Here is a 57,671-nt window from a genome sequence, read left to right on the forward strand (position 1 = left end):
CGCCGCCACCGGGCCCGCCGCACGGAGGCCGACGCGAAGCGGCTCGCGGAGAACGAGGCCATCTGGCGTGCACTCGGTACCCGTCCTCCAACCGGCCAGGTCCCCACCCTCGCCGTGGAGGAAGGCGAGGAGGACCCGGAGGCATGGGGCCGCAACCTCATCATGGACATCAGCAGCAAGGGCGAGAGCCGCATCCGCAACTGCGAGGCCAACGTCTTCACCGTCCTGCTGTCGTCCCCGGAGTGGCGCGGCGTGCTGCGCTTCAACGAGGTGAACAAGCGCCTGGAGTTTGAGGGCGGCCCGCTACCACCCGGCATCGACCCTGAGACGCTGGACGTCGAGATCACCAACTGGCTCCAGCAGAGCGAGTATGGGCGCCTTGGGCTCCAGCCGAAAGCAGCAGTCGTCGCTCCGCAGCTCCTCGCGGTGGCCAAGCGAAACCGCTACGACCCCGTCGCCGACTACCTGAACGGCCTGGAGTGGGACGGGACGCCGCGTCTCAACGGCATGCTGCAGCGCTACTTCGGCGCCCAGGGAGATGAGGCCCACCTGCACACCATCGGTGCCAAGTTCGCCATCGGCGCCGTAGCGCGGGCGCTCAAGCCGGGCTGCAAGGTGGACACCGTCCTCATTCTCGAAGGGCCCCAGGGCCTGCGGAAGTCCACGGCATTCCGAGAACTGGCCGCGCCGTGGTTCAGCGACGCGCCCATCGACGTCCACAACAAGGACTCAGCAATGCTGGCGTCCCAGTTCTGGTTCATTGAGCTGGCGGAACTCTCCACGCTGCGCCGCGCGGAGAACCAAGCCCTTAAGGGATTCATCAGCCGCACCGAGGACACGTACCGCCCACCGTACGGTCGCGCCAACGTGAAGACGGCCCGTCGATGCGTCTTCGTAGGAACCACGAACGACGATGCCTATCTGCGGGACCCCACGGGACACCGCCGTTTCTGGCCGGTGCTCTGCACAAACATCGACATTGAGGGATTGCGCCAGGACCGCGAGCAGCTATGGGCGGAGGCCGTGCTGCGCTTCAAGCAGGGCGAGGCCTGGTGGCTGTCCGACGAGGAGGCGCGGCGCGCGGAAGCCCAGGCAGCACTCCGAGCCGAAGGAGCAGGCGACGGTCGCGAGGAGGCAATTGTCCAGTGGCTCCTTCACATGCCGAAGGAGCGGCGACCCGCAGAAGTATCCATCCTCCAGGTAGCAACCGAAGCGCTCGGCATGCCCACGGCTCACGTGGACCACCGCATCTCCACCGAGATCGGCACCTGCCTCGTGGCGCTCGGCTTCGAGAAGCACCAGCGCCGCATGGATGGACGCCGGCCTCGCATGTACAGAACGCCAAAGGACCTGATGCTTGCCCGGCATGAAGGCCGTCCTGCGGTCTATCCGCCCCATGTTAATCGGGAATTTCAACAGGCATCAGTCCCAAGAATTGATTCTCAACAAGAGGGCTCGTGAGAACGCCGTACTTTTCCCGAAGGTACTGCCACTTGGCGCGGCCGTCCGAGCGGTCTACGTCCAGCCCCAGAAACATATCAAGTTCGCCATGCTGCACTTCTGGATCGACAACCCGCATCCCCTCAGCACGCGCAAACATTGAGCATATTTCCGAGACACGAAACTCCTTCAACCTAACCCCGAGCGGATTTACGAACACATACCCACGACCATGCCCGTAAAAAATGACACCGTCGAGTTCCCTAGCTCTATAAAAGGTAAATCTATTATAATAAAAGCAATACCGCACAGCAATACCAACCTTGGCCATCTCCTCCATATCAAGAGAAGGAACAGCCGAAACCCGCACGGTCCCATACAGCGTCCTGAAGATAGCCTCCGTCATAAATTCAGAATCAGCGTGGGTTCCAGCAATCCAGAGAACCTTAAAGCCGTTCAGCGCTACTGGGCTTTCCAGTTGTTTCGCCTTCGCCCTTATTACGCCATCAAGCCTATTGCTTGACGAAATCTCGCGTGTGAGAGTCGCACTCCCCTCCTCCTTCGCTTGGTGAAGCATCTGAGCAAACGCCTCCATGGGTTCTTTCTCCGTCACCTCCAACAAGACTTGCTCCCCATTTTTCTGCACGATGAAGTCCGGCGTAGGCCGTTCAGTCTCTGGGATTTTCGTAACAACGAACTGGCTCAACTCCAGCACTTCCTTGGCCTTTGCCTCAGCCCCGTTCCGCACCACGCCATTGCTTGTCATTTCCCACCCTGTTAATTCAAACTGAAAGAGAAGCTTCGCCCAACCGTCCTCCATCTCCCATCTACATCACCTCCAGGGCATCAACTGCTCGGCCTGAGACACCCAAAGCGCACCAACCGCCTCTCTACGACAAATAGCGCTCCGTCTAAAACGAAGAGCTCCGGCCATGTGTCGCAAGGCCATTTCCCACCCGCACGCCCCTTCCCCTTTAACAACAAGCGCAAGTTGGTCAGGAGAAAGAGCTAGCGTAGCGACGAGGCCGGCGCCCTCGCCATCCCATTCGATCACCGGCTCCTCGAACGTAGGAAATCCGTCCAAGCCAAGAACATCAAGAAACCTTGACACCTCGGCATAGCTGATCACATGCACAATGCCATCAACCCAACCCGCACTTGGCAAGAATTGATTATCCGCGATGGCCGCCAGCGTTGCTCTCGCCATAACGGCAGGCATTCGTTCATCACGGTACTGGTCGATCTCTCCTTTCACCCCTGCGGTCTGGGCCCTCTTCTGGAGTCTGCTTATTTCCGCATCATTCTCCTGCACGAAGTCAACAACTCGTGTCTCAAGGGCGGCCATGGTGCGTGGCGAGCGAGCAATAAATGTCTGCATCAACCATCTCACCTGGTCGCCCAATCCCGTATCAAGACGCCCAGAACGCGTCGCCACAGATTCAACAATTCCCGCCAGCACCTGCTCAATTTTTGTCGACAGGAGGCGCTCAACCCCAACTCCAGACAACCCATTTGCCATTGAGTTACTCGGGAGCGAGTAGAGATCTTTCTCCCAACAGATCCCATCTGGCACTTCTCTTTCTGGACGAAGGCGCAGCGCATTTGGCGGTCCCACCCGACGGTATCGAATCAAGAAGCCGTCGTCGTTGCACCACTGACGCAGGTAAACTCTAGGAACAAAGTGTTGATTCAATTTCCATCCCTGTTTTATAATTGCGAAATGCGTCTAAAGTAGCGAGGTGCAGGCTCTGCTCAACTGCGCGCAGCAGCCTTGGGCTTCTTGCGAAATTTACCCCCATTGAGTAGGGGTGAGTCCAGCAGCCGAAGGCCCCAGGCAGCACGCTGTCGAAGGCGGCGTCCTCCGCCACCTGTCCGTCTCGCAGTTGCGGAAATTCGCCCTCTGCGAACGCGCGTGGTTCTTTGCCAGGGTCCTCCGGCTGCCTGAGCGGCCCCTCAAGGCCCGGGACCTTGGCACCGCAGTCCATGCCCAGTTGGAGCACTTCCTGCGCACGGGCCAGGACGTGCTGGGCCCCTTCGCGGCGTCCGGCAAGCACCTGCTCCCCGCGCCAGGGCCAGACCTCCTCGTGGAGGAGCACTTCGGCCAGCCATCCCCGCTCTTCGCGGATGGCATCCCGCTCACCGGCTACATCGACCTCGTCAACCCGCGACGCCTCGCAGAAGGCGTGCTGCGCGTCACGGACCACAAGACGACGAAGTCCATCGCCAGCTACGCCGCGACGTCGGAGCAGCTCGCCTCCGCAGCTCATGACGCAGGCATCCAGATGGTGGGCTATGGCTACTGGGCCGCCCTCGCCTCCGAGCGCTTTCCGGGACTGAAGCGGCTGGAGCTGGAGCACCTCTACTTCCAGACCCACGGCGCGAGGCTCGCCCGCTCCGTCGTCGCCACCGTCAGCGTAGAGCACGTCCGCGACGAGTGGCACACGCACGTCGAGCCGCTGGCGCGCCGCATGCGCGACGTCGCGCGGGTCACCTCCCCCAGCCAGGTCAAACCCACCTGGAGCGCCTGCCAGAAGTACGGCGGGTGCTCCTTCCAGGCGCAGTGCCTCAACTCGCAGTCGCAAGGAAGCAAGCCCATGGCCCTGATGGATCGCATCCTCAAGCCCCAGACTCCGCCCACGCAGCCCGCCGCGTCCGTCCCCGTGACGGCCTCCCCGCCGCCCGTCCCCGCCCAGGCCGCTCTGGAGATGGAGCTGGCTGCGGTGCTGCCTCCGGACGCGCCCAAGAGCAACCCGGCGCTGGCGTCCATCCCCGCGCCCGAACAGCCCGAGCAAGTGGCCAGCGACGGGGCCCCGCGCCGCAAGCGACGGACGAAGGCGGAGATGGAGGCCGCCCGCGCCGCCGAAACTACGCGGCCCGCAGAGGCCAGCCTGTCCCTCTACGTGGACTGCGTGCCCAACTGCCCCGTCGAGCCGCTGGCCGGCTACGTCGGCCGCATGGTGGCGAAGATTGAGCAGGAGTGCGGCGTCGTGGACATCCGCGTCGCCCCTAACGACTCGCCCCTGGCCTACGGGAAGTGGAAGGGCGTGCTGGCCGCCACCATCCGCGCCGAGCCTCCCGAGCCCGGCAGCTACGCCGCCCTGGGCGTGGCCGGCAGCGAGCTGATGCAGGTCGCGGTGGAGGCTCTGGAGCCGCTGTGTGGCACGGGGTACTTCGTCCGTGGCGTCCGGTAGCGAGGGCCGCCCGTGAAGCTTCTCCAGCGCCTTGGCGTGCCCCTGCCGCCATCCCCGCCCCCAGGAGACGTGCCCCAAGTAGCCGAGAACTACTCGCGCACGGGCCGTTCGCCCGTGGGCTGGTCCTCGGACCTGGCCCGCATCCTCGCCCTGCCCCGCCGCGACCTGGCCGCTACCTACACGGCGGCGGACGTCGAGGCGCTGGAAGCCCAGCTGCGCGCCCCTGCAGGCCCGTGTGGCTGTGCGGCCATGTCCCCTGCCGGTCCGTGCCCCACGCGGCTGCGGCGCATCCAGGCCCTGGCGCTGCTGGAGGCGTCCCGTGTGGGCGGGCTGCTGGGGCCCATCGGCACGGGGCACGGCAAGGAGCTGACCACGTTCCTCATGCCCATGGTGATGCCGGCCTGCCGCGTGGCTTGCCTCTTCATCCCCGCCAACCTACTGCCGCAGTTCAACGCGGAATGGGACTACTACGGTGCGCACTGGCGGCTGCCCAACCTCGCGGGCGGGCGCTGGTTCCGGCCGGGCCTGCCGGTGCTGCACGTCATCACCTACAACAAGCTCTCCAGCCAGGAAGCGACGGACCTGCTGGAGCGCATCCGCCCGGACCTCGTCACCCTCAACGAGGCGCACAACCTCAAGGACCCGAAGGCCTCGCGCACCGGCCGCTTCCTCCGCTACTTCGAGAAGCGCCCAGAGACGCGGCTCGTGGCGCTGTCCGGCACGTTCGCGTCGAAGAGCATCAAGGACTACGCGCACCTGTCGCGGCTGGCGCTGCGCGACGGCTCGCCCCTACCTCTAGCCCACCACGTCGTGGAGGAGTGGGGCACGGCGCTCGACCCGGGCAAGGTGATTGCCCCACCTGGCGCGCTGGAGCGGCTGTGCGAGCCCGAGGAGCACGTCCGCGAGGGCTTCCGGCGCCGCCGCAACGACACGCGCGGCGTCGTCGCCACGGACGAGAGCGCCCTGGACAAGCCGCTCACCATCCGCCCGCGCTACCCGGGGCCGGTGCCCGCCGAGTTACTGGCGCTCATCGAGCTGGCGCATGGCGGCGAGCGCCCGGACGGGGAGCAATTCCAGGAGCAGCTCCAGGCCATGGCCTGTGCGCGTCAGCTGTCAGCGGGCTTCTATCACCGCTGGCGCTACCCTCGGGGCGAGCCTTCAGAACTGATCGAGGAGTGGTTCGCGAAGCGGAAGGCCTGGAACAAGGAGGTATGGGAGGAGCTGAAGGGCGAGCGTCGCGAGCACATGGACTCGCCGGGGCTGCTCACCAAGGCAGCCATCCGCGCGCACATGGTGCCGCCCTACGAGGGCGACAAGCCGGTGTGGCGAGCGGATACATGGACGGACTGGGCGGAGATTCACGACGCGGTGCAGCCCGAGCCCCAAGCGGTGTGGGTGTCTGACTTTCTCGTGCAGGACGCGGCGGAGTGGGCACGGACCCAGGTTGGAATCGTCTGGGTGGAGTTCCCAGAACTGGGGGAGCGGATCGCCCGCGCCGCTGGAGTGCCGTACTACGGCGGGGGCCGGGCCGCGTCCGAGGCCATCCTCCAGGAGAGTGGGCGGCGCTCCATCGTCGCGAGCATCAAGGCGCATGCAACGGGGAAGAACCTCCAGCAGTTCTCCCGAAACCTCGTGGTGACGCCGCCCTCGGACGGTGCCCTCTGGGAGCAGCTCCTCGCGCGCACGCACCGTCCAGGGCAGCAGGCGGCGTGCGTCGCGGTGGACGTGTGCATCCACACGCAGGACTACGTCGAGGCCTTCGCTACTGCGCAGGAACGAGCACGATTCATTCAGCAGACAGATGGGCAACCTCAGAAGGTCCTTATTGCACCTTCCATGTGCCCATTTTAGCATATCTGCACCGCCGCCTTCACAACACAAAGACGCCAAGAACAAACTCAAATCCCACAAACGACACATCACGCAAATCCACCCATGAAAAAGAAAACCAGAACTCCTCCCCCCCCTTTGACTGAGAAATTCTCTCCCGGATCTCTATGCCTCAATTGCGCCAAGCATCCGAATCTCAAGCGCCTCATAGAGTCCACAGGAAAGCCAGGTCTCAAGTGCAACTTTTGCGGCCAGTCCAGCTCGATCGCATCCATCCGAAAACATACCCGCAGCTTGGCAATGACCATTCGCGGGCTCATTCGCCTCCACTACTCAGAATGGGAATATAACACCCACCTGGGAGGGGACGACATGAGTTCATTGCTTTTTAAAGAAAATCCCATCATAAACCACCCGCCCGAGGGAGCAAACTCGCCCCAAGCGGAAGATGCTGAAACATTTATCTACGAGCTACTCTCTACCGACACTTATCCAGTTCCCGGCAAGGGCATTTCCATCTTCGGAGGCTACATTGATAACGGGATACGCGCCGCCCCGTACATCGCGCTCTCAAGCTACACATCGCCAATATTAACAAAAACAATATCAATGCTCAGCAAGGAAAATCACTTCAAGGTTGAGGTCATACTAGAGAATGACCTCAAGATCTCAGATGCCGACATTGAGGGCGAAATCAAAGAAGGCACAATTCTGTACCGGGCGCGAATTGGCATCGCAAAGTCATACCAAAACCACGAAAATCCAGACTGGACCGCCCGAGTAAGAAGGAGGCCATTTCAGGGCTCTCAAATCGGCGCTCCGCCGCCATTGCTCGCAACTGCGGGGCGCGTCAATCGCGCCGGTGTTTCGTTTCTCTATCTCTCCTCAGATCAAACCACTGCCGCAGTGGAAGTGCGACCTCATCCGGGACACTACATTTCAATCGCAGGATTTAAGGCACAGAAAAGACTAAGGGTCGCAGATTTCGGACGCGTCGACATTTCCAAATTCATCAACAGCGATAAGGACCTGCGTCTATTTCATCTCGCATACTCTATTGACGAATCCATGAGCATGCCCATAACTCCAGAAGAGCGCAGCCAATACACGGTCACACAGCTAATCGCCGACCTAATGCGGCGTCGCGGTTTCGACGGCATCAGATTCAGGAGTTCCGTAGGCAGCGGATTCAATGTCTGCGTATTTGATTCTGGCGCCTTTGCGGAACTACCCAAGCTCGGCGATGTGCTTTTCACTAAAAAACTTTCGTACCAGCTCGATAGCGTCGACGCTGTCCTAGAACCATCCGAGGACGACATAGAAATCAAATGAGTCCTTGCAACACATTCGCAAGGCAAAAATTCAACACCGTCCACCAACGTCATTTGGCTGCCTTGCCTCTTCATGGGGAGAGGCCCCTAAAAAACTGAGAGACCGAAACAAGAAAGCACACGAATTAAACCACTCTCGAAAGCTGCCCCCATTTGAGCTGGTGAGGACGTCCTTCGGCGTCCCCATCGCACGAAAGGGAGCAACGGGACATGAGCAACGCAGCACTTTCACGAATCGTCAGCGCCCAGGCGGCGCTCGGCGCGCAGTATCTCAAGGCCGGCCGCTACCGGCTTGAGGTGCAGTCCATCCGCACCAAGGACGGCTTCAAGGGCCTGTCCGCCATCGCTGAGCTGAAGGTGGTGTCCGCCGAGCGGGCGCAGCCCGCCAGCGAGCCCAGCCGCATCGGACTGGTGGCCTCCTACGTGGAGAACCTCTCCGACGCGAAGAAGAACGGCGGCGGGCGCTTCAAGGCCTTCGTCATGGCCCTGGCCGGCGCCGAGGAGCAGGAGCTGTCCCTGGAGCAGCTCGCCAAGTTCACTGGCGACAAGCAGGCCGGAGCCTTCCTCCTCATCGACTGCGAGGTCTTCCCGAAGACTCTGCCCGAGAAGGATGGCAAGCCCGGGAAGGTCATCGAGGGCTACCGCTGGAGCACCGTCAACCCCACGGACGACGAGTTGGCGGCCATCGAAGCGAAGCGCGCCGACGCGAAGCTGCCGCCCCTCTCCGTCGCCCTGGCCTGAGCAGTTCCCTCTCCCAAACAACTGAGCACCTGGCGCGACTCCCCTACCGCCACGGCTGGCCCACGACACGGGCCTCTTCGTGTTGTGCCCACCTCCCTCTTCAGCTTCGACACCGAGACGCACCTGATTCAACCCGGCCTCCTCGCCCCGCCGCTCGTCTGCGCCTCCATCGCACACGCGGAACCGGACAGTGGGCGACTCCTCTCCGCAGCACAGGCGCGGGACTGGTTTCGGGACGCCCTCTCCTCTCCAGACATCGACCTGACGGGGGCCAACCTCGCCTACGACCTGGGTGCCATGTGCGCGGACGACGCGCGGCTCGTGGACGCCGTCTTCGAGGCTGCCGAAGCCGGACGCCTGCACGACGTTGCCATCCGCGAAGCGCTCATCGACATCGCGCGCGGACACCACGGCGTGGACCCGAAGACGGGCCGCCAGTTGGGAGACGACGAGGGCGCCCGCTATCCACTCTCTCTCCTGGTGAAGCGCCACCTGGGCCTCGACATCAGCGCGGAGAAGAAGGCCCCGGACGCATGGCGCCTGCGCTACGCGGAACTCGACGGCGTGCCCTTGGAACAGTGGCCCGCCGCCGCCGTGGACTACCCGAGGCGCGACGCCCGCTTCACGCTGGATGTCCACCTCGCCCAGGAGCGCGTCGCGGCCACCAGCCCCAACGGCGGCAACCTCCACGCGGAAGGCGACCAGGTCCGCGCCGCCCTGGCGCTGCACTTCGCTTCCATCTGGGGCCTGCGCACCAATGGTGGGCGCGTCGCCCAGCTGCGCCAGCGCGTAGAGGCGGAGTGGAGCGCCAACCGCGCCCGCTTCCTCGCGGCGGGCATCTTCCGGCCCGACGGCACCAAGGACTCGAAGCGCCTCGCATCCCTCGTGTCCGCCGCCTACAACGGCCTGCCGCCCGTCACCTCGCCCACGGAGCGCTTCCCGGACGGGCAGGTGGCCACCGACAGGGACACGCTCCTCGACTCGGGGGACGCGCTACTGGAGGAGCTGGGCAAGGCCGGCAAGGTGGACAAGTACCGCTCCACTTACCTGGGCAAGCTGGAGGCCGGCGTCACGCGCCCCTTCAACCCGCGCTTCAACGTGCTGGTGTCCACGACGCGCGTCTCCAGCGACTACCAGCAGCTGCCCCAGCGCGGCGGCGTCCGGGAGTGCCACGAGGCCCGGCCCGGCTTCGTCTTCTGCTCCGTGGACTACGCCGGCCTGGAACTGCGCACCATGGCCCAGCGCGCCCTCTGGGAGGTGGGGTGGTCGCGCATGGCCGAGGCTCTGATGGCGAAGGAGGACGTCCACACGTCCGCCGCCGCCACCTTCCTCGGGGAGAGCTACGCGGCCCTGCTGCCGCGCGTGAAGGCGAAGGAGGCCACGGCCACGTCCTTCCGCTCCCTCGCGAAAATCTTCAACTTCGGCAAGGGCGGAGGGCTGGGCGCGGGCGGCATGGCGTACCACGCGCGGGCGAAGGACGGCGTCCGGTTCTGCCAGCTAGCGAAGGCTGCGGAGGCATGCGGAGTCGAGCGCGTGCCCGTGCGCGTCCAGGGCAAGGTGAAGATGGTGTGCGCCGCGTGCGTGGACGTCTCCCGGTACTACGGAGACAGGTGGATGCAGGCATGGCCCGAGCAGCGGGAGATGTTCTCCCGCGCCAGTCGCCTCACCTACGGCGGGCGGCTGGTGGACGTGATGATTCCCGGGGCCAACATCCTCCGGGGCGGGTGTGGCTACACGCAGTGGCTCAACACCCCCTTTCAAGGCCTGGGCGCCGTGGGCACGAAGCTGGCGACGTGGCGCGTGTCCCTGGAGATGTACACGGACCGGCGCTCCCCCCTCTGGGGCTCGCGACTTGTCCTCATGGTGCATGACGAGTTGGTGGCGGAGCTGCGCGCGAACTGCCCCAACCGCCTCCACGCCGCCGCCGAGCGCATGGCGGAACTCATGCGGCAGGCCATGCGGGAAACGACTCCCGATCTCGCGGGCGCCATCGAGGCCGAGCCCACCCTCTCGCGCGTGCTGTCGAAGGACGCGGCGACGGTGCGCGACGCGTCGGGCAAGCTGCTCGTATGGGAACCAGAGCCGGATGCCGCAGCGTAACCGCATCACCAAGTTCGAACTTCGCGCTAGTTACTCGCCACGCACACGGCGCTCGAAGTCGATAAATGCATCATGCTTCAAGTAGAAGTTGACCGCTTCCACGAGTTCAGTCGCCGAGACGTCAGCCCGCTGTCGCCTCGCATTCGAGACTATTCCCAGCACGTCGGCGACGGAGAGCACATACCGCAATCCATGTTTGCGAGCCAAGTCGGGTAGTTCGTCAGAGTATACGTCCCGCTCAAGGACCATTGTGGGAGTCCGAACTTCCAACGGATGCTCTCCCTTGACGTAGATCGCATGAGCCCTGGTTGGGTAGGCGTCGATGCGAGCGACGACATTTGCAAGCCACTCGGTGGATTCCATGGGTCCGCAGCCTATCCCGGGCCGTCACGGCCCCATTGGCCAAAAGACCTTCGACAGGCATGCATTCCGGAAGGCCACGAGCCAAACCTGCCCCCATTGAAAGGGGGTGAACCCAGCATCCGCCCCTACCAGCGGCGAGCCCTGCACGCGGCTCGTCTCCATCGACCCGGGGCTACGCCATTGCGGCGTGGCCCTCTTCGACGTCCCCTCTGGCGCGCTTCTCTGTGCCGGGCTGCCGAGGAACCCCGCGCCGGCCCACGGCGAGCTGTCCCTGGCCTCCTGGGCCTCCATGGCCAGCGCCGTCCAGGAGTGGCTCCGGCCTCGCGTCGGCGACGAGTCCTTCCACCTCGTCATTGAGCTGCCGCGCGTCTACGCCGCTGCGCACCAGAAGGGCGATCAGAACGACCTCCTCCAGCTTACCGGCGTCGTCGGCACGCTGGGCGGGGCCCTGGCGCCCGTCGCGAGCCGGCGCAGCGTCTACCCGCGCGACTGGAAGGGCACCCTCGACGCGGACGCCTTCATCGAGCGCAGCAAACAGCGCCTCGACGCGGGCGAGCACCTGCGCGTGGAGCTGCCCGCCGCGCGTGACCTCCACCACAACGTCTGGGACGCCATCGGCATCGGGCTTCACGCCCTTGGCCGGCTCGCCCCTCGTCGCGTCCTCCCGAGGTGAACATGGCCCCTCAACTGACCGGCCCTGGACTCGATGGCCCCGCCGTCACCGTGGAGCGCGCGGCGGAGCTGCTCCAGTGCAAGCGTACCCGCGTCTTCGAGTTGCTCGCGGAAGGCCGCCTGAAGCGCGCTCCCAAGTTCGGGAGGAAGACAACGGTCCGCCTCGACTCCATCCTCGCGTGCCTCGAAGTCCTCCGGGTAGCCCCTGGAGGAGGCTCGCGCACTCCCCGCAGCAAGGGTCAGGCGACCGACTTCTCGTTGGAAGCGTTCAAATCCGCCGTTCGCGAGGCGATGGGTGGGTCCTCGGGATGAACGAGCTTGAGTGGAAGCTCAATCATCGGAGGGACCTTGACGCTCTTGTAGAACGTCCGCGTCGTCTTGGTGCTCTTGTGCCCCATGACGGCAGCGACCTCTTCAACGGGAAGTCCCCGCTTCGTGGGCCGCACCAGGACACCGTAGTCGGAAGCCCAGTTCGAAAAGCTGTGGCGTAGCTCCCCCGGTTCGATGACCTGAATCTTCTCCTTCTCGTCGTCGGACTCGCACTTCTCGCGGAGCCGGTTCGCGGCTCGCTTGAGCATCACGAGTGCAGGCGCGCGGGTGAGCGGCTTCTTCCGGGCCTGGAGCCGCATGGCCGCTGCGAAGGTCTGCGCATCAAGGCTGACGACGTGGTGGTCCCCCCGCTTGTGGAAGAAGGTGACGGTCCCCTTGATGCCGCAGGGGTCGTCAACCTGCCTCAAGAGGGCCTCACCTCTCGCTACACGGGCAATCTCGGAGTCGTGCATCGAGGCCTTGGCACGCATGCAGATCGTGTCCCGAAGGAGCTGGCTCGGAAGCTCGGCATAGACCGCTTCCACCTCCTCCATGGTGTAGCCCTTGGCCCTGACGCTTTTTTCTGGCTTCGCCTGGGGCACCATCAGGTCCAACGAGGGGTCGTTGCTCCGATGCAGCTTCCCCTCCTGGCGCAGCCACTTGGTGAACGCCTTCAACGCCACGATCCGGTGATGCTCGGCGGTCTTCCACCCTTTGAGCAACTTCCGCAACTCGGCGAGCGTCACTTCCCGCAGGTCCCGGCCTGCGAGCGCGACGCCCCAGTGAGCTAGATAGCTCCCAAGGATGTGCTCGACGTACTCCTCCGAGAGCCCCTCCTTCCGCGCAGAAGTGAGGAACTCCTTCTGAAGCTCCGGGGTTAGCACCACCGCCTCGGCAGCAGCCCGCTCGGCAGCTTCAACCGCACTCCGAGCGGCCTGCTTGCGGGTCCTGTACGCAGCCGGATCCCGCTCGAAGAGCACCAGTTCGGCAAGGGCGTCCTTGTCTGTGGCCGCATCCAGCGCAATGGCTCGGACGGCTCCGTTCACCCGCCGTTCAATCACCCACACTCGCCTCCCTCGAACCTCCTTGACCCTCCCTCCCTCCCACTTGCCGACCCAGTTCGCAGGCATTCAGCCTCCCCTGTTGTTCCTTTGTTGTCCCCTACCTATACTATCGCTCAGTACCACTCGAAAGATTCTAGTCCTTTCAAGCCGGTAACACGGGTTCGAATCCCGTCGGGGACATGCAGGAACACGGGGTTGGACGGATCAAACCGTCCAACCCCGTTCGTTTTTTGGCCGCATGCCACGGCTTGATGCCGGTTGGCGTCAGGCCGACACCCATGGCGCTCGCGCGAGATGCGGCCCGCAAGTGGACGTGCGGACTGATCCATGGACCGTTCGACGGCGCGGCGCCCTGCGCGCGAACACCGTGCCCGCCACCCCGCCTGGGTCGACCCGCGAAGCTCCCAGACGATTGGGACGCTCTTGAAGACGCCGCCCGCCCTCGAGGCCAACGCCGCGAGGACGACCGAACGGTGTCGCGAGCCGCCAGATCGCTCGAGCGCATGTGATTGAGAGCCACGAGCGAGCGCAGGCCGCGGAATTGCCCAAGCAACCAGGGCTGCTTCCTTCGCGACCTCCAATCACTCCCTAAACGCAATCAGCACCACCCCTCCAAATTCCAATCCATCCCTCAATTCTTCATCACCACCAAAACACCACACACACCGCGAAAGCATCGAACAAGGCGAGCGCGCCAACTCCCAATGAAAGACCTTGACGAAACAGACCGACCCAACAAAGGCTCACACTCCCCTCAACTCCAGGAGCCACATGCATCTCCCTGCTGGCCGTCGGGCCCTGCTTGGCTGTCTCTTTCTCGCATCGGTGCTGGCCTCGGCCGAAGGACTGGCGTCACCCAGTCAAACTGCTTCCCCGAAGCCGTGCGTTCAGCCTCCATCACAAATCGCGCCGCTCAACGCCCCCGTCTGCCTGACAGTGAAGGCGATTATCGAATCGCTCATTGGAATCGAGCGACAGCACATCACCGAGGACGCCAGCCTTGTCGACGATCTGGGCATGGACTGGCTCGACCTGGTTGAGTTCACCATGGCGCTGGAAATGGAGTTCGGGATCGAAATCCCCGATGAAGACAGCGAGCGATTCATCACCGTCGGCGGAGTTTGCGACTACATCACGTGGCGCCAGAATCCTTAGTCTTGCGGCTGTCGTTTGAGTCGTCGCCTTGAGCTTCTCAATCGCCGCGGACGAGGCCAGCTGGGACTCGTCCGCGATGCCTCCTGCTCCGCGGCCCGTGGCGGCCTCCGTCCACGGCCCTTGCGGCCGCAGGCCCCACCCTCCATTGAGCGCCACCCCGCTCGATGAGGCGCATCCCGTCCGAGCGACAGGCACATCAACATTTTCCTGAAAACAAAGTACTGACGTTTCAGACTCGTAACAATGGGTTTGAATCCCCGTCGGGGCCTTCCTGGTTCGCTCCGGACCTGTGGTTTTCCACGATCTTCCCCGCAAGGTCCGAGGCAACACGCCTCCGCCTCTTCCTGGGGCTGGAAAACCTGCTCATGGGTAGGCCATGGGCTCCGCGCCAATCCCTACCCTCTCAATAGACCCCGCCCTTATTTCCAAGCAACCACGGGCACTTGGCGCGCGACTCGATTCCACGCCACCACAACAGAGCGGCGTTCCTGCCGAATCGTTCACACAAATCATTCCGCGCTATCGCCCGGCGGTTCCGACTCAACCCATGACATTGGTCCGTCAAACCCAACGCATCACAATCTGGTTCTGGTCTACGCGAATGGGTAGGAAATCCACGCTCAGTATTGAAATCCCGACGCCCACTAGGACTCTCAATGACACCTGCCGGTCTCAAGGTCCTCTGTCTGGACGGAGGGGGGTTGCATACGCTCTTCAGCCTGCGGCTGATCCAGCGGCTCAATGCGATGTTCCCCTTCCTCAATGACGTCGATGCGTTCTCGGGAACGTCCGCCGGCGGCATCTCCGCGCTCATCCTGGCCGCGGGAGACCGGCCCTCGGAGCGGATCCAGGTCGCCATCGATTTCTGGTCGGACTCGCGCTACTTCACGCTGAACCTCCCTCAGCACGCGTTCAGTCCACTCTCGACCGCGACCTATACCAACCACGAGGCCAAGAAGGCGCTGGAGGCCCTGCTGGGGGATGTGACCCTGGGCCAGCTCAAGCGACAGGTGGTCATCCCCAGCTTCGAGTTGGACAACGAGGGCCGTGCGGGCCGCCCTCGGAGCTGGGCTCCGAGGATCTTCAGCACCCTCTCCACCCGCGAACCCAACACCGATCACAAGCAAGTCGCTGTCGACGTGGGCCTGCGGACCGCGGCCAGCCCCATGGGCTTCCCCATCTACGAAGGCTTCGTCGATGCGGGCATCTACGCCAACAACCCGAGCATGTGCGCCCTCGCGGAGGCCCTGCGCGGCGACATCTTCGAGCCGCCCGACATCCAGCTGTTCTCCGTGGGCGGCGGCCTGAATCGGCGCTACGTCGCCTCCGAGGACGGTGACTGGGGCCCGCGCCAATGGGTCCTCGACCTGAAGGAGCCCGGGCTCCTCCTGGAGATGGTGTTCGCCAGCGGCGTCGAGGCCGTCAGCTTCCAGTGCCTCCAGGTCCTCGGGGAGCAGAACTTCTTCAGGCTCAACCCCGCGTTCCAGGACACCGTCCCCATGACGAACGCGTGGCTCCCCGTGATCCCCGTCGACCTGATGCCCAATGTCGTGGAGAAGCTGATCGGCCTCGCCGATGCCGCGGACCTGAGCAAGGCATTGCTCTGGATGGAGAGCAACTGGGGCCGCCAGCCACGCTCCCATCAGACGTCGGCCCAGGCCGAGCGCTCGCGGATCGTGACGGACCTCACCCCGCCCTGACACCGCGTCAGGACATCGGCACCGGCTCACACCCTCTTCTTTTCCAAGTCGTCTCCCGTGACCCAAGGGGTATCTGAATGGCTCGCATCATCATGATTTCAGGGAAGGGAGGCGTCGGGAAGACCACCGTCGCCGCGGCGACCGGGCTGGCTGCCTCCAAGAAGGGCTCCCGCACGCTGATCCTCTCCTTCGACCTGGCGCACAGCCTCGCGGACTCCTTCAACCTCGACCTCAGTCTCTTCGATCACAACAAGGGCCGCCCCACCCAGGTGGCCGAGAACCTGGAGATCCAGGAGATCGACGTCGCGGAGGAGCTCGAGCGCGAGTGGAGCACCATCTACCAATACCTGGCGTCGCTCTTCGCGTCCGCCGGCGTCTCCGAGGTGGTGGCCGAAGAGGTCGCGATCCTGCCCGGCATGGAGGACGTCGTCGCGCTGATCTTCATCAACCGCTACATCAACAAGAACCTCTACGACACCATCGTCGTGGACTGCCCTCCCACCAGCGAGTCGTTGAGGTTCGTCAACATCACCGCGACGCTCGAGTGGTACGTCAAGACGCGCTTCAGCTTCGACCGGCAGGTCGGCAAGCTCGTGCGCCCCCTGCTGGGCAAGAGCTCCTCCAAGATGGGCATCCCCGAGGATGACTACTTCAACAGCCTCAAGGGGATGTTCTCCGAGCTGAACGGCATCCAGAAACGCCTGCTGGACCCGACCCAGACCACCGTGCGGCTGGTGTGCAATCCCGAGAAGATGGTGATCCGGGAGACGCAGCGCGCCTACATGTACTTCAACCTGTATGGCATGACGACGGAGATGGTCGTCATCAACCGCGTGATGCCAACGTCGGAGGGCTACTTCTCGCGGTGGGCGGAGAACCAGGCTCGCTATTGCCAGGAAGTGAACGAGTATTTCAGCCCCGTGCCGGTCGTCCCCGTCCCCTACTTCGCCAACGAAGTCCTGGGCATGGAGCGCCTGAGCGAGGTGGCGGACGTCCTCTACAAGCAGGAGGACCCCACCCAAATCTATGTCAACCAGCCGTCCTATGCCTTCGCCAAGGAGGGTGACGGTTACGTCCTGAAGATGAACCTCCCGTTCGTGGACAAGCGCGAGCTGACGATGACGCGTTCCGAGAACGACCTGGTCATCCGCATCGGAAACTTCAAGCGCTACGTCCCGCTGCCGACCGCGATGCTCCACTACTCGTCGGTGACCGCGAAGAAGACGGCCAACGAATTGCAGGTCATCTTTCAGAAGTAATGGAGACTCTCACTTTGTCAGAGCTCCACGAATCTGGCGAGAATACACGGCAACACCCCAAACACAGGAGCTGTCATGACCACGCAACGCGAGCTTCCCAAGTCGTTCGGAGCCAGGCTGATGACGGCGATTCAAGATCAGCTCGTCACCACTCTCGAAGCAGACCGCGCCATCTACTTCTCCCTGCGCAAGAGCATGCTCCTGGCGAACGCCGAGATCCTCAAAGGCTTCATGGAGGTCGTCCAACACCAGTTGAAGCAGGTGGAGGCGTCCTCCGCGCCGAAGCCGCAGAAGCTCAAGATCCAGGTCGAGTAGCTGACAGCGGCCCTCGGCGTCACACGCCGACCGGGTCCGAGCCGTCCTGGACAAGCCCATGAGCGACAGGGCTTCGTACGTCCTGGACGCAGCCAGGGCGGGCCTGCTGCCAAGGCCAGGGCGATTCCAGGAGCTTCTCGAGGCGTCCCTCCCCATCTCGGAGGAGCTCTTCGAGAAGCGTGGCTACGTCATCCGGCATCCCGTCGGGGATGACCTCCCGGCCCTGGTCCGGCTGGAGGAGTCCTGCTGGCCCGCGCCCCTGCGGATGACGGTGGAGTCGCTGCGCCACCGCGTGGAGCACACGCCACGGGAGCACTGTGTGCTCGCGGTGGAGGGCCGTGTGCTGGGCGTGCTCTACGCCCAACGGATCCTGGACACCGCTCCGCTGCTGTCCACCACCAGCACGGACGTGTGGCGGCTGCATGGTCCGGGCAGGCCCGTCGTTCAGTTGCTCGCGCTCAATGTCCTGCCCGAGGCCCAGTCGCAGGGGCTCGGGGATCAGTTGCTGGAGTTCATGCTCCAGTGGTGCACCGTGCGGCCGGACGTGGAGCGCGTCGTCGCGGTGACGCTCTGCCGCGACTACGGGCGACACTCGGACGTCCCCCTCGAGCGCTACATCCAGCAGCGGGAGGCGTCCGGCCTCCCACGCGACCCCATCCTGCGCTTGCACGCCAGCCACGGCGCGGCGATCCGCGGGCTCGTCCCCGGCTACAGGCCGGGTGATGTCAGCAACCTGGGCCACGGGGTCCTTGTCGAATACGACCTCCGGCACCGGCTGGAGTCACTCCACCAGACGCCCGCCCTGGCCGATGCGCCTGGATCCACGACCCGGAGCCTGGAGGCGGTGTCCGCCGCCATCGCGGACTCCGTGCGCGAGGTGCTCGGCGAGCGCGCAAGGGAGTTCACGTCCACGCGTGCCTGGGCGGACCTGGGTCTTGATTCGCTGGACCTCCACGGCCTGCGCACGCACCTGGGCCAGCAGTTGGGCGCCGCGCTCGACGTGACGAGCTTCTTCCGCTTCGGGACGCCTCTCGCCCTGGCGGAGATGCTGCACCGGGCGGCATCCGCATCCGGTGGGCGTGTCGCCGAGCCCACGGGCCCGGCGCGCTCCAGCCCGGTCGCGGAGGAGGACCGCCGGACTTCGCGCGCCGGACCGGAGCGACGAGGCGATCCCCACGATGAGCCGGTCGCGATCATCGGCATGGCGGTCCGGCTGCCTGGGCAGGTGGACGGCCTCGAGCGCTACTGGCAGCTGCTGCGCGACGGCGTGGACGCCATCACGGAGATCCCCCGCGAGCGCTGGGACGTCGAACGCTTCTACGCTCCGGAGCGCGACACGCCCGGCAAGATGGTGAGCCGGTACGGCGGGTTCCTCGAGGGCGTGGACCGGTTCGACGCTCGGTTCTTCGGGATTTCGCCGCGCGAGGCCGCGGCCATGGACCCTCAGCAGCGGCTGCTGCTGGAGGTGACCTGGGAAGCGCTGGAGCGGGCGGGCATCGCACCGGGCTCGCTCGCGGGGAGCGCCACCGGCGTCTTCGTCGGCATCTCCACCCATGACTACGAGCTGCTTCAGGTGCGCGCCGGGCGCTACCAGGAGCTGGACATCCACTTCGCGACGGGCAACGCCCCGTCCATCGCCGCCGGGCGCGTGGCGTACGCGCTCGGACTGCAGGGCCCTGCCCTCTCCATCGACACGGCGTGCTCCTCATCGCTGGTGGCCGTCCATGCCGCGTGCCAGAGCCTGCGCGCCGGTGAGAGCCACCTGGCCCTGGCCTCGGGCGTGAACCTGCTGCTCTCCCCAGAGCTCAGCATCACCTTCTCCAACGCCGGCATGCTCGCGGCGGACGGACGGTGCAAGACGTTCGACAGCGCCGCGGACGGCTACGTGCGCAGCGAGGGCTGCGGCGTCGTGGTGCTCAAGCGGCGCTCCGATGCGCTCGCGGACCGCGACCCCATCCTGGCCGTCATCCGGGGCACCGCCATCCGCCAGGACGGCGCCAGCAACGGCCTCACCGCGCCCAACGGGTTGTCCCAGGAAGCGGTCATCCGCGGTGCGCTCGCCATGGCGGGCGTCCGCCCGGATGAGGTCTCGTACGTCGAGGCACACGGCACGGGGACCTCTCTGGGAGACCCCATCGAAGTCAAAGCCCTGGCGAACGTCTACGGCGAGGGACGCTCCCGCACCTCCCCGCTTCGCATCGGCTCCGTCAAGACGAACCTCGGTCATACGGAGGCGGTCGCTGGACTCGCGGGCCTGGGCAAGGTGGTGCTCTCCCTCCAGCACGAGCGGATCCCCGCGCACCTGCATCTCGAAGAGCCCAACCCGCTCCTTCAGCTGTCGACCCTGCCGGTGGAGATCACACGCGAGGGCGCGGACTGGCCCCGCGACCCGGAGCGCAGGCGCCTCGCGGGGTTGAGCTCCTTTGGCTTCAGCGGGACGAACGCACACCTCGTCCTCGAGGAGCCGCCGCTCGTTCCGTCCGCGCCCGCGACCGAGGACCGGGAGCACCACCTGCTGGTGCTGTCGGCCCGCGACGAGCTGGCGCTCCGAGAGCTCGCCGGGAGCTACCAGCGCTACCTGGACTCGCGGCCGGCTTCGCTGGCGGACGTGTGCTTCACGGCTGGCGCGGGACGCGACCACTTCGCCCACCGGCTGGCGGTGGTGGGCGGCACGGCGGCGGAGGTGAGCGCCCGGCTCGGCGAGTTCTCTCGCACGGGCCATCACGAGGATGCCCCCGTCCCGGGGCCCGTGCTGGCCCGGAAGGCAGGACGGGACCGGGCGAAGGTGGCCTTCCTGTTCACCGGACAGGGCTCGCAGTACGCAGGCATGGGACAGCAGCTCTTCCAGACCCAGAAGACCTTCCGCCGCGCACTCGAGCACTGTGATGCGCTGCTTCGCCCGCTGCTGGAGCGCCCGCTGCTGGAGGTCCTCTTCCCCCTGGACGGGCCTTCTCCCCTGCTGCACGAGACGCTCTACACCCAGCCGGCGCTCTTCGCTTTCGAGTACGCCCTCGCACAGCTGTGGCGCTCCTGGGGCATCGAGCCCGACGTCGTCCTGGGCCACAGCGTGGGCGAGTACGCCGCCGCGTGCGTGGCGGGGGTGTTCAGCCTGGAGGATGGGCTGAAGCTCATCGCGACTCGCGCGAGGCTGATGCACGCGCTGCCGCCCGGCGGCGCGATGGTGGCCGTGCTCGCGGAAGAGGCGCGTGTCCAGGAGGCGCTTGCCTCCGCGGGGAGCGCCGTCGCGATCGCCGCCGTCAATGGCCCCAAGAGCGTCGTCATCTCGGGCCCGGAGGCGGCGGTGGAGGCGCTGGTCCGGGACTTCACGGCCCGCGGCATCACCTCCCGCCGGCTCCAGGTGTCCCACGCCTTCCACTCCCCGCTCATGGACGCGGTGCTCGACCCGTTCGAGCAGGCCGCCGCCGCGCTGACCCTTTCGCCCCCGCGCATTCCGCTCGTCTCCAACCTCACGGGGGCGCTCGCCAGCGCGGAGCTCACGCGCCCCTCCTACTGGCGCGAGCATGTCCGCCAGCCCGTGCGGTTCATGGCGGGAATGGAGGCGCTTGGCCGGCTCGGCTGTGAGCTCTTCCTGGAGGTGGGTCCGCAGCCCGTGCTCATCCAACTGGGCCGCACCTGTCTGCCCGAGCCCCACCGGCGCTGGCTGCCCAGCGTCCGTCCCGGCATCCCGGACTGGGAGCCGATGCTGCGCGGCCTCGGCGAGTTCTATGTGCGCGGCGCGGACATCCCGTGGGCGCGACTCGACGAGGAGTCGCGACGCCACAAGGTGCCGCTGCCCACCTACCCCTTCCAGCGCGAGCGCTTCTGGTTCACCCTGAAGGGCCCCTCTGAAGACGCTCGGACTGGGGCGCGTGGTACGGGCCGCGCCTCCCATTCGTTGCTCGGTCGGCTCGTGCGCTCCGCGGTTCCTCGCGAGGAGCGGATCTTCGAGAGCGTCCTCTCCTCCCACGCGCTGCCGCTCCTCGAGGACCACCGCGTCTTCTCCGTCCCCGTGGCGCCAGCCGCCGCGTACCTCGAGATGGCCCTCGCGGCGGGCCGCATCCACCTGGGTGCTCAGGCGCTCGAGGTGGAGGACCTGACGGTCCAACAAGCCCTGGTGCTCCAAGAGCAGCAGCGGACGGTACAGCTCGTCCTCCAACCGACGGGAGAGGGCTCCACGTCCTTCCAGGTGTTCAGCCTGGACGGTGACGGGACCGAGGGTGGCGGCGAGGACGCGGGGAACTGGGTGCTGCATGCCTCCGGTCGCCTGCGGACCGGTGAGGCTGCGTCCGAGGCGTCCCGCGTGGATGTTCCGGCGTTGCGCGCACGGCTTCCGGAGAACGTCTCCGTCGAGCAGTACTACGCCCAGTGCAGTGCCCGCGGCATCGACTATGGCCCCGCGTTCCGGGCAGTCGAGGCGCTGTGGCGCAAGCCTGACGAGGTGCTCGGCCGGATCCGCCTGCCCGCGGTCCTGGAGGATGCGGACGAAGCGGGCCGCCGCACCGTGTTGCTCGACGCGGCCTTCCAGGTCGTGGGCGCGGCGCTTCCCCGCGACGCCGAGGCGATCACATACCTGCCAGTGGGCTTGGAGCGGATGCGGCTCTCGGGTCCCCTCGAGCAGTCGCTGTGGTGCCATGCACGGCTGCGCACGGCGGGGGGCCGCGAGGCATTCTCGGCCGACATCCTGCTCATCGACAGCGCTGGGCTCGTCGTGGCCTCGCTGGAGGGATTCGCCCTCAAGCGCGCGGCCCGTGGCGCCGTGCGTCCCTCCGAACCGGAGTGGCGTCGCTGGCTGTACCAGGTGGAGTGGCGTCCCCAGGACCGCCACCCCATCCCCCAGGAGCCGGGCGGACTGCTGTCACCCGCGGAGCTCGATGCGCGGCTCTCAGCGGAGGCGGCCATGGCGAGCACCGCGGAGGGTCGCGCCCTCGCGCCGCTCGCGCAGCGCTTGGAGGCGCTGTGCGCCACGTTCTCCCAGCAGGCCCTCCTCCAGCTGGGTTGGACGGGCGAACCGGAGCGGCCGTTCACCCGGGATGAACTCGCCACCACGCTGGGGATTGTTCCGCGCCATTACCGGCTGCTGGGCGCCCTCCTCTCGCTGCTGACCGAGGAAGGACTCCTCGCGCGCCAGGGCGAGGGTTGGGTCGCCCGGGTCCCTCCCGTGTCCACCGACGCCGCCGTGGAGACCGCCGCGCTCCTGCGCGACTTCCCGCAGGCCTCGACCGAGCTCGAGGTGCTCTCGCGCTGCGGAAACAACCTGGCGGGCGTGCTTCGGGGCGACGTGCAGCCCCTGCAGCTGCTGTTCCCCGAGGCGGACACGTCGACGCTGACGCGGCTGTATCAGGAAGCGCCCACCTTCCGGGGCATGAACGCGCTCGTCGAGCGCACCGTTCAGCTCGCCCTCTCACGACTGCCTCCGGGGAGGCCGCTGCGCGTGCTGGAGATTGGCGCGGGCACCGGATCCATCACCGCGCGACTGCTGCCGCTGCTGCCCGCGGATCAGACGACCTACGTCTTCACCGACGTCAGCACCCTCTTCACCAGCCGGGCCGCGGAGCGCTTCAGCGCGTTTCCCTTCGTGCAATACAAGCTGCTCGACATCGAGTCAGCCCCCGGCGCGCAGGGCTTCCAGCCGCACACCTATGACCTGGTCCTGGCCGCCAACGTGCTGCACGCCACGGCGGAGCTGCGTCAGACGCTGCGACACGTCCTCCAGCTCCTGGCACCGGGCGGTGAGCTGGTCCTGCTCGAGGGCACGTCGAAGCGCCGGTGGATCGACCTCATCTTCGGACTGACCGAGGGCTGGTGGCGCTTCCAGGATCCAGAGCTGCGCGGATCCCATCCCCTGCTGTCAGCGCCGCGCTGGACGGCCCTGCTCGAAGAGGAGGGCTTTGAGCAGCCCGTGGCGCTCAGCCTGGAGGATGCCGTCCTCTTTCCTCAGTCCGTGCTCATCGCGCGGGCACCCAGCCTCGGTGCCCAGGCGGACGTGGCGCGGCGCTGGCTCATCCTCGCCGAGTCCTCGGGCACCGGCCGTGCCCTGGCCGAACGACTGCGGGCCTGGGGACAGCCGTGCACCCTGGCCCTTCCGGGGCCGGAGTACGCCCAGGTCGACGCGGAGACCTTCTCCGTGTCACCCGAGCGCCCTGACGACATGCGCCAGCTGCTGCGCACGCTCGGCCCCCAAGCGCTGCGCGGTGTGGTCCACCTCTGGAGCCTGGAGGCCGCCGACCTGCGGTCGCTCACGCCCGAGTCGCTGGAGGCTGCCTCGCACCAGTCTTGCGGCAGCGCCCTGCATCTGGTCCAGGCGCTTCTCGAAGCCGAACCGACGCAGCCTCCCGCGCTCTGGCTCGTGACCCGTGGCGCCTCCGCCGCGGGCCCCGTCCCGGAGCTCCCGGGCATCGCTCAAGCCCCCCTGGCTGGGCTGGCCAAGGTCATCGCGCTGGAGCACCCGGAGCTGCGCTGCGCCTGGGTGGATCTGGATCCGGGCGCCTCTGAGTCTTCCGGAGCGGACGAGCTCGCAGGAGAGCTCCTCGCCGAGGAGGGTGAGTCGCAGGTCGCGTTCCGGGGGCCATCACGCTTCACCGCCCGGCTCGTGCCCAGCCGCCAGCCGTGGAGCCCGGAGGGCACACCGCGATTCCTGCCGGACGCGGCGTATCTCATCACTGGTGGCTCGGGCGGATTGGGCCTGTTGGTGGCGCGGTGGCTCGTGGAGCGCGGTGCGCGCCATCTGGTGCTCCTCGGGCGCCGGGACATGGGACAGCTCCAGTCCGACGTGGCGGAGCTGGTGCGCGCTGGCGCACGCATCGACCTGGTGCGGGCGGACGTGTCCGATGCCGCCGCGTGCCGGGAAGTGGTGGCCCGGCTGACTCGCGAGGGCATCTCCCTGCGCGGTGTCATTCACAGCGCGGGGGTGCTCGAGGATGGGGCCCTGCGACAGCAGACGTGGGCGCGCTTCGCGAGCGTGCTCGCCCCCAAGGTGCAGGGGGCCTTCAACCTGCACGAGGCGACCCGGGATCAGCCGCTGGACTTCTTCGTCCTCTTCTCCTCCACGGCCTCGCTCATTGGCTCCGCCGGGCAGGCCAACCACTCGGCCGCCAATGCCTTCCTCGACGCGCTCGCCCATGCGCGCCGCGCCCAGGGGCTGCCCGCCCTGAGCATCAACTGGGGCGCCTGGTCGGAGGTGGGCGCCGCGGCCCGAAAGCAGGTGAGCGAGCGCTGGCGGGTCAAGGGGATTGGCACCATCGCTCCGGAGCAGGGACTCGCGGCGCTGGCGCACTTCTTCCTCCAGGGGGCGAGCCAGGTGGGCATCGCGCCCATCGACTGGCCGCGCTTCCTCTCTCAGCACGCACCGTCGCGCTTCTTCTCCGAGATGACTCCCACGACGGCGCGTGAGGAGCCCGAGGCGCGCGGAGAGGCGCTGCGCCGGATCCAGACGGCCGCCGCGCATGAGCAGCGGGATCTGCTCAAGCACCACGTGCAGGTTCAGGTCGCGAAGGTGCTCGGGTGGAGTTCGTCGGATCAGCTCCCTTCGGAGCAGGGCTTCTTCCAACTGGGCATGGACTCGCTGACGTCGGTCGAGTTGCGCAACCGCCTGCAGGCCAGCCTCGGATGCAAGCTCGCGGCGACCCTGGTCTTCGATCATCCGACGGTGGATGCGCTCGCGAGTCATCTGGCGGAGCGCGTGCTCGCCATGAAGGAGCCATCCACTCCCGACCCGCGTCGCTCGCCGGAGCCTCGGGAGGACGCCGGGCAGCTTGCCCTGGAATCCCTCTCACAGGATGAGCTCGCCGCGCTGCTGACCTCGAAGCTGGCATCGATGGAGCAGGGGGGGTGATGGAAGGGAAAGCCGCGGGCCCCGATTACGGGACGCTCATCAAGAATGCCCTGCTGAAGATCGACAGCCTCGAGGGCAAGCTCCACGAGCTCCAGCAGAGCCGGACCGAGCCCATCGCCATCGTCGGGATGGGGTGCCGCTTCCCCGGAGGCGCCGATACGCCCGAGTCCTTCTGGCGCCTGCTTCGCGATGGCGTGGACGCCATCACCGAGGTGCCACCGGCGCGCTGGCCCGTTGACGCGTACTACGACCCCAACCCCGAGACTCCGGCGGCCATGTACACCCGCCACGGGGCCTTCATCGGGGGCGTGGATCAGTTCGACGCGCCGTTCTTCGGGATCGCCCCGCGAGAGGCCGCGATGATGGACCCCCAGCAGCGTCTGCTGCTGGAAGTGGCCTGGGAGGCGCTGGAGCGCGGCGGCATCTCTCCCGCCTCGCTCTCCGGGAGCCGGACCGGGGTCTTCGTCGGCCTGATGAACGTCGATTACCTCCGGCTGACGAACCGTCCGGAGCTCGTCGACCTGTACTCCGCCACCGGCTCCTACCCGAGCGTGGCCGCGGGGCGGCTCTCTTATGTCCTCGGACTGAGAGGGCCGAGCCTCGTCGTCGACACCGCCTGTTCTTCGTCCCTGGTGGCGGTCCACCTGGCCTGCCAGAGCCTGCGGGCCCGGGAGTGCCAGCTGGCGCTGGCTGGCGGCGTGAACCTCATCCTCTCTCCCCTGCCCTACCTCCTCGAGTGCCGCGCCCGGATGCTGTCCCCCGACGGGCGGTGCAAGACGTTCGACGCCTCCGCGGACGGTTTCTCCCGGGGCGAGGGGTGCGGCGTCATCGTCCTCAAGCGGCTGTCGGACGCACTGGCCGATGGCAGCCCCATCCTGGCCCTCATCCGCGGCTCGGCGGTCAACCAGGACGGCCGCAGCAGTGGGCTGACGGTCCCCATGGGCCCCGCCCAGGAAGAGGTCATCCGGGACGCGCTCGCGAATGCTGGCGTCTCCGCGGCCGACGTTTCGCTCGTCGAAGCCCACGGCACGGGGACTCCCCTGGGCGATCCGATTGAACTCGGAGCGCTGGGGGCGACCTACGGCCAGGACCGCCCCGCGGATCAGCCGCTGCTCGTGGGCTCGGTGAAGACCAACATGGGTCATCTCGAGAGCGCGGCAGGCATCGCGGGCTTGATGAAGCTCGTGGTCTCTCTTCAGAACGCGGCCATCCCTCCGCACCTGCACCTGAGCCACCCCAATCCGCGGATCCCCTGGAGCGAGCTTCCGCTCGAGGTCCCCACGGCGTTGCGCCCCTGGCCGGCCAGCTCTCGGAGACGCCTGGCGGGGGTGAGCGCCTTCGGCTTCAGCGGCACCAACGCGCACGTGGTGCTCGAAGAGGCCCCGGCCCCCAAAGCCCTGGCCGCCGCTCCGCGAAGGGAACGCCCACCGCACCTGCTGGTGCTCTCGGCCGCGTCGGAGCCCGCGCTGCGGGCACAGGCAGACCGGTATGCCCGGCACCTGGAAGCCCATCCCGGCCAGGACCTGGGCGACCTCTGCTTCACCGCGAGCACAGGCCGTGCCCATCTGCCCTTCCGGCTCGGCGTGCGCGGGACCACCTCGGAGGAGCTGCGCTCGCGGCTGGACGCGCTCGCGCAAGGCCGTCAGGCGGAGACCTCGACGCAAGGGCGCGTGCAACCCGGCGCCTTGCCTCGGGTCGCATTCCTGTTCCCCGGTGAAGGCGCGCGTCCGACGGGCCTCGGGCGCGAGCTGTACGCGGGCCAGCCGATCTTCCGCGATGCCTTCGATGCGTGCGACCGGGCGCTGCGCGACGCGACCGGACTGTCCCTGATCGAGGCGCTTCACGCTTCCTCCGGTGAGGCACTCCTCCAAGAGCCCAGGTACGCCCATCCCGCGCGCTTCGCCTTCGAGGTCGCGCTGGCGCGGCTCTGGCTGTCATGGGGAGTTCCCCCCGCCTTCGCGCTGGGGGATGGCGTGGGCGAGTACGCCGCCGCCTGCGTGGCGGGGGTCTTCAGCATCGAGGACGGGCTGCGGCTGGTCGCCGCGCGCGCGGCGTTGGATCCACGGGCAGCGCTCGCTTCGGATGCCCGGGTCCCCGAGCTCGCGCGACTCGCGGCGGGCATCTCCTTCCACCCTCCGAAGCTCGGGCTCGTGTCGCATGTCACGGGCAGCCCCCTCCCCGCCAGCATCGCCCCCTTGGAGTACTGGTCCAGGTATCGCCCCAGCGCGGGTCACGCCGTACAGGGCATCGGGGCACTCGAGCGACAGGGGGCCGGCGTCATCCTCGAGCTGGGCCCTGGGGCCTCCGCCTCGGAGAAGGTCACGTGGCTGTCATGCCCGCGGCCCGCCGAGGAGGAGTCGATGACGCTCGAGCATGTGGCGACGCTCTACTGCCTGGGAGCGCCGATCGACTGGGCGGCGTTCCATCGCGGCGATTCGCGTCGCAAGGTCGTCCTCCCCACCTACCCGTTCCAGCGCCAGCGAAGCTGGTTCCAGGAGCCCGGAGGTTCCGACGCGCACGGCTCCACCACGGAGGTGATGGGGGCGACGGAAGCGGCGGCCACCCGGTTCCCGGGGCCCGAAGTCCTCGTCTCGCGGCTGCCCGCCGACCTCTGCGAGTCCCCTGCCCTGGAGTCCTCGAACGCACCCACCTCCGCGGATGACGGTCCGGTCGCCCAGGTGGAGGCCCTCTGCACCCGCTACATCGCCCGAGCCTTCGAAGCGCTGGGGGCGCCCCTGGTGCCCGGACAGTCCTTCACCTCCGAGGCCTGGGCGGAGCGACTGGGAGTGGTCGAGCGTCACCGCCGGCTGTTCGCGCGGTTGCTTGAGATGCTCGCCGAGGAGGGGCGCGTCGAGCGCAAGGGTGCCCATTGGGAGGTGCTGCGCGCCCCGGATCACGCTTCACCCGAGCAGCTGCTCGGCGCGCTGCGCTCCCGCTTCCCAGGCACCGAGCCGGAGCTGGCGCTGCTCGAGCGCAGCGGAGCACGGCTGGGCGCCGTCCTCGCGGGCCTACAGGATCCGCTGGAGCTCCTCTTCCCTGACGGAAGCCTCGACCTGGCCTCGCGCATCTACGAGTCCTCCGAGGGCGCACTGCAGATGAATCGGCTGGTGCAAGCGGCGCTCACCCCACTCCTGGAGCGACTGTCGCCGAAGCGTTCCCTGCGCGTGCTCGAGGTCGGGGCGGGCACTGGCGGGACGACGGCCGCGCTCCTGCCGCACCTGCCTGCCTCGCTCACGGAGTATGTGGCCACGGACGTCTCCGCCCGCTTCGCCACGCGCACGCAGGAGCGGTTCCACGCGTACCCCTTCCTCCGGTACGTCCCGCTGGACATCGAGCGCCCTCCCGAAGAGCAGGGTGTGGAGTCCCACGCGTTCGACCTGGTGGTGGCCTCGAACGTGCTGCATGCCACGGCCGAGCTGGAGCGGACGCTGCGGCATGTCCGGACGCTCCTGGCTCCGGGTGGCATCCTCCTGCTCATCGAGGCCACCGCGCCGCGCCGCTGGCTGGACCTGACGTTCGGCATGACGCGGGGCTGGTGGCGCTTCACCGACACCGCGCTGCGCCCGTCGCACCCGCTGCTCTCGCCTCGGCGCTGGCAGGCCCTGCTCGCGGAGTGTGGCTTCCCCAGCGTCGCCAGCGTCCACCCGGCAGGCAGCGCCCGCGCACTGCTCCAGCAGACACTGCTCGTCGCGAGGACCGACCCAGGCGCCCAGCGCGAGCCGGCGCCAGCACGCGCGCAGGCAGGGCGGATGGCGGGAGGCGTCACCCGCGTTGAAGTCCCGGCCAGCGTCGCCATGCCCCCGCCGGAGCACCTGCTGCGCACACTCGCGGAGACCCCCGCGCAGAAGCGACAGGCGGTGCTCACCACGCATGTCCGCGAGCAGGTGGCCTCCGTGCTGGGGCTCGGATCCGCGAGCGCCATCGACCCCCGGCAGGGTCTCTTCGACATGGGCATGGACTCGCTCACGGCGCTGGAGCTGAAGAACCGGCTCGAGCGCGGCACGGGTGCTTCCCTCTCCTCCACGCTGGCCATGGATCACCCGACCGTCGTCGCGCTCACGGAGCACCTGTGGACCGACGTGCTCGCGGTCCAACTGCATCATGAGCCCCGGAGCGAGGCGGGGCCCGTGGCGCCGCCCTCCCCGGCAAGGCGCGCGAAGACGGTGGCGCCCCCACAGGACGCACCGCACATGGCCACCGGGCTCACCCCGGACCTGGACGCCCTGCTCTCCCAGGTCGAGCAGACGTCGGAGCGCGACCTGACGAGACAACTCAAGACCGGGCGCCGATCGACGACGGCACCGGACACGAGCGAGGCGCCACCCGCGCCACCTCGAAATGGAGGGAGCGCGACATGAACCGCTCGCACCGGCTCTCCGCCATGTCGTCCGTCAAGCTCGCGTTCGCGGCCGAGCAGCTTCGGCCAGGGCTCGAGTTGCTCAACGCCACGCCCATCGCGATTGTCGGCATGGGCTGCCGCTTCCCCGGTGAGGCCACCACCCCGGAGGCTTTCTGGCGGGTGCTCCGCGACGGCGTGGACACCGTCACCGAGGTGCCTCGCGACCGCTGGGACATCGACGCCTGGTATTCGCCGGACCCGGACGTGCCCGGGAGGATGCACACCCGCAAGGGGGCGTTCCTCTCCACGCGCTCGGAGTTCGACGCGGACTTCTTCGGGATCTCTCCGCGCGAGGCGGCGAGCCTGGATCCCCAGCAGCGCCTCCTGCTGGAAGTGAGCTGGGAGGCGCTGGAGCGCGCGGGGATGGCCCCGGACCAGCTGGCCGGTTCGCTCACGGGCGTCTACGTGGGACTCAGCACCGGGGACTACGCGCAGCTCCTGGACACTCGCCCGCCCGAGTCCTTCGACGCCTACGCGTTCTCCGGCACCGCGCACAGCATGGCCGCGGGACGATTGTCGTACCACCTGGGACTTCAGGGACCGAGCGTGGCCCTGGATGCCGCGTGCGCTTCGTCCCTCGTCGCGGTGCACCTGGCCTGTCAGGCCCTTCGCGCTGGCGGGTGTGATCTGGCGCTCGCGGGCGGAGTGAACCGGCTGCTCTCGGCCCAGTTCCACCTCAACTTCTCGCAGGGGCGGATGCTGGCGCCGGATGGACGGTGCAAGACCTTCGACGCCGCCGCGGACGGTTATGTGCGCGGAGAGGGCGCGGGAATCGTCGTCCTGAAGCGGCTCGCGGACGCGCTGAGGGATCAGGATCCCATCGTCGCGGTCATCCGCGGCTCCGCCGTCAACCAGGACGGACGCAGCAGTGGCCTGACGGTGCCCAATGGCCCCGCCCAACAGGCCGTCATCCGGCAGGCCCTGCAGGGCGCCGGCGTGAACCCGGAGCAGGTGGACTACGTGGAGGCCCATGGCACCGGCACCTCGCTCGGAGATCCCATCGAGCTGGGAGCCCTGGGCGCCGTCTTCGGCCCGCGTCCCCCCGAGCAGCCGCTGCTCGTGGGTTCGGTCAAGACGAACATCGGGCACCTCGAGGCCGCGGCCGGCATCGCGGGGTTGATCAAGGTCGCCCTCGCGCTCCAGCACGGGGAGATCCCCGCGCACCTGCACCTGAGCCAGCCCAACCCGCACGTGCCCTGGGACCGGCTCCCCATCCAGATCCCGACGCAGCACCAACCCTGGCCCTCGACCCACGGACGCCGCATCGCGGGGATCAGCTCCTTCGGGTTCAGCGGCACCAACGCCCACGTGTTGCTGGAGAGCGCTCCCGGCACGGCCCCCGCGCCACAGGAGGAGGAAGAGCAGGAGCCCCCCCTGGAGCGCCCCCTCCACCTGCTCACCCTGTCGGCGCGCGGCGCTCCCGCGCTCCAGCAGCTCGCCGCGCGCTTCGCGGGCCGGCTGCGAGCCGAACCGTCGCTCGCCCTCGCTGATGCGTGCTTCAGCGCGAACACCGGACGCGCGCACCTGCCCCATCGCCTCGGCGCGTTCGCGGGCACGGGCGAGGCGCTGGCCGCACAGCTCGAGGCGTTCGCCTCGGGCGCACCTTCCGCGCTCCTCACCGGTCAGGCTCCGGCGGAGCCGCCCGAGGTGGCCTTTCTCTTCACCGGCCAGGGGTCCCAGTACCCGGACATGGGCCGCAAGCTGTACGAATCCCAGCCCGTCTTCCGCGAGAGCATGGAGCAGTGCGACGCGCTGCTGCGTCCCCTCCTCGAACGCCCCCTCCTGGACGTGCTGTACCACGCGCCCCAGGCACACCCGCTGCTGCACCAGACGGCCTACACCCAGCCGGCGCTGTTCGCGATCGAGTACGCACTCGCGGAGCTCTGGAAGTCGTGGGGCATCGTGCCCGGGGCGGTGCTGGGTCACAGCGTCGGTGAGTACGCGGCGGCTTGCGTGGCAGGGGTGTTCAGCCTGGAGGATGGGCTGAAGCTGATCGCCGAGCGTGGGCGCCTGATGCAGGAGCTGCCCGAGCGCGGCACCATGGCGGCCGTCTCCGCGAGCCCCGCGCGCGTGGAGCAGGCGCTGGGAGCGGACCGGGGCGCGTGTGCCATCGCCGCGCTCAACGGCCCGGAGAGCGTGGTCATCTCTGGCAGCGAGCGAGCCGTCGACGCGGTGGTCGCGCGGCTCACGGCGCAGGGGATCCGCTCGGCGCGGTTGCAGGTCTCCCACGCCTTCCACTCGCCCCTGATGGAGCCGATGCTGCCCGCGTTCGAGCGCGTGCTGCGCACCATGACGCTCTCACCGCCGAGCCTGGAGTTGATCTCCAACGTCGGTGGCGGGGTCGCGACGGCCGAGGTCGCGACGGCCGGATACTGGTGTCGTCACGTGCGCCAGCCCGTGCGGTTCGCTGAAGGCGTCCAGTCCCTGGTCCAACGCGGGTTCCGCGTGTTCGTCGAGTTGGGGCCCAAGCCCACGCTGTCGAGTCTGGGGCGGCTGTGCGCACCGGATGCCGACCTGCTCTGGCTGGCCAGCCTGAGACAGGGCCGGGACGACTGGCAGACCCTGCTGGAGAGCCTGGGCTCGCTGTATGTGCGCGGGGCGCCGGTGGACTGGGCGGGGTTCGACCAGGGCTACGCCCGCCACAAGCGCGTCCTGCCCACCTACCCCTTCCAGCGGAAGTCCTTCTGGTTCGAGGCGACTGGCGACGCGCGGGTCCGTGCCCCCTCCTCGCGCGATGAAGGTCGGCCAGCGGGACACACGCCGCTCACCTCGCTGCTCGAGTCCGGCGACGTGCGTGGCCTCGCCGAGCATCTGCGCCGTGGCGGCGCGCTCACCGGAGCGGCGCTGGAGACGCTGCCCCAGGTGGCGGAAGCGCTCGTGCGCGAGCACCAGCGCCAGCGGTCGGAGGCGGAGATGGCCTCGACGCTGTACCGCGTCTCCTGGAGTCCCACGCCCCCCGGACAGGTCCTGACCACCGCCCGGAACACGGGGGAGTGGCTGATCCTCGCGGACCGAGGCGGCCTGGGCCGCGCGCTGGCGACCCGGCTGGAGGCGCGGGGCGAGCACTGCATGCTGGCCACCGCGGAGGACCTGCTGGGGCCGTCCTCACAGGAGCCGGGACTGGCGCCGTCCGCCGTGCTCGCGCGTTGGCTCCAGGGCTTCGGGACTCCGGGCAGACCGCCCCTCGCGGGCATCGTCTATCTCTGGGCGCTGGATGCTCCCGACCCGGAGGGACTGGACGCCGCCACATTCGACATCGCGCAGCGCTCGACGTGTGACGGAGTGCTGTGGCTGCTCCAAGAGCTCGGCAAGCGGACCCAGGCCGTGCAGCCGCCGCTCTGGTGCGTGACTCGCGGCGTGCATGCGCCAGGCGGAGAGCCCGGCCCGCGCTCCGTGGCCCAGGCTCCGCTGTGGGGGCTCGCGGGGGTGGCCAGCCTGGAGCACCCGGAGCTGCGGGTGCGATTGATCGACGTGGCCTCCGATGGGACCCATGACGATGTCGCCGCGGGGCTCGACGCCGAGCTGCGCTCCCCTGACGACGAGGACCGCCTCGCCTTGAGGCGCGGGCAACGCTACGCGGCCCGGCTGGAGCCCCTTCCATTCGAGGCGCCTCCCCCGCTCGTATTCAATGCTCGCGCCAGCTACCTGATCACCGGAGGCCTGGGCGGCATCGGGCTGGCCGTCGCGGCCTGGATGGTGCGGCAGGGAGCGCGGCACCTGGTCCTCATGGGCCGCTCCGGATCCGCATCGAGCACGGCGCGGGAGGCCGTCGAGTCGCTGGAGCTCGCGGGTGCCCAGGTCCTGGTCTTCCCGGGTGACGTCTCGCGACCCGAGGATGTCACCGGGGTGCTCGCGGCGTTGAAGGCCCGCTTCCCGCCCCTGCGCGGGGTCGTGCATGCGGCGGCCGTCCTCGACGACGGGACCCTGCGGCAGCAGACCCCCGAGCGCTTCCAGCGGGTGCGGCGACCCAAGGCCGACGGCGCCTGGAACCTGCACCTCGCCACGCGCCACGAGGCCCTGGACTTCTTCGTCTGCTTCTCCTCCGCGGCGGCCCTGCTCGGCGCGCCCGGCCAGTCGAACTACGCCGCCGCCAACGCCTTCCTCGATGCGCTGGCGCGCTACCGGCGCGGACTCGGGCTGCCCGGGTTGAGCATTGGCTGGGGCCCCTGGAAGGACCTGGGGATGGCCGCTGGACTCGACGCGCACAGCCGCCAGCGCATGGCGGACGAAGGGCTCGGAGCGCTCGAGACGGCCCAGGGACTCCAGGCGCTCGGAGCGCTGCTGTCCTCGCGCGAGCCTGACGTCGCCGTGCTGCCCATCGACTGGAGCACCTTCGCCTCCCGGGCCCGGCCCCGGATGCCGCTGCTGCGGCGACTCCGAGACGGCGCACCCTCCGGCGGTGCACCCGCGGAGGACACGGGGCCTTCCTGGCGACAGCGCTGGGGGTCGACACCCGCGACCGAGCGCCCCGGCTTCCTCCACACGTACGTGCGCGGTCAGGTGGCCCGCATCCTCAGGTGGGAGCCAGAGCAGCCCATGGACGCGCAGCGGGGCTTCGCGGAGATGGGCATGGACTCACTGATGGCCGTGGAGCTGCGCAACCGGCTCCAGAAGGATCTGGGCCAGCCGCTCTCCGCGGCGCTCATCTTCAACTATCCGCGCATCGAGGCGCTGGCGCAGCACCTCCAGGACGTCCTGCTCTCGGCTGAAAGCCCTCCGGAGTCACCGAGCGCCCCAGTTGGAGCCGGCCCGGAGGACCCCCGCGGCGGCGAGGCCCCCACGCTCTCGCCGGAAGAGCTCATCGCGCGCATCGCCCGGAAGTACCAGACGCACGGCTAGGGGAACGTCATGGGTCAAGAGTCCACGCTCGCACAGCAGAGGGCCCTGGAGCAGGCGCTCTTCGTCATCGAGAAGCTCGAGGCCAACGAGCGCGCCCGCGCCGAGCCCATCGCCATCGTGGGCATGGGCTGCCGCTTCCCTGGCGCGGAGGACCCCGAGGCCTTCTGGCGGCTGCTGCACCAGGGCCAGGAGGCCGTGGGCCCCATCCCCGCGGACCGTTGGGACGTCGAGTCCTACTTCGACCCCGACCCTGAGCGGCCCGGGAAGATGTACACCCGGTCCGGCTCGTTCCTGAAGCATGTGGATCAGTTCGATCCGCTCTTCTTTGGCATCTCTCCCCGTGAGGCCGCGAGCCTGGATCCGCAGCAGCGGCTGATGCTGGAGGTCTGCTGGGAGGCCTTCGAGAACGCGGCCCAGGTCCCCAGCCGCCTCGCGGGCAACCGGATCGGGACCTTCGTCAGCATCGGGCAGAGCGACTATGCGCTGTTCCAGCTCCTCTCTCCGGACCCGACCCGCATCACCGCGTGGGCGGGGACCGGGAGCGGACTGAGCTTCGCGGCCGGGCGGCTGTCTCATGCCTTGGGACTCCAGGGCCCAAGCCTCGTGGTGGACACCGCCTGCTCCTCTTCGCTGGTGGCGGTCCATCTGGCCATCCAGAGCCTGCGCAACGGAGAGTGCCGGCTGGCGCTCGCCGGAGGCGTGCAGCTCATCCTCGCCCCGGAGGTGATGCTGTTCCTGAGCCGGGCCCGCGCCCTGTCGCCGGACGGCCGCTGCAAGACGTTCGACGCCTCGGCCGATGGCTACGGGCGCGGCGAGGGCTGCGGCGCGGTGGTGCTCAAGCGGCTGTCGGACGCACTCCAGGACGAGGATGAGATCCTGGCGGTGATCCGCGGCTCCGCGGTGAACCACGACGGGCCCAGCAGCGGGCTCACGGTGCCCAACGGACTGGCCCAGCAGGCGCTGATCCGCCAGGCGCTCGAGATCGCCCGCGTCGCCCCCAGCGAGGTGAGCTACGTCGAGGCCCACGGCACCGGAACGCGGCTGGGAGATCCCATCGAGTTCGAGGCCCTGGGCGCTGTCTTCGGCCCCGCGCACTCTCCGGAGCAACCGCTCTGGGTCGGCTCGGTGAAGACCAACATCGGCCACCTGGAGCCCGCGGCCGGCATCGCCAGCCTGATCAAGGTCGCCCTGGCGCTGCGCCATGGAGAGATTCCGCCGCACCCGAGCTTCGAGCGCCCGAGCGAACACATCCCCTGGGATCGCTTCCCCCTCCGGGTGCCCACCTCCCCCATCCCGTGGGACAGGCGTGGCAAGCGGATCGCGGGGATCAGCGCCTTCGGGTTGAGTGGAACCAACGCGCACCTGGTGCTCGAAGAGGCGCCAGCGAGGCCCGCGCGCCCGGTCCCCACTCCCCGGGCCTCCCTGCTGATGCTGTCGGCCCGGAGCCCGGAGGCCCTGGATCAGCTCGCGGAGCGCTTCCAGCACCACCTCATCGCGCACCCGGAGCTCTCCGCGCACGACGTCTGCTACAGCGCGAGCACCGGACGCGCCCACTTCCCCTACCGCCGCGCCGTCGTTGGCGCGTCCGCGGCGGAGCTGGCCCAGGAGCTCGCGCGGCGCGCCTCACGCAATGGCAGTCCCCCGGAGCAGTCCGCGCACCTCACCGGGGACGGGCGGGACGAGCCACGGCGGCTCCTGTCCAGCCTGGGCGCGCTGTACGAGCGTGGGGGTGAGGTCTCCTGGGCTTCGCTGCCTGATGCGGCGAAGGGCCGGCGAGTCCCGCTTCCCACCTATCCCTTCCAGCGCATGCGGTACTGGTGCGACCCGCCCACCCGACCGGCAGCGCGTCCCGCGTCCAGCGTGGCGTCGCCCATTCCTGGCCGGCGTGTGCACTCGCCGCTGATCGGCCAGACCCTGTTCGAGAGCCGGATCGGCGTGGAGGAGCTGCCCTTCCTCAAGGACCACATCGTCTTTGGAGAGGTCACGGTCCCTGGCGCCAGCCATCTGGCCCATGTGCTCGCCATCTCCGGGCAGGTGCATGGCGGGCGGGGCAGCGTGCTCGAGCACGTCTCCTTTCCCCAGGCGCTCGTGCTGCCCGAGGGCAGGATCCGCGACCTCCAGGTGGTGCTGAGTCCCGAAGGCACCGCGAGGGACAGCTTCACCGTGCTGACGCTCGAACCCGACGCGGACGGAGCGCGCGTCGAGTGGACCTCCCACGCGACGGGCCGCGCGCGGGCAGCGAGCGCCCATGACACCGACGGGGCCGCGCTCGAGCGGCTCCCGCTCGCGGAGCTGCGTGCGGGCTTCACCGAAGCCCTCGACCCTGGCTCGTTCTTCAGCTCCATCCGCCGTCGAGGAATCGACCTTGGGCCAGGCTTCCAATGGCACCGGGCGCTGTGGCGGCGCGGCCAGGAAGCCCTCGGCCGCATGGAGGTGCCCGAGGCACTGACTCCAGAGGAGCGCTACCCGCTCCACCCTGCCCTGCTGGACTCCTGCTTCCAGCTCTTGCTGGCGGCGCTGACACCCGACGCGTCCGGCGAGCTGCCGACGTTCGTTCCCTTCAGCATCGAGCGCCTGCGCCTCCATGGCCGCCCCACGCACTTCCCGCTCTGGTGCCATGTGCGGCTGCGCCGGGCGGAGAGCCGCACGGAGGAGACGCTGGTGGGAGACATCCGCCTCGTCGACGCGCGGGGCCAGGAGATCGCCGAGGTCGACGGCTTCGTCGGCCGTCGGGTGAGCCCCGAGCTGCTGCACGGACTCCAAGGCCGGGAGCGCGACTGGCTCCATGAGATGACCTGGGAGCCCGCCGAGCCGTCACCGCGCCCTGCTTCCCCGCGCGAGCCCGGCCGCTGGCTGATCCTCGCGGACCCAGGCGGCGTCGGCCTCCGGCTCGCGGAGGAGCTGCGCGCGCGGGGTGAGGCGTGCGTGCTGCTCTTCGAGCGCGCGGGCCCTCACACCGAGGGACCGGATCGACTCGTGCTCGACCTGTCGGAGCCACGGTCCGCCGAGCAGCTCCTCCAGCGCCTCGTGCGCGAGCACGCACCTCGGGGGCTCGTCCACCTCTGGAGCCTGGACGCCCATGTCGACGAGACGACCTCGAGCGACACCTTGCGCGAGCTGCACCTGCGCGGCTGCGGGAGCGTGCTCCAGTTGCTGCGCCTCCTGGTCGCCGGGGAAGGCGTGTCCCCTCCCAGGCTGTGGCTTGGCACGTGCGGCGCGCAGGTGGTCGGCGCGACGCGCTCGCCGGTGGAGCCCGCCCAGGCTTCCGTATGGGGCCTCGGGCGAGTCCTCGCGCTCGAACACCCGGAGCTGCGGTGCGTGCGCTTCGACCTGGGACCCACCCGGACACGGGAGGACCTGACCGCGCTGGCGCTGGCGCTCGTGGAGCCGGACGAGGAGGAAGAGTTCGCCCTGCGCGAGGGCATGCGTTACGTGGCGCGGCTCTCCCCCGTGGCCCCGGCTGCCGGTGCACGGACCGTGGAGCTTCGCCCGGAGGCCGGCTACCTCGTGACGGGAGGGCTCGGCGCGCTGGGGCTGCACGTCGCACGCTGGCTGGTGGAGCGCGGCGCCCGGCACCTGGCCCTGGTGGGCCGTCGCGCCTCGTCCCCTACCGCGGAGCAGCGCCAGGGGCTCGACGCGCTCGAAGCCGCTGGCGCCACGGTGCTGCTCCTGGAGGCGGACCTCTCCCGTCCGGACGCGGTGCAGGACCTCTTCACGCGGCTGGCCGACTCCTTCCCGCCCCTGCGCGGTGTGGTGCATGCCGCTGGGATCAATGACGACGGCGTGTTGCTGCAACTGCCCTGGGAGCGCTTCGAGCGCGCGCTGGCCCCCAAGGTGATGGGGAGCTGGCTCCTGCACGCCGCGACCCGGTCGATGCCGCTCGACTTCTTCGCGTGCTTCTCGTCGGCGGCCGCGCTCCTGGGCTCCGCGGGCCAGGGCAACTACGCGGCGGCGAACGCCTTCCTCGACGGCCTCGTGGCCTACCGCCATTCGCTCGGGCTGCCCGGGCTCGGCATCAACTGGGGGCCCTGGGCCGGCGCGGGGATGGCCGCCAACCTGGGCGTCCGCGACCGCGCCCGCTGGGAGCACCTGGACATCCGCGCCCTGACGCCCGCCGAAGGCATGCGGGCCTTCGAGGTGTTGCTCGCGTCGGAGCGAGCCCAGGTGGCGGTGCTCCCCCGCCAGCGGAGATCCCTCCCGGCCCACGGGGACGCGCCTCCTCCGCCACGCTGGCTGTCGCGCTTCGTGCGCACGGCGCCAGCGCCCCAGGGGCCCTCGCCCGCGCAGCCGACGCGGACGCTGGAGGCACGGCTCGCGGGCCTGTCTCCCGAGGAGGCGGAGCGGGACCTGCTCGAGGTGCTTCAGGCCGAAGCGGCGCGGGTGCTCGGGCTGTCCGCGGGACAGGCCGCGCCCACGGACCAGAGCCTCTTCGAGCTGGGTCTGGACTCCCTGATGGCGCTCGAGCTGCGCAACCACCTGCAAGCCCGCGCCGGCAAGCCGCTCTCCTCGACCCTGCTCTTCGATCACCCGTCCATCAACGACCTGATGGCCCACTTGAAGGAACGGCTCTTCACACCGCGGAGCCCAGCCGCATCCACCGTCCCCCAGCAGGTCTCGAAAACCGCCCCCGCGCCGCGCGAGGACGTCGCTCAGCTCTCCGAGGGAGAGCTCGAAGCGCTCCTCCTGAAGAAGATCGCGTCGCTGGAGCGAAAGAGGTGAGCCGTCCGTGATGCCGCCCAACGCCCCCTCCCCACTGCTGAAGGCCTATCTGGCCATCGAAGAACTCGAGGCGCGGCTCGCCGCCGTCGAGCAGGCCCGGCGCGAGCCCATTGCCCTGGTGGGCATCGGCTGCCGGTTCCCCGGCGGCGCGGTGGATCCCGACTCGTTCTGGGAGCTGCTCCGCGACGGGCGCGACGCGACGTCCGAAGTGCCCGCGGATCGCTGGCGCATCGACGACTACTTCGACGCGGATCCAGAGGCGCCCGGCAAGATGTACACGCGCCGGGGCGCGTTCCTGGACCGGGTGGACGCGTTCGACGCCGCGTTCTTCGGCATCTCGCCCCGTGAGGCGGCGAGCATGGATCCGCAACAGCGCCTCCTGCTGGAGGTGGCGTGGGAGGCGCTGGAGCACGCGGGGATCGCCCCCGACAGGCTGTCCGGCAGCAGGACCGGGGTCTACGTGGGCTTGATGGCCACGGACTACACCCGGCTCCAGGCGCAGCAGGTGGCGGCCGACGCGCTCGACCCCTACGGGGGCACGGGCACCGAGCTGAGCTTCCCCGCGGGCCGGCTCTCGTACCACCTGGGCCTCCAGGGGCCGAGCATGGTGGTGGCCACGGCGTGCTCCAGCTCGCTGGTGTCCGTGCACCTGGCCTGTCAGGCGCTGCGGGCCCGCGAGTGCGACCTGGCGCTGGCCGGCGGCGTCAACCTGATGCTGTCGCCGGACATCTCCCTGCTGCTCTCCCGGATGAGGGCCCTCTCGGCCGACGGGCGGTGCAGGACCTTCGACGCGGCGGCGGACGGCTACGGCCGTGGCGAGGGCTGCGGCGTGGTGGTGCTCAAGCGCCTCTCGGACGCGGTGGCGGGCCGCGATCCCATCCTGGCCGTGCTCCGGGGTTCAGCGGTGAACCATGACGGGCGGAGCGCCGGGCTGACGGTGCCCAGCGGCCCCGCGCAGGAGCGCGTGCTGCGTCAGGCCCTGGAGGCCGCGGGGCTCGGTCCCACCGAGGTGGACTACGTCGAGGCGCATGGGACTGGCACTTCGCTGGGCGACCCCATCGAGGTCCGCGTCCTCGCCGACGTCCTGTGCCCCGGGCGCGATGCGTCCCAGCCCCTGTTGCTGGGCTCGGTGAAGACCAACCTCGGGCACCTCGAGGCCGCGGCGGGCATCGCGGGGCTGATCAAGGTCGTCCTCTCCTTGCGGCACGGCGAGCTGCCCGCGCACCTGCACCTCACCCGGCCCAACCCGCACATCCCCTGGGACACGCTCCCGCTGCGCATCCCCGTGAAGCACACGGTCTGGCCCCGACAGGACCGACCGCGCACCGCCGCCGTGGCCTCGTTCGGCATGAGCGGCATCAACGCGCACGTCCTCGTGGAGGAAGCGCCAGCCGCCTTGCGCATGGCCCCCGCCCCCGAGCAGCCGTACCACCTGCTCACGCTCTCCGCGCACGCCGAGGATGCGCTGCGACAGCTCGCGGGCCGCTACGCGCGTCACCTGCCCCTGTCCGGCCACTCGCTGGGTGCCGTTGCCTCCACCACACGCTCCGGCCGCGCGCATCTGCCGCAGCGCCTGGCGCTCGTCGCGGCCTCCCCGGAGGAGGCATCACGAAAGCTGGCGGAGGCCGCGGAGGGAACCCTCCCACCGGACGCCCGCGCACGGCGCGCATCGAGCGCCGAACGCCCGAAGATCGCCTTCCTGTTCACGGGCCAGGGCTCCCAGTACCCGGGCATGGGCCGTCAGCTGTACGAGACCCAGCCCACCTTCCGGAACGCACTGGAGCGCTGCGCCGGACTGCTGGAGGGACAGCTCGAGCGCCCCCTGCTCGACGTGCTCTTCCCGGCCGACGGAGCGCGCGGGCTCCTGGATGACACGCGCTTCACGCAGCCGGCCCTGTTCGCCTTCGAGTACGCCCTGGCGGAGCTGTGGCGCTCCTGGGGCGTGGTCCCCTCCGCCGTGCTCGGACACAGCGTCGGGGAGTACGCCGCCGCCTGCGTGGCCGGCGTCTTCTCGCTGGAGGACGGCCTGCGGCTCATCGCAGGGCGGGCGCGGATGATGGGGGAGCTGCCGCGCGACGGCGAGATGCTGTCGGTGCAGGCCTCCCTGGAGGAGCTGGCGCCCAGGCTCGCCCGTCACGCGCACGCCGTCTCCATCGCCGCCGTGAACGGCCCGCGCAGCGTGGTGGTTTCAGGCCAGCGAGAGGTGGTGCGCGCGCTGGCGGAGCAGTGGGAGGCCGAGGGCGTGCGGACCCGGCGCCTGGAGGTCTCTCACGCCTTCCATTCGCCGGGACAGGAGCCCATCCTTCGGGACCTCCAGCAGCTCGCGGCCCAGGTGTCCCTGTCGGCGCCACGGCTTCGACTCGTCTCCAACCTGACGGGAGCGCTGGCGAGCCAGGAGCTCACCTCACCGGCCTACTGGGCTCGCCACGCCCGCGAGGCCGTCCAGTTCGCCGCGGGCGTGCGGACGCTCCACCAGCAGGGCTGCCGCGTCTTCGTGGAGCTGGGCCCGGCGCCCGTCCTCTCGGGATTGGGGGCGGGCTGTCTGGACGACGCCAGCGTGGCCTGGCTGCCCTCGTTGAACCCGAAGCGGCCGGACTGGCAACAGCTCCTGGAGAGCGTGGCGGAGCTCTACGTCCGAGGCGCCCCCCTCGATTGGGCCGGCCTCGAACAGGACCCGGCGCGGCACCGGGTGGCCCTGCCCACCTACCCCTTCCAGCGCCAGCGCTACTGGCTCTCCCCCTCCGTGGGCTCCACGCACGGCACCCCGGCCGCCAGCGCCGAGCCTTCCTCGCAGGTGGTGCGGTCCCTCGAACTAGGGGACGTCGCGCGGCTGTCGCGCATGGTCGAGGAAGCACAGGTGCTCACGCCCGAGGAGCGCGGCCTCCTGCCCAGGGTCCTCGCGGCGCTGGTCGAAAAGCACCGCGAACAGCGCTCCGAGCCGCCCTTCCAGGACTGGCTCTACGAGGTGCGCTGGAACCTCCAGTCCCTCCAGGGAACAACGCCGCCTCCCGACTTCCTGCCTTCCATCGAGGCGCTGCGAGCCCGGCTGGACCCGCGCGTGTCCACGCTCCTCGGCCTTCCGGAGATCGCCCCCTACGAGTCCGGGTTGCGAGAGCTGGAGTCGCTGAGCGCCACCTTCATCCTCGAGGCCCTGCGCCGGATGAGCTGGCAGCCGCTCGCGGGAGCCCCTCGTTCCGCGGGGGCCCTGGCGGAGCAGCTGGGGGTGATCCCCTCCCAGCGTCGGCTCTTCGAGCGCCTGCTCGACATCCTCGTCGAGGAGGGAACCCTTCACAGGAGCGCCGACGGATGGGAGGTGCGGAGCCTGCCCGCGCGGCCCGACGCGCGTGGGCAGCTCGAAGCCACCGCGTCCCGGCACCCCTCGGTGCGGGCCGAGCTGGACCTGCTCGAGCGCTGCGGTACGCGGCTGGCGGAGGTGCTCCAGGGGCGCGTCGATCCCCTGCACCTGCTCTTCCCCGGAGGAGACTCGCGCCAGCTCGCGGCGCTCTACCGGAAGACCCCCGCCTCCCGGACGATCCACGCGCTGGTGCAGGACGCGCTCTCCGCGGTGCTCGAACGGCTGCCGCGGCAGCGCAAGCTGCGGATCCTCGAAGTCGGCGGGGGAACCGGCGCGACGACCTCCTACGTGCTGCCCCTGCTCCCCGCGGACCGCGCCGAGTACACCTTCACGGACCTGTCTCCGCTCCTGACCGCCCGCGCGGCGGAGGAGTTCGCGGCGTACCCGTTCGTGCGCTACCAGGCGCTGGACCTGGAGAAGGATCCCGCGTCCCAGGGGCTCGCCGCGGGCGCGTACGATCTGGTGCTCGCCTCCAACGTCCTGCACGCCACGCGCGACCTCCGCGAGTCGCTGCGCCACGTGCGCACGCTGTTGAGTCCGGGGGGCCTGCTGGTGGCGCTCGAGGCCACCGAGCCGACGCGGTGGATCGACCTGACCTTCGGGCTCACCGGCGGTTGGAACGGCTTCGTCGACACCGACCTGCGCACTCGACACCCGCTGCTCTCCGCGGAGCAGTGGCGCGGTGTCTTGCGTGAGTGTGGCTTCTCCGAAGCGGCGGCGCTTCCCCTGGAGCACGAAGGCCTCGCCGTCCTCTCCAGGCAGGCGGCGCTCCTGGCGCGGGCGGACGCGCGGGTGGACACCGCGGTGACATCGAAGCCGCGGCGGCGCTGGCTGCTGCTGGTGGACGCGGGCCCGCTCGGCGAGGCCCTGGCGGCACGACTCCAGCGACAGGGTGACGCGTGCCTGTTCGCCCATCCCGGAGAGCGCTTCGAGCAGCTGGCTCCGGACGCGTTCCGTGTGGACCCCTCCAACCCCGCGGACCTGCGGCGCCTCGTCGAGTTCGCCCAGGCGGCCCCGACCGGCGACACCGCGCCCATGCAGCTCGGCGGTGTGGTGCAGCTCTGGAGCCTGGGAGCCGCCCCCGCCGAGGCACTGGATGAAGCGCTGCTCGAAGCGGCGGCGCTCCGCTCGTACGCGGGCACCCTGCATCTGGTCCAGGCCCTGGCCCGCACGCCCATCGCGACACCGCCCGCGCTGTGGCTGGTGACTCGCGGCGCGGTTCCCGTGGGCCCGCGGCCGGATGTCCCGGGGCTTGCGCAGTCCCCGCTCTGGGCGCTGGGCAGGGCCATCGCGCTCGAGCACCCCGAGCTGCGCTGCACCCGGGTCGACCTGAAGCCGGGCGAACATCCTCCAGAGGAGGAGGCCCAGGCGCTGCTCGAGGAGTTCACCTCGGGACAGGAAGAAGATCAGGTGGCCCGTCGCGCGGAGGGGCGGTTCGTGTCGCGACTGGCGCGCCACTCCCTCGCACCGGCCGAAGCCGTCCGCTTCCGCGACGACGCCACGTACCTCATCACGGGCGGACTGGGCGGGCTGGGGCGGCGGGTGGCCCGGTGGATGGTGGAGCGAGGGGCACGGCACCTGGTGCTCGTCGGCCGCCGCGCCACCGGACCCGAGGCGGACGTGGTCGTGGCGGAGCTGGCGCTCGCGGGGGCGCAGGCGCGCATCCTCCAGGCCGACATCTCCCGGGAGGAGGAGGTCCGCCGGGTGCTGGAGCACATCCGCGCGCACCTGCCCGCGCTGCGCGGAGTGATGCACGCGGCCGGAGTGCTCGACAACGGGCTCTTGAGCCAGCTCACCTGGGAGCGCTTCTCCCAGGTGCTCGCGCCCAAGGTGCGGGGCGCCTGGCACCTCCACACGCTCACGCGCGGGCTGCCCCTGGACTGCTTCGTGCTGTTCTCCGCCTCGGCGGCCCTGCTGGCCAACCCCAGCCAGGGCAACCATGGCGCCGCCAATACCTTCCTCGACATGCTGGCCTGGCATCGGCGGGCCCAGGGGTTGCCCGCGCTGAGCATCAACTGGGGCGGCTGGGCGGAGATTGGCGCCGCGGCTTCGGCCGAAGCGGTGGAGCTGCTGCGCAAGAAGGGGCTGGGGATGATCGCCCCGGAGCAGGGGCTCGCCGCGCTGGAGCGGCTGTTCTCGAGCCCCGTGCCCCAGGTGGGCGTGGTGCCCGTGGACTGGGCGAGGTTCCTCGACGGCGCGGGTCGGCTCCCGCTGGTCCGGGACTTCGCGGGGATGGCCCCTCCCCCGGTGGCGGCGACGGTCGGGATCCTCGACAAGCTCCAGTCGGCGCCGCCCCACCGCCGGCGCGCGCTCCTCGGGGAGCACGTGCGCGGACAGCTCGCGCACGTCCTGCGGCTCGACGGCAGCCGGCCCGTTGACGCGGATCAGGGCTTCTTCGAGCTCGGGATGGACTCCCTCACGTCGCTCGAGCTGCGCAATCGCTTGCAGGGGAGCCTGCGGCTGTCACTGCCGGCGACGCTGACCCTGGACTACCCGACGCTCGACACGCTGACGGGCTTCCTGGCGTCCCAGCTGGGCACGCCCGAGTCCGTGCCTGTGTCCGGCGAGCGACGCGAGGAGACGGCCGCCCCGGACCCAGTACCAGGGCTCGAGGTGGAGGCGCTCTCCGAGGAGGAAGCCGAGGCGAGGCTCTTGAAGCAGCTGGAGACGTTGCGGTTCTGACGCAAGCCCCGGGACGAATGAGGTCGGAGGACATGGTCGAACGAGCCGAAACGAGCAGTGCGCTGTCTCCGGTGAAGCGGGCGCTGAGCGCCCTGGAGGACCTGCGCGCGAAGCTCGATGCCGTCGAAGCGGCGCGCCGCGAGCCCATCGCCATCATCGGCATGGGCTGCCGCTTCCCGGGCGGGGCGCGCTCGCCCGAGGCGTACTGGCGCCTGCTGCGCAACGGGGTCGACGCCATCACCGAGGTCCCCCCGGAGCGGTGGGACGCCGAGGCCTGGTACGACCCCGACCCGGAGACGCCGGGGAGGATCTCCACCCGCTTCGGCGGCTTCGTCGAAGGCATCCAGGACTTCGACGCGCCGTTCTTCGGCGTCTCGCTGCGAGAGGCGCGGAGCCTGGATCCGCAGCAACGCCTCCTGCTGGAGGTGACGTGGGAGGCGCTGGAGGACGCGGGCGTGGCGGCGGACTCGCTGGCGGGCAGCGCCACCGGCGTCTTCGTCGGCATTGGCGGCACCGACTACGGCCAGCTCCTCCTGGCGCGTGGGCCCGAAGAGATTGACGCATACCTGGGCACTGGCAACGCCCACGCGGTCGCCTCGGGCCGACTCTCGTACTGGCTCGGCTTGCAGGGCCCCAGCCTCTCCGTGGACACCGCGTGTTCCTCCTCGCTCGTCGCGGTGCATCTGGCGTGTCAGAGCCTGCGCGGTGGCGAGTGCCGGATGGCGCTCGTGGGCGGGGTGAGCCTGCAGCTCCTCCCGGAGTTCTCGGTCAACTTCTCCAAGGCCCGGATGCTGGCGCCGGACGGGCGCTGCAAGACCTTCGACGCCGCGGCCGACGGCTACGTCCGCTCCGAGGGCTGTGGGGTCATTGTCTGCAAGCGGCTGTCCGATGCCCGAGCGGATGGAGATCGGATCCTCGCGGTCATCCGCGGCTCCGCGGTGAACCAGGACGGACGCAGCAGCGGGTTGACGGTCCCCAACGGCCCCGCCCAGCAGGCCGTCATCCGCAAGGCGCTCGAAAGCGCGTCGGTCGCGCCCGGGGCGGTGTCCTACGTGGAGGCGCACGGGACGGGCACGTCGCTGGGGGACCCCATCGAGGTGCAGGCGCTGGCCTCCGTCTTCGGCGAGCGCCCCCGGGGTGAGCCGCTGTGGATCGGCTCGGTGAAGACCAACCTCGGCCACCTCGAGGCCGCGGCCGGGATGGCGGGGCTCCTCAAGGTGGTGCTCGCGCTGAGACACCGAGAGCTGCCCCCACACCTGCACTTCCACCGCCCCAACCCGCTCAGCGGTCCGTGGGAGCAGCTTCCCCTGGCGGTGCCGACCCAGTGCACCCCCTGGAACAGCGGTGACAGCCATCGCGTGGCGGGGGTGAGCGCCTTTGGCTTCAGTGGAACCAATGCCCATGTGGTGCTCGCGGAGGCCTCGGAGCCAGGGCCCGTCCCTGGGTCCCCGAAGGCGGAGCCCGCGCCGGAAGTGTCGCGTCCCCTCCACCTGCTGACGCTCTCGGCACGCTCCGAGGAAGCGCTCCGTGCGCTGGCCGACCGCTACGAACGACACCTCGCGGAGCACCCCGATCAGTCCCTGGCCGACGTGTGCTTCTCCGCCAACACCGGCCGCGCCCACCTCTCCCACCGCGCGGCGCTCACGGCCGCGACCCCAGCGGAAGCGCGCGAGCAGTTGGCCGCGCTCGCCCAGGGACAGGTGCCCGCTCACGCCAGCCGAGGCCTGAGCGGCAACCGTCCTCCCGTGGCCTTCCTGTTCACGGGGCAGGGCTCGCAGTGCGAGGGCATGGGACGGCGGCTCTACGAGGCACAACCCGTCTTCCGGAAGACGCTCGAGCGCTGCGCGGCCCTGTTGGACGGACAGCTCTCCGTGCCCCTGCTCGAAGTGCTCTACCCGGCCCCAGGGCAGCGCTCACCGCTTCACGAGACGGCCTACACCCAGCCCGCGCTCTTCTCGCTCGAGTACGCGCTGGCGGAGCTCTGGCGGTCCTGGGGCGTGGTGCCCACCGCGGTGATGGGCCACAGCCTGGGGGAGTACGTGGCGGCCTGCGTGGCGGGCGTGTTCAGCCTGGAGGATGCGCTGCGGCTCGTGGTGGCGCGAGGCCGCCTGATGCAGGCGCTCCCGGAGGACGGGGCCATGGTGGCGGTGGAGACCGGCCCCGCCCATGCCGCGTCCATGATGGAGCGGTGGAAGGACGAGGTGTCCATCGCCGCCATCAACGCCCCGGCCAGCGTCGTGCTCTCGGGGCGTCGCACGGTCATCCAGTCCCTCACCGCCGCGTTCCAGGCCCAGGGCCTCCGGATCCAGCCGCTCACCGTCTCGCACGCCTTCCACTCGCCGTTGATGGAGCCGATGCTCGCGGCCTTCGAGCAGGTCGCGCGCGGGGTCCACTACGCCCAGCCCACCGTCGACTTGATCTCCAACCTCACCGGGGAGCTCGCGGGCCCGGAGATCGCCACGCCCGGCTACTGGACGCGCCACGTGCGCGAGCCGGTGCGGTTCGCCGACGGCATGCGGACCCTGCACCAGCAGGGTCATCTGGTCTTCGTGGAGGTCGGCCCCAAGCCCACGCTGCTGGGCCTGGGTCGCCAGTGCCTGCCTGAATCCACGGACGCGCTCTGGCTCCCCAGCCTCCGTGCTGACCGGGACGACTGGCGTCAGCTCCTCACCAGCCTGTGCGCGCTGTACACGCGCGGAGGAGCGGTCGACTGGCGTGGCTTCGACCGGGGCCTCGCGCGGCGCAAGGTGCCGCTGCCCACCTATCCGTTCCAGCGACAGCGCTGCTGGTACGAGGAGTCCCAGCGCCCTCGAAAGCGCGAAGCCAGGGGCACGCCGAGCGCTCCGTCCACCTCGCGCATCGTGGAGCTGCTGGAGCGCGGAGACGTGGATGGACTGAGCCTGGAGCTGGAACGATCCGGCCCCCTCGCGCCGGAGAAACGCGCGCTGCTCCCCGACCTCCTGCGGCTGCTCGTCCAGCGGCACCGCCAGGAGCAGGTCGGTGGTGTGCTCGAAGACGGCTGCTATCGCCCGAGCTGGAGGGAGTCAGACCGTCCCACGCGCGACGCATCCGCGAGCGTCCCTGGCCTGTGGCTCGTCCTCGCGGATCGAACAGGCGTCGGCGAAGCGCTCGCTGGATTGCTTCGGGCACAGGGGCACTCCTGTCTCCTGGCGTCGCAGCCCCCACCGGACACAGCGGCCTCGGAGCTGGAGCGCCTGCTGGTCACGGCGCGCGAACCTGGGCGCCCTCCCCTCGTCGGGGTCCTCCACCTCTGGGGCCTGGACGCGCCCATCCTCGATGAAAGAGGCGCGACGCCGGAGGAGGACTTCGGACGGTGCGGCGCACAGGTCTTCCACCTCGTGCGCGCGCTCGTCGGCGCTCGGAGCCTCGCCCCCCTTCCCCGGCTCTGGCTCGTGACACGAGGGGCCGTGTCGCTCGAAGAGCCCTCGCGGGTCGCGCTCTTGCAGTCGCCGCTGTGGGGCATCGGACAGGTGCTCTCACGCGAGCACCCGGAGCTCTGGGGCGGGCTCGTGGATCTCGACCCCGCGGCACCGGGGCGTGAGGTGCACGCCGCATGGGAATCGGTGCAGGCCACCGGTGGTGATGACCGGGTGGCGTTCCGCCAGGGGCGCCGCTACGTCTGCCGGCTGGAGCGCATCCGTCCGCCCAGCTCCCGCGTGCGCTCCCTGCGCGCGGACGGCACCTATCTCATCACCGGTGGACTCGGCGCCCTGGGGCTGCGCGTCGCGCGGTGGATGAGCGAACGGGGCGCAGGAGCCCTGGTCCTCCTGGGCCGTGGCTCGCCGGACTCCGCCACCCAGGAGTCCCTGGAGCGACTGCGCGAGGCGGGCACCCGGGTGCACGTGGCGCAGGTGGACGTCACCGATGCGGGCGCCTTGGGGCACCTTCTGGAGTCGGTGCGCGCCACCCTGCCCCCCTTGCGCGGGGTCGTCCACGCCGCGGGCATCGTGGACGACGGGCTCCTCCTCCACCAATCGGAGGAACGGCTCACGCGCGTGATGGCTCCCAAGGCGCGGGGCGCGTGGAACCTGCACCTGCTGACGCGCGGCGATCCGCTCGACGCCTTCGTCCTGTTCGCCGCCGGCTCCGCGCTCCTCGGCTCGCCGGGGCAGGCCAGCTACGCGGCGGCCAACACCTTCCTGGACGCGCTCGCGTGGCATCGCCGCGCGCTCGGGCTGCCAGCGCTGAGCCTGGACTGGGGGCCGTGGGCGGAGGCGGGCATGGCGGTCGATGCGCGCTACCGCTCCCGTCTGGAGGCGCACGGCCTCACCCCGCTGTCCACGGAGGAGGGCCTTGGCGCGCTCGAGCGGCTCTGGGACCAGCCGTCGCCCCAGGTGGCCGTGCTGCGGGTGGATTGGCCCACCTTCCGGCAGCAGCTCCCGGGCGGGCGCATGCCCTTGCTGGCGGCGCTGGACGCCGCCGCGCCGAAGGAGGCTCCTCGAAAGGACTCGCTCCTGAAGCAGCTCGATGAGGTGCCCGACAGCGACCGGCTCGCGCTGCTGACGCGGCACGTCCGCGAGCTCGCGGCGCGGACCCTGGGGCGCGAGTCCTCGCACCCCCTCGAGCTGGAGCGAGGCTTCACCGACCTGGGCATGGACTCGCTGCTCGCGCTGGAGCTGCGCAAGGGACTCGAGACCAGCCTGGGGCGCCCGCTGCCGCCCACCCTCGTCTTCGAACACCCCACCATCTCGCAGCTGGCCGCCCACCTTCATCGCGAGTGGGTGTCCGGCAAACCGCCTCCCTCCACCGGCGCCCCCCACCGCTCCGAGCCGCGCTCGGACACGCCGCCTGCCTCCGCCGCCCTCGTCGAGCAGCTGTCGGAAGAGGAAGTCGAACGACTCCTCCTCGAGAAGCTGGCCAGGCTTTGAGTTCCGGGACCCGCACCATGTCGCCACCGCAAGGCAACCTCTCGCCGCTGAAGCAGGCATACTTGGCCCTCGAGCAGCTTCAGGCCCGGCTCGACGCCGCCGAGCGCGCCCGGACGGAGCCCATCGCCATCATCGGCATGGGCTGCCGCTTCCCAGGAGGCGCGGACACCCCGGAGCGCTTCTGGCGGCTGCTCCGCGAGGGCGTGGACGCGGTCGGCGAGATTCCCTCGGACCGCTGGGACGTGGACGCGTACTACGACCCGAACCCGGAGGCGCCCGGGAAGATCTACACGCGGCAGGGCGCCTTCGTGCCGGATCCGCACCTCTTCGACGCCTCCTTCTTCGGCCTCTCCCCGCGCGAGGCCAACAGCCTCGACCCCCAGCAGCGGCTCCTGCTGGAGGTGGCCTGGGAGGCGCTGGAGGACGCGGGGTACTCCCCCCAGCAGCTCTCGCGCAGCCGGACGGGCGTCTTCATCGGCATCGGCCAGAACGACTACACGCACCTCCAGCTCCTGGCGGGAGACCCGACCCGCATCAGCGCCTACGCGGGCACGGGCAACGGCTTCTGCTTCGCCTCCGGACGCCTGTCCCACGTGCTCGGCCTCCAGGGCCCCAACATGGCCGTGGACACCGCGTGCTCGTCCTCGCTGGTGGCGGTGCATCTGGCCAGCCAGAGCCTGCGCACCGGAGAGTGCGAGCTGGCCCTCGTGGGAGGGGTGCAGCGCATCCTGGCCCCGGAGATCACCGTCTTCCTTTCGCGGACGCGGGCGCTCGCTCCCGACGGCCGGTGCAAGACGTTCGACGCCTCGGCGGATGGGTACGGCCGTGGCGAGGGCTGCGGCATGGTGGTGCTCAAGCGCCTGTCCAAGGCGCTCGAAGCGGGCGACCGCATCCTCGGGGTCATCCGCGGATCCGCCGTCAACCATGACGGCCCGAGCAGCGGCTTCACCGTCCCCAATGGAGAGGCGCAGCAGGCGCTGATCCGCGAGGCGCTGCGCACCGCAGGCGTCCCGCCCTCGCGGGTGTCCTACGTCGAGGCCCACGGCACGGGGACCTCGCTGGGCGATCCCATCGAGGTCCGCGCGCTGGCGGCCGCGCTGGGCGAGGGACGCACGCTGGACCAGCCGCTGCTCATCGGGTCGGTGAAGACGAACATCGGCCACCTCGAGGCCGCGGCCGGCGTGGCGGGGCTCATCAAGGTCGTGCTGGGACTCCAGCACCGGCTCATCCCCCCGCACCTCCACCTGAAGCAGCCGACGCCGCACCTGCCCTGGGCGGAGCTTCCCATCCGGATCCCCACCACGCCCACGCGCTTCCCCGTGAGCGGGGAGCGTCTCGTCGCGGGCGTCAGCTCGTTCGGAATCAGCGGCACCAACGCGCACGTCCTCCTGGAGGAGGCGCCGGAGCACGCCGCCCCGCGAGCCGGCCCCGAGCGGCCCTTGCACGTGTTGACCCTGTCCGCGCGCGGCGAGCCCGCCCTGGACGCGCTCGTGGCGAGGTACGCGACCCACCTGGAGAACACCCCCGATGCACCGCTCGGGGACCTGTGCTTCACGGCCAACGCGGGACGCGCGCACTTCCGCCATCGACTGAGCGTGGCGGCGGGCTCCTCCGAGGAGCTGCGCGCCCGGCTCGCCGAGCTTCAGCGCGGAGGGTCCGCACCAGGCAGCCTCCGGACGCATGTCCCGGAGACCGGCGCCCCGCGGATCGCCTTCCTCTTCACGGGCCAGGGCTCGCAGTACCCGGGCATGGGACGGGAGCTGTACGAGACGCAGCCGGCCTTCCGGCGCACGCTCGAGCAGTGCCAGGAGCTGCTCCGCGACGAGCTGGATCGGCCGCTGCTGGAGGTGCTCTACCCGGCTCCTGGCGCGACGTCTCCCATCGACGAGACGGCCTACACGCAGCCGGCCCTCTTCGCGCTCGAGTACGCGCTGGCGGCGCTCTGGCGGTCGTGGGGCGTCGAGCCATCCACGGTCGCCGGGCACAGCGTGGGCGAGTACGTGGCCGCCTGTGTCGCGGGGGTGTTCAGCCTGGAGGAGGGGCTGCGACTGATTGCCCGGCGGGGGCTCCTGATGCAGGAGCTGCCCCGGGATGGAGCCATGGCCGCGGTGTTCGCGGACGAGGCACGGGTGGCCGAAGCCCTCCGGCCCCATGCCCGCGAGCTGGCGATCGCCGCCGTGAACGGGCCTCGCGACGTGGTCCTCTCGGGTCGGAGAGAAGCGCTCCAGCAGGTGCTCGCGGAGCTTGGCCGCCACGGGGTGGGCTCGCGGCCGTTGAACACCTCCCACGCCTTCCACTCGCCGCTGATGGAGCCGATGCTGGCGGCCTTCGAGCAGGCGGCGGCGCGGGTGACCTTCTCACCGCCGCGAATCACGCTCATCTCCAACCTCACGGGACTGCCGGCGACGAAACACCAGCTGGGCCGCGACTACTGGGTCCAGCACGTGCGGGCTCCCGTCCGCTTCGCGGCGAGCGTGGCGGCGCTGCGGGAGCGCGAGTGCGAGCTGTTCCTGGAGCTGGGCCCCAAGCCGGTCCTCTCGGAGCTGGGCCGCCAGCTGGACCCGGACGGGCGATGCGCATGGCTCCCGTCGCTGTCCAAGGGAAGGCGCGATTGGCAGGTGACGCTCCAGAGTCTCCAGGAGCTCTACGGCCGGGGTGTGCCCGTGGACTGGGTGGGCTTCGACAGCGGCTACTCGCGCCGCCGGATCGCGTTGCCGACCTATCCCTTCCAGCGGCAGCGCTTCTGGGTGGAGTCCCCGCCCTCCGCGCGCCCGGGAAGGTCCACCGCCCCGCACGCCCCCCGAACGGCCCACCCGCTCCTGGGCCAGCGCGTGCCCTCCGCCCTGCGGCAGCGGCTGTTCGAGGCCCGGGTGGGCCCGGAGACCCCAGGCTTCCTGGGCGATCACCGCGTGCTCGGGACCCCGGTCTTCCCCGGGGCTGGCTATGTCGAGCTGGCGCTGGCCGCGGGGGCCTCCTGGCTCGGCACACCCCGTCTGGAGCTGGAGGACGTGTCCTTCCAGAAGGCGCTGCACCTGGGCGGTGAGGTGACGCTCCAGCTCATCCTCACGCCCGAGGACGACGCGACCGCCTCGTTCCAGGTCCACAGCACGCGGGCCGAAACACCGGACGACGAGCCCACCTGGACGCTCCACGCGAGCGGACGGCTGCGCGCGCTCCATGAGGCAGCGCCCCCCGCGGTGAACGTCGCCGCCTGGGAAGCGGACGCGGGACAGCCGCTGGACGTCAGTCGCTACTACCAGACGTGCCGCGAGCAGGGCCTCGACTACGGCCCGGGCTTCCAGGCGCTCGAACGGCTCTCGCGCAATGACGTGGAGGCCGTGGGACGGATCCGCCTTCCGGAGGTGCTCGCGCTCGACGCCGAGCCCTACCTCCTGCACCCGGTGCTGCTGGATGCGTGCCTGCAAGTGCTCGGTGCGCCCATGGCGGACCGGGGTGCGGAGGGGACCTATCTCCCGGCGGGATTCGGACGGCTCCGCCTCCACCACCGTCCTGGCACCAGTCTGGTGTGCAAGGCGCGCGTGGGGCGGGTGGAGGAGGCCGATCCCTCCCGGCTCGTGGCCGACCTGCACCTGGTCGCCTCCGATGGGACTCCCATCGCGGAGATCGAACGGCTCTCCATCGTTCGAGTGGAGCGCGACACGCTCACGTCCCAGCACGCGGAGACAGAGCGCTGGCTGCACGAGGTCCGCTGGCAGGAGAAGCCACCCGAGGCACGCCTTCCGACCACCGCGCACGGCCGCTGGCTGCTCTTCAGCCATGGCGCCATCGGGCTGGAGCTCCAGCGGCGGTTGCGAGCCCAGGGCGAAGCCTGTGTCCGTGTGGAGCCAGCGGGCGCATGGGAACAGGTCGGTCCGGAGGACTACCGCGTCGACCCCTCGCGGCCGGAGGACTTCGCGCGGCTGCTCGGGGAGCTCACGGCGCCCGGCCTGCCGCCCCTGCGTGGGGTGGCGTACCTCTGGCCCGCTGACGCGTCGGGGCCCGAGCCGCTTCCCCAGTCGCTGGGCTGCGAAGGACTGCTGCACCTCGTGCAGGCGCTGGTCGCCGGAACCCGGGCGCCTCCGCGCCTGTGGCTGGTGACGTGTGGCGCCCAGGCCGTGTCCCAGCAGCCTCGGGCGCTGCATCCGCATCAAGCGACGTTGTGGGGCATGGGGCGCGCGCTCGCGACCGAACACCCGGAGCTGAAGTGCACCTGCGTCGACGTCGAACCCGGCACCGGCGACGAGCAGGCGGAGACGGCGCGGGCCCTGTTCGACGCGCTTTGGAGCCCGGATGAAGAGGACCAGCTCGCCCTGCGCGAGGGCCGGAGGTATGTGGCGCGACTCGCGCGCTACCGGCCGGAGGACTCCCCCCTGCCCTCCGCGCCCGTGGACGGCCCGGTCCAGCTCCGCATCCCCCGCACGGGCGCGCTGGAGGCCCTTCGCCTGGAGCCGCTGACCCGGCGCGCTCCAGGTCCTGGCGAGGTGGAGCTCGCCGTCCGCGCCACCGGGCTCAACTTCCGGGACGTGCTCCAGGCGCTGGGCATGGTCACTCCGGTCTCGGCGGAGGGCCGCGCGCTGACGGCGGGCGAGCTGCACTTCGGCTTCGAGTGCGGCGGCACCGTGGAGCGCGTCGGCGAGGGCGTCTCGCACCTGCGGCCCGGCGACGAGGTCATCGCGGCCCAGGCGATTGGCAGCCTGGGCAGCTTCGTGACGGTGAACGCCGCGTTCGTCATCCACAAGCCCGCGGCGCTGAGCCACACCGACGCGGCCACCCTCCCCATCGCGTTCCTCACCGCGCACCATGGGCTGCACGGACTGGCGCGGCTGGGCCCTGGGCAGACCGTGCTCATCCACGCGGCCGCTGGCGGGGTGGGCATGGCCGCCGTCCAGCTCGCGCTGCGGGCGGGTGCCCAGGTCTTCGCCACCGCGAGCCCGAGCAAGTGGGAGGCCCTGCGCGCGCTCGGGGTGAAGCACCTGATGAACTCGCGCACGCTCGACTTCCGCGAGCAGGTGATGACCCTCACGGGTGGGCGCGGCGTGGACGTCGTGCTCAACAGCCTCAACGGCGACTTCCTCTCCGCCAGCTTCGCGCTCTGCGCGCCCGGCGGTCGCTTCATCGAGATCGGCAAGCTGGGGATCCTCGATGCGGCCGAGGCCCACCGGCGCAGGCCCGACGTCGACTACCTGCCCTTCGACCTGGGACAGGTGGCCCAGGAAGACCCCGCGCGAATCGCCTCCATGCTGCGCGACCTGATGGAGTGCTTCGAGCGCGGCACGCTCCAGCCACTCCCTGCTCGGGTCTTCCCACTGAGCGAGGCCGAGGGCGCGTTCCGCCACATGGCCCAGGCCCGCCATGTCGGCAAGGTGGTGCTGGAGCAGCCCATGACCACGGCTCCGCGAGCCTCCGGATCGCCGGTGCGCTCGAGCCCAGGCCACGGGAGAGGCGTGGGTCCGGAGGGCACGTACCTCATCACCGGCGGACGGGGTGCGCTCGGCATGGAGGTGGCGCGGTGGATGGCCCGTCAGGGTGCCCACCATCTCGTGCTGGCCTCCCGGTCCCCACCCTCGCAGGAGAGCCAGGACCTCGCGGCCCGGCTCGCGCACGAGGGCGTCACCGTGCGGCTGGAGCGGATGGACGTGGCCCTGCGCCCCGACGTCGACCGCGTCCTGGAGTCCCTCCGCGCGTCGATGCCTCCACTGCGAGGCGTGATCCACTCCGCCGGAGTCCTCTCCGATGGCGTCCTTCGCCAGCAGGACTCCGAGCGGCTGGGGCGCGTGCTGGCCCCCAAGGTGGCCGGAGGGTGGAACCTCCACCAGGCGACGGCGGAGGACCGGCTCGACTTCTTCGTCTGCTTCTCCTCCGCGGCGGCGCTGCTCGGCACACCGGGACAGGGGCTCTACGCGGCGGCCAATGCCTTTCTCGATGCCCTGGCCGGAGCGCGGCGCGCGCAGGGGCTCCCGGGGCTGAGCATCAACTGGGGGCCCTGGGCGGAGGTGGGGATGGCGGCGGGCGTGGGTGGCGGACAGCAGGAGCGCTGGAAGAGCCATGGGCTGGGGACCCTCCCGACCGCGCAGGCGCTCGAAGTGCTGGAGCGGCTGCTGCGGCAGGAGTCTCCCCAGGTGGCGGTGCTGCCCATGGACTGGGCGAGGTTCGCGCGAGAAGCGCCCCACCGCGCCCGAGCCCCCTTCCTCGAAACGCTCACCCGAGGCTCCAGGCCCGCGGGGGAGCAGCGCCCCAGGCTGCTGAAGCAGCTCTCGGAGACACCGTCGAGCGAGCGCCGCTCACTGTTGATGACCTACGTCCGAGTGCAGGTGGCCCGCGTGCTCGGCCTGGGCGAGCGGGCCGTCATCGAGCCGCGCCAGCGCCTGTTCGACCTGGGGCTCGACTCGCTCACCGCGGTGGAGCTGAAGAACACCCTGGAGGGTGACGTGAGCCAGCACCTGGGCGCCACCCTGCTCTTCAACCACCCCACCGTCGAAGCCCTGACGGAGCACCTGTCCGGGTTGCTCGGGCTGGAGACCGAGGCCCCCGCGCCACGGGAAACCCCGGCCCACGAAGAGCTGGATGCCTTCCTCGATGGCCTCGACGGCATGTCGGACCAGGAGATCTCGCAACGACTCCTCGGGCGCCCCGCGCACGAGAAGGGGACGCCATGAGCAGCCTCACCCAACGCATCTCGCAGATGTCCCCGCTGAAGCTCGCCTTCGCGGCGCGGGAGCTGCGCTCCAAGTCCGCGCTGCTCAACGCCGAGCCGATCGCGATCACCGGCGCCGCCTGTCGCCTTCCTGGCGCCAGGGACCTGGACTCCTTCTGGGGCCTGCTGCGCGACAAGCGCGACGCCATCCGCGAGGTGCCCGCGGACCGCTGGGACATCGACGCCTGGTACGACCCCGACCCGGATGCTCCCGGGAAGATGAGCAGCCGTCACGGCGGGTTCCTGGAGCGGATCGACGGCTTCGACCCGCAGTTCTTCGGCATCACGCCCCGGGAGGCGGTGAGCCTGGATCCCCAGCAGCGGCTGCTGCTGGAGGTGACGTGGGAAGCGCTCGAGCACGCGGGACAGGCCCCCTCGCGGCTCTTCAAGAGCCAGACGGGCGTCTTCGTGGGCATCGGCAACTCGGAGTACGCGCAGCGCCTGCTGGGCACGCAGGACGCCTCGCGCATCGACGCCTACCTGAGCACGGGCAACGCGCTCAGCGTCGCCGCGGGGCGCCTGTCGTACACGCTCGGGCTGGTGGGCCCCTGCATGGCGGTGGACACCGCGTGCTCCTCGGCGCTGGTGACGGTGCACCTCGCCTGTCAGAGCCTGCGCAGCGGAGAGTGCTCGCTGGCCCTGGCCGGCGGCGTGAACCTGCTGCTGTCACCGCAGCTCTTCGTCAACTTCTCGCGGGCCCGCATGCTGGCCCCGGATGGCCGCTGCAAGCCCTTCGACGCCGCGGCGAACGGCTACGTGCGCAGCGAGGGCTGCGGCATGGTCGTGCTCAAGC

General features: G+C 69.7%; 23 protein-coding genes (1 of these 23 running past the window's edge). 19 read left to right on the forward strand and 4 right to left on the reverse strand.

Features of this window, described 5'->3' with window-relative positions; all coding sequences use genetic code 11:
* A partial coding sequence (locus GTY96_RS33230; protein ID WP_235686052.1) for a virulence-associated E family protein occupies positions 1 to 1,461 on the forward strand: 1,461 nt, incomplete at its 5' end.
* Here GTY96_RS33230 and GTY96_RS33235 read toward each other — a convergent pair.
* Positions 1,400 to 2,260 carry a hypothetical protein gene (locus GTY96_RS33235; RefSeq protein WP_161666807.1) on the reverse strand — a complete coding sequence of 287 codons (861 nt, stop codon included), beginning with the start codon at positions 2,258 to 2,260 and terminating at the stop codon, positions 1,400 to 1,402. The genes GTY96_RS33230 and GTY96_RS33235 overlap by 62 nt on opposite strands.
* Before the next feature lie 12 nt (positions 2,261 to 2,272).
* Complete coding sequence (locus GTY96_RS33240; RefSeq protein ID WP_161666808.1) at positions 2,273 to 3,133, reverse strand: DUF4238 domain-containing protein; 861 nt, start codon at positions 3,131 to 3,133, stop codon at positions 2,273 to 2,275.
* A gap of 115 nt (positions 3,134 to 3,248) precedes the next feature.
* Between GTY96_RS33240 and GTY96_RS33245 the strand changes: the two genes are divergently transcribed.
* From GTY96_RS33245 to GTY96_RS33265, 5 genes are all read left to right on the forward strand, one after another.
* Positions 3,249 to 4,631 (forward strand): RecB family exonuclease, encoded by a 1,383-nt coding sequence (locus GTY96_RS33245; protein ID WP_161666809.1) that lies wholly within the window; start codon positions 3,249 to 3,251, stop codon positions 4,629 to 4,631.
* A gap of 69 nt (positions 4,632 to 4,700) precedes the next feature.
* The gene (locus GTY96_RS33250) at positions 4,701 to 6,482 is read left to right on the forward strand and encodes a helicase (protein ID WP_328701092.1); all 1,782 of its coding nucleotides are present in this window, start codon (positions 4,701 to 4,703) and stop codon (positions 6,480 to 6,482) included.
* 351 nt (positions 6,483 to 6,833) lie between these two features.
* Positions 6,834 to 7,793 (forward strand): RES family NAD+ phosphorylase, encoded by a 960-nt coding sequence (locus GTY96_RS33255; RefSeq protein ID WP_161666810.1) that lies wholly within the window; start codon positions 6,834 to 6,836, stop codon positions 7,791 to 7,793.
* A gap of 209 nt (positions 7,794 to 8,002) precedes the next feature.
* Positions 8,003 to 8,533, forward strand: coding sequence for a hypothetical protein (locus GTY96_RS33260; RefSeq protein ID WP_161666811.1), 531 nt, complete (start codon positions 8,003 to 8,005; stop codon positions 8,531 to 8,533).
* Between the two features lie 84 nt (positions 8,534 to 8,617).
* The gene (locus tag GTY96_RS33265; protein ID WP_161666812.1) at positions 8,618 to 10,633 is read left to right on the forward strand and encodes a DNA polymerase; all 2,016 of its coding nucleotides are present in this window, start codon (positions 8,618 to 8,620) and stop codon (positions 10,631 to 10,633) included.
* Between the two features lie 30 nt (positions 10,634 to 10,663).
* On the opposite strand, the gene GTY96_RS33270 is transcribed toward GTY96_RS33265, so the two are convergent.
* Positions 10,664 to 10,996, reverse strand: a complete 333-nt coding sequence (locus tag GTY96_RS33270) for a DUF7716 domain-containing protein (RefSeq protein WP_161666813.1) — start codon at positions 10,994 to 10,996, stop codon at positions 10,664 to 10,666.
* 106 nt (positions 10,997 to 11,102) lie between these two features.
* On the opposite strand from GTY96_RS33270, the gene GTY96_RS33275 reads away from it, so the two are divergent.
* Entirely contained in the window at positions 11,103 to 11,669 is a 567-nt protein-coding gene (locus GTY96_RS33275; protein ID WP_161666814.1) for a hypothetical protein, read from the forward strand.
* 238 nt (positions 11,670 to 11,907) lie between these two features.
* Here GTY96_RS33275 and GTY96_RS33280 read toward each other — a convergent pair whose 3' ends face one another.
* Positions 11,908 to 13,107 carry a site-specific integrase gene (locus GTY96_RS33280; protein ID WP_235686053.1) on the reverse strand — a complete coding sequence of 400 codons (1,200 nt, stop codon included), beginning with the start codon at positions 13,105 to 13,107 and terminating at the stop codon, positions 11,908 to 11,910.
* Positions 13,108 to 13,812: 705 nt separating this feature from the next.
* Here GTY96_RS33280 and acpP point away from each other — a divergent pair.
* The 12 genes from acpP to GTY96_RS33340 form a co-directional block, all read left to right on the forward strand.
* Positions 13,813 to 14,196: an acyl carrier protein gene (gene acpP, locus GTY96_RS38645; RefSeq protein WP_143905707.1), complete on the forward strand. Its 384-nt coding sequence runs from the start codon at positions 13,813 to 13,815 to the stop codon at positions 14,194 to 14,196.
* A gap of 656 nt (positions 14,197 to 14,852) precedes the next feature.
* Positions 14,853 to 15,896, forward strand: a complete 1,044-nt coding sequence (locus GTY96_RS33290; RefSeq protein WP_268903995.1) for a patatin-like phospholipase family protein — start codon at positions 14,853 to 14,855, stop codon at positions 15,894 to 15,896.
* 77 nt (positions 15,897 to 15,973) lie between these two features.
* Positions 15,974 to 17,155, forward strand: a complete 1,182-nt coding sequence (locus GTY96_RS33295) for an ArsA family ATPase (protein WP_143905702.1) — start codon at positions 15,974 to 15,976, stop codon at positions 17,153 to 17,155.
* A gap of 75 nt (positions 17,156 to 17,230) precedes the next feature.
* Complete coding sequence (locus GTY96_RS33300) at positions 17,231 to 17,470, forward strand: hypothetical protein (protein ID WP_143905700.1); 240 nt, start codon at positions 17,231 to 17,233, stop codon at positions 17,468 to 17,470.
* Between the two features lie 58 nt (positions 17,471 to 17,528).
* The gene (locus tag GTY96_RS33305) at positions 17,529 to 25,301 is read left to right on the forward strand and encodes a type I polyketide synthase (RefSeq protein WP_161666816.1); all 7,773 of its coding nucleotides are present in this window, start codon (positions 17,529 to 17,531) and stop codon (positions 25,299 to 25,301) included.
* Positions 25,301 to 29,659 (forward strand): type I polyketide synthase, encoded by a 4,359-nt coding sequence (locus GTY96_RS33310; RefSeq protein ID WP_161666817.1) that lies wholly within the window; start codon positions 25,301 to 25,303, stop codon positions 29,657 to 29,659. Before GTY96_RS33305 ends, GTY96_RS33310 begins: the two co-directional genes overlap by 1 nt.
* The gene (locus GTY96_RS33315) at positions 29,656 to 34,539 is read left to right on the forward strand and encodes a type I polyketide synthase (protein WP_161666818.1); all 4,884 of its coding nucleotides are present in this window, start codon (positions 29,656 to 29,658) and stop codon (positions 34,537 to 34,539) included. The genes GTY96_RS33310 and GTY96_RS33315 overlap by 4 nt, the downstream gene beginning before the upstream one ends.
* A gap of 9 nt (positions 34,540 to 34,548) precedes the next feature.
* Complete coding sequence (locus GTY96_RS33320) at positions 34,549 to 39,258, forward strand: SDR family NAD(P)-dependent oxidoreductase (RefSeq protein ID WP_161666819.1); 4,710 nt, start codon at positions 34,549 to 34,551, stop codon at positions 39,256 to 39,258.
* A gap of 10 nt (positions 39,259 to 39,268) precedes the next feature.
* Positions 39,269 to 45,295: a type I polyketide synthase gene (locus GTY96_RS33325; protein ID WP_235686058.1), complete on the forward strand. Its 6,027-nt coding sequence runs from the start codon at positions 39,269 to 39,271 to the stop codon at positions 45,293 to 45,295.
* A gap of 32 nt (positions 45,296 to 45,327) precedes the next feature.
* Complete coding sequence (locus GTY96_RS33330) at positions 45,328 to 50,184, forward strand: type I polyketide synthase (RefSeq protein WP_161666821.1); 4,857 nt, start codon at positions 45,328 to 45,330, stop codon at positions 50,182 to 50,184.
* 17 nt (positions 50,185 to 50,201) lie between these two features.
* Entirely contained in the window at positions 50,202 to 56,840 is a 6,639-nt protein-coding gene (locus tag GTY96_RS33335) for a type I polyketide synthase (protein WP_161666822.1), read from the forward strand.
* Positions 56,837 to 57,671: the beginning of a type I polyketide synthase gene (locus tag GTY96_RS33340; protein ID WP_161666823.1), read on the forward strand. 4,793 nt of this gene lie beyond the right edge of the window; 835 of the gene's 5,628 nt are visible here — the first part of the coding sequence; its start codon is at positions 56,837 to 56,839; the stop codon falls past the right edge of the window. The genes GTY96_RS33335 and GTY96_RS33340 overlap by 4 nt, the downstream gene beginning before the upstream one ends.

This window comes from Corallococcus silvisoli (genome assembly GCF_009909145.1).
Taxonomy (GTDB): domain Bacteria; phylum Myxococcota; class Myxococcia; order Myxococcales; family Myxococcaceae; genus Corallococcus; species Corallococcus silvisoli.

Bases quoted from the DNA above. Each gene is read 5' to 3' on its own strand.
- GTY96_RS33295 (WP_143905702.1), top strand. From the start codon at position 15,974: ATGGCTCGCATCATCATGATTTCAGGGAAGGGAGGCGTCGGGAAGACC.
- GTY96_RS33270 (WP_161666813.1), bottom strand. From the start codon at position 10,996: ATGGAATCCACCGAGTGGCTTGCAAATGTCGTCGCTCGCATCGACGCC.
- GTY96_RS33300 (WP_143905700.1), top strand. From the start codon at position 17,231: ATGACCACGCAACGCGAGCTTCCCAAGTCGTTCGGAGCCAGGCTGATG.
- GTY96_RS33325 (WP_235686058.1), top strand. From the start codon at position 39,269: ATGCCGCCCAACGCCCCCTCCCCACTGCTGAAGGCCTATCTGGCCATC.
- GTY96_RS33260 (WP_161666811.1), top strand. From the start codon at position 8,003: ATGAGCAACGCAGCACTTTCACGAATCGTCAGCGCCCAGGCGGCGCTC.
- GTY96_RS33280 (WP_235686053.1), bottom strand. From the start codon at position 13,107: ATGCCTGCGAACTGGGTCGGCAAGTGGGAGGGAGGGAGGGTCAAGGAG.
- GTY96_RS33305 (WP_161666816.1), top strand. From the start codon at position 17,529: ATGAGCGACAGGGCTTCGTACGTCCTGGACGCAGCCAGGGCGGGCCTG.
- GTY96_RS33290 (WP_268903995.1), top strand. From the start codon at position 14,853: ATGACACCTGCCGGTCTCAAGGTCCTCTGTCTGGACGGAGGGGGGTTG.
- GTY96_RS33335 (WP_161666822.1), top strand. From the start codon at position 50,202: ATGTCGCCACCGCAAGGCAACCTCTCGCCGCTGAAGCAGGCATACTTG.
- GTY96_RS33255 (WP_161666810.1), top strand. From the start codon at position 6,834: ATGAGTTCATTGCTTTTTAAAGAAAATCCCATCATAAACCACCCGCCC.
- GTY96_RS33235 (WP_161666807.1), bottom strand. From the start codon at position 2,260: ATGGAGGACGGTTGGGCGAAGCTTCTCTTTCAGTTTGAATTAACAGGG.
- GTY96_RS33310 (WP_161666817.1), top strand. From the start codon at position 25,301: ATGGAAGGGAAAGCCGCGGGCCCCGATTACGGGACGCTCATCAAGAAT.
- acpP (WP_143905707.1), top strand. From the start codon at position 13,813: ATGCATCTCCCTGCTGGCCGTCGGGCCCTGCTTGGCTGTCTCTTTCTC.
- GTY96_RS33330 (WP_161666821.1), top strand. From the start codon at position 45,328: ATGGTCGAACGAGCCGAAACGAGCAGTGCGCTGTCTCCGGTGAAGCGG.
- GTY96_RS33320 (WP_161666819.1), top strand. From the start codon at position 34,549: ATGGGTCAAGAGTCCACGCTCGCACAGCAGAGGGCCCTGGAGCAGGCG.
- GTY96_RS33315 (WP_161666818.1), top strand. From the start codon at position 29,656: ATGAACCGCTCGCACCGGCTCTCCGCCATGTCGTCCGTCAAGCTCGCG.